We start from the raw sequence: 57,671 nt of genomic DNA, 5'->3' as shown, positions 1-57,671 counted from the left end.
ATCTCCTGGAGCCCGCCGTAGAGGATCACCATGTTGAACGGGATGCCTATCCAGATGTTGACCAGGATCACCGACAGCAGCGCCACACCGGGACTGCTGAGCCAGGGGACACCGTCCGCGGAGACCAGGCCGACCGCGTGCAGCACCGTGTTGAGCATGCCGTGCTCCTGGTCGAGGATGCGGCGCCACACGACGGCCGACACCACCATCGGGACGAGCCACGGCAGCAGCAGCACGGCGCGGACGAGTCCGGAGAGCCGGAAGCGCCGGGAGAAGAAGACGGCGAGGGCGAGACCGATGGTGAACTGGCCGAGCAGCGAGCCCAGGGTGAAGAGCGCCGTGTGCCACAGCGCGTCGGCGAACAACTCGTCGGCGAAGACGGCCCGCCAGTTGGCCAGGCCGTTGAAGGGCGCCTCGCCCGTGAAGTACGTCTTCGGCGTGTAGTGCTGGAAACTGATCACGAAATTGTTGACCAGCGGGTATCCGAAGAACAGCCCCATGTAGGTGAGGGCCGGGGCGACGAAGAGCCAGCGCAGCAGCCGATGCCGCCGGGGCGCCCGGTGCGTGCGCGGGCGCGTCCTGCCCGTGGTGTCGGCGGGCGCGATCGAGGTGATGGTGGTCATGGGCGGTGCCTCACTTCCCCGCCGAAGCCTGCTGCTGCGCCCGGTGCAGGGCCTGTTCCGGGCTGGTGCGCCCGGTCAGCACGGACTGGAAGGCGCCGGCCAGCGCGTCACCGACCACGGGCCACCCGGTGCCGACCTTCGCGGTCCGTGAGCGTGCCGTGGTGACCAGTTCGGCGAAGGCGGCGAGCTTCGGGTTCTGGGTCGCGTACGCCTCGGCGGCCGCGGCGCGTGTGGGCACGTTGTTCACGGACTCGCCCCACTGGAGCTGGTTCTGCTCGGAGTTGAGGCAGTTGAGCAGCTCTCCGGCCCTCTTCTCGCGGGCCGGGTCGTCGTCGTTCTTCGGTACGGCCATGACGGTGCCGCCGATGGGGGGTACGGCGGCCTCCCTCGCCTCGGGGACGGGGATGCTCGCGACGGCCCAGTCCACGTTCTTCTGGGCGCTGAGGACCGGCACCTGCCAGGGACCGTTGATCATCATGGCCGCGCGGCCCGCCACGAACTGGTCGTTGACGTCCTGCTGGTTCCAGTTGACGACCGACCTCGACGCCGAGCCGTCCGAGACGAGGTCCTTCCAGAGCTGGAGCGCGGCCTCGCCCCTGCCGTTGTCGAGCTTCGCCTCGTCGCCGCCGGCGGACCAGAAGAAGGGCAGGAACTGGTACACGCCGTCCGCGTTGGGGCTCGCGCTGAAGGCCATCCCGTACGTGTCGCCCGCGGTCAGCCGTTTCGCGGCGTCGCGCAGTTCGGCCCAGGTCCGGGGCGGGGCGATGCCCGCCTCCTCGAGGAGGTCGGTGTTGTAGATCAGGGCCAGTGAGTTGACGGACCGGGCGATGCCGTACTGGACACCGTCGTACGAGCCGAGGGAGGTGGCGCTCGCGGAGAAGCCGGACGTGTCGACGCCGGCCTCCTTCAGCGGGCGCAGCCCCTCGGTCTGTGCGAACTGCGGCAGCTCCGAGCCGTCGAGCTCCAGGATGTCGGTGAGGGAGTCGGACGACGCCATGCGCAGCGCCTTGGAGGTTATCTGGTCGGCGGGGACGCTGACCTGCTCGACCTTGACGCCGAGCGGCTTGGCACATCGGTCGAAGAACTGCTGGTTGGCGGTGTGTTCGGCGGTGTCGGTCGCCGAGTTGAGCACGGTGACCGTGCCCGGGTCGGGCTTCGCGGCGCAGCCGGTCAGGCTCAGCGCTGCGGCGGCGCACGCGAGCGTCGCGGCGAGCGCGGGGACACGCACGCCTCCGGCTCTCCCGGCTCCCGCTCTGCTGCGTCCTGGCAGGGACGGCATGGTCGTTCTCCCTTACATGTGCGTCTCTGGACATGCGGTGATCTGGGGCATGGCGGATCGCCGGCCCGCCGTGCAAGGGCGGACCGGTCTGCTCAGTCGCGGGCCGGCGGGGCGATGGCGGGCCCGGCCATGTGCGGCTGAATCGGGTGGCACGGCGGTGCGGGGGAGGCGGACTCCGGTGTGCCGCAGCCGAGTTCGACTGCCTCGACGGCGAGCCGCGCGACGGCAGCGGACATCTCCGCGACGGGCAGGTCGATCCGCGGCAGGTGCCGGATGCCCAGCTCGTCCGGAAGGCTGCCGACGAGGACGACGGACAGGTCCTCGCTGACCCGCCGCCCGGCCGCGGTCACCGCGTCGAGCAGGTGGGGGAGGAGGATCAGATGCTGGACGACCAGCGCGGTCGGCGCTGGACGGGCGGTCAGTGCCTCGCGCAGTCGGCGCCCGAGGACGTCCGGGTCCCGGTGGGAGGAGACCACGCGCACCTCCGCGCCGGTCTCGCGGGCCGCGCGCCGGGCGCCGTCGAGGCCTCGCAGCGCGTAACCGCGGCGAGCGGCGATCTCGTGCTCGGCCGACGACAGGAAGACGATCCGCCGGTGGCCGGCCGCCACCGCCTCTCGCAGGGCGAGGGCGACCGCGGCCTCCCAGTCGAGATCGGTCCAGGGCAGTGCGGCATGACCGTCATGGCCGAGGAGGGCTGCCGGGAACCGCAACTCCTGCAGGACCTCCATGCGGGGATCGCGCTCCTCGACGGCCATCAGCACGGCCGCGTCCGCGAGGCCGCTGCGGGCCACCCGGCGCAGACCGCCGACGCCGTCCTCGTCGGTGATGAGGAGTACGTCGTGGTCGTGGCCGCGGGCGGCGTCGGTGACGTCGACGGCGAACCTGCCGTCGATCGCACGGTACTCACCGGGCACACGCGGCACGGCGAGCGCGAGCACGCGGGTGCGGGCACTGCGCAGGGTGCGGGCGCTGGCGCGGGGGTGATAGCCGAGTTCGTCGATGGCGGCCTGGACGGCGCGCCGGGTGTCGTCGGAGATCTTGCGTGAGCCGCTGAGCACGTAGGAGACGGTGCTGGGCGCCACCCCCGCCCGCTCGGCAACGTCCTTGATCGTGGCCATCCTTCGCCCCTGTCCGCCCGTCTGAGGGGCTGTCCGGTCCGCGCGTCGAATCGATTCGACAAGTGAGCACGCGCCCCCGTCGAATCGATTCGAGGATGGCGAGACTGTAAGCAGGGGGAGCAGTCGAGGGCAATACCTTGACCGCTATTGCTGGTGGAGCCGCAGGGCGGGCGGTGGGCCTGACCGGCCCGGTTTCAGGAATCCAGCAGGGGCAGACCCGGCAGCACCTTCTCGATGGTGATCGGGAAGTCACGCACCCGCACCCCGGTGGCGTTGAAGACCGCGTTCGCGACAGCGGCACCGGCCCCGCAGATGCCGACCTCACCGACGCCCTTCGCGCCCAGGGGGTTGGCCTTGTCGTCGTACCCGTCGAGGACCACGGCCTCGACCGCGGGGATGTCGGCGTGGACCGGCACCAGATACCCCGCCAGATCGCGGTTGACGAACGCGCCGGACCGCGTGTCGACGACGGCCTCCTCCTCGAGTGCCGCGCCGACGCCCCAGATCATGCCGCCGATCAGCTGCGAGCGGGTCGTCCTGGGGTTGAAGACACGGCCCACCGAGAACACGCCGAGCATGCGCCGCAGACGGATCTCGGCGGTGTCCGCGTCGACCCCGACCTCGGCGAAATGGGCCCCGTAGGTGTTGATCGAGTAGTCGGCGTAGTTCGGATCGTCGCCCATGTAGCGGACCTGGCCCTCCGCCTCCATGCCCTCGGGACTGCTGCGCGCGACGATCGCGCTCAGCGCCTCCGACGCACCGCCGACACCCACGTCGCCGTCCGAGAACACGGCGTCGGCCGGATCCAGGCCGTGCAGCGGGGAACCCGCGTCGCCGCGTGCCGCGTCCAGCAGCCGCTCGCGCAGGGCCATGCACGCCCGGTGCGCGGCGGTGCACGAGTTGGTGGCGCCCCACGAGCCTCCCGACCCCCAGCTGGTGGGGTTGTCGGAACGGCCGAGATCGACCCGCACCCGTTCGAGCGGAAGTCCGAGTCCGTCGGCCACGACCTGGGTGAGGATGGTGTAGGTGCCCGTACCGATGTCGGTCATGTCCGTCAGGACGACCGCGGTGCCGTCGGCGTCGAGCCGCACACGTACGGCGGTCGGCCCCTGGAAGTGTCCCCGGATGGCGGCCGACATGCCGTAGCCGACCAGCCATCGTCCCTCACGCGCGCTCGCCGGGGTGACCGGGCGGTTCTCCCAGCCGAACCGGTGCGCGCCCTCGCGCAGGCACTCGACCATGTGCCGGTCGCTGTACGGCACGTTCCGCTCGGGATCGAGGGTGGGCTCGTTGCGGATCCGCAGCTCGACCGGGTCCATCCGCAGCGCGTCGGCCAGTTCGTCCATCGCGGACTCGACCGCCAGCATGCCCGGTGCCTCGCCGGGCGCGCGGACGTCCGTGCCCCGTGGCAGGTCGAGTGCCGTGAGCCGGTGGCTGGTGAGCCTGTGCGGGGCGGCGTAGAGGCTGCGGACGGTGGCGGCGGTCTGCTCGGCGTACTCGATGTCGGGGTTGGTGTGCATGGTGACGTCGTGGGCGATCGCGGTCAGCCGTCCGTCGCGCCCCGCGCCCAGCCGGACCCGCTGGCTCGATATGGGGCGCATGCCCACGAGCTGGAAGACCTGCTGGCGGGTCAGCGCGACCTTGACCGGCCGGCGCAGCGTGCGTGCGGCGAGCGCGGCCAGGATGGTCTCGGAATGGATGCCGAGCTTGGAGCCGAAACCGCCGCCGACGAACGGGGCGACGACATGGACCCGCTCCGGGTCCATCCGCAGCGTGCCGGCGACCGAGACCTGCGCCGCGTCGACGATCTGCGAGCTGACGTAGACGACCAGGTCCTCGCCACGCGGCTCCGCCAGACAGGCGTTGGGCTCGATGGGCAGGGAGAACTCGTACGGCGTCGAGTACCGCTGGTCGACCTGGACGTCCGCACCGGCGAACCCGGCGTCGAAATCGCCCACCGCGGTGTCGGTGGGCAGGCCGGCGTTGACCACCTTGGGAACGTACGAGTCGTCCTCGTACTCGCCGAAGTCGAAACGGCCCCGCCCCTCCCGGTATTCGACCTCGACGAGCTCGGCGGCGCCGCGGGCCTGCTCGAAGGTCTCCGCGACGACGAGGGCGACCGGTTCGCCGTAGTAGTGGATCTCGGGGCCGGTCATCTCCGGCTGGGCGCGCCAGTACTCGAACGGGAGGGACTCGTCGCGCGGGCCCTGCTCCGGGACGTTGAGATGGGTCATCACCCAGTGCACGCCCGGTGCGCGGTCGGCGCTGTCCGTGTCGATCCGGGTGATGCGGCCCTTGCCGATCGTCGAGCCGACGATGAAGCCGTAAAGCGGCTGCCCGGCCTCCCAGTGCTCGTAGGCGTAGGCCGCCCTGCCGGTCGCCTTCAGCGGGCCGTCGACCCGGTTCACTGCCTGCCCGATCATGCGGCCTCCTCAGCTCGCCCCGGCCACCTGCGCCAGCGTCCGGCAGAGCGTGCGCTTCGCCAGGTCGATCTTGAAGTCGTTGTGTCCCTGCCCGACCGCGTCGCGCATGGCCTCCTCGGCCGCCGCGCGGTAGGTGGACGTCGTGGCCGGACGGCCGGTCAGCGCGGCCTCCGCCTCGACGGACCGCCATGGCTTGTGCGCCACACCACCGAACGCCACGCGCGCCCCGTGGAGCGTTCCCCGCTCGACCGAGACGACGGTGGCCACGGAGACCAGCGCGAACTCGTAGGAGGCCCGGTCGCGCACCTTGCGGTACCTCTGCCGGCCCGGCGGGGGCGGCGGCAGGACGACGCCCGTGATCATCTCGCCGGGCCGCAGCTCGGTCTCGATGTGCGGTGTGTCGCCCGGCAGCCGGTAGAAGTCGGCGATGGCGACGCGGCGTACCGCCTCGTCGGCGTCGAGCAGTTCGATCTCCGCCTCCAGGACGGTGAGCGCGACGGCCATGTCCGAGGGCTGGGTGGCGATGCAGGAGTCGCCGGCGCCGAGGATCGCGTGCATCCGGTTGAACCCGCCGATGGCGGAGCAACCGGAGCCGGGTTCACGCTTGTTGCAGCCCGCGGCGGTGTCGTAGAAGTACGGGCAGCGCGTGCGCTGCAGCAGGTTCCCCCCGGTGGAGGCCTTGTTGCGCAACTGGCCCGAGGCGCCGGCCACCAGCGCCTCCGACAGCACCGGATAGCGTGCACGTACGCGTTCGTCCGCGGCCACGTCGGAGTTGGCCGCCTGGGAGCCGATACGCAGTCCGCTGTCCGGGAGTTCCTCGATGCTCCGCAGGGGCAGCCGGCTGATGTCGACGAGATGGCTGGGCGTCTCGATGTCGAGCTTCATCAGGTCGAGCAGGTTGGTGCCACCGCTGATGAACTTGGCGCCGTCCCTGGACACCGCGGCGAGGGCGGCCTGTGCGTCCGTCGCCCGCTCGTAGGTGAAGGACCTCATGGTGTGCCGCCTTCCGCCGTGCTCCGTATGGCCGCGACGATGTTCGGATAGGCGGCGCACCGGCAGATGTTGCCGCTCATCCGCTCGCGGATCTCCTCGTCCGTCAACGCGATGTGCGGCGAGGCCACGTCGGCGGTGGCGTGACTGGGCCAGCCCGCCTCCACCTCCGCGAGCATGCCGACCGCCGAACAGATCTGGCCCGGCGTGCAATACCCGCACTGGAAGCCGTCGTTGTCGACGAAGGCGCGTTGCATGGGGTGCATGTCTTCGGGAGCGCCCAGGCCTTCGACCGTGACGATCTCGTCGTCCTCGTGCATGACGGCCAGCGTCAGGCAGGAGTTGACGCGCCGGCCGTTGATCAGCACCGTGCAGGCGCCGCACTGGCCGTGGTCACAGCCCTTCTTGGTCCCGCTCAGGCGCAGATGCTCGCGCAGCGCGTCGAGCAGAGAGGTGCGTGGATCCACGTCGAGCCGTCGCTCCTGATCGTTGACGCTCAGCCTGACCGCGAAGACCGGAGCCGTCCCGTCGTGGCTCCGCCCGGTGGCACCCGTGTCCGATGAGGTCATGGCGGCCCGCCTTCCTCGCTAGGTGCGGGTGTCTGCTGCTTGTGCGTCGCTGCCGCGGGGCGCGCTTCATTGCCGCCCGTCGCCCCTGCCGGGTCCGTCCCCCGATCTCAGCGTCTCGCGAAAACCGCCCCACCGCTCGTCGGCAGGCGGACGACCCGTCGCCGCCGCCTTCGCCTCGCGACCGCAGCGGGGGTCGTGATCAGCGTGGGCCGGGCGACGCCCGGCGACGACCAGCCTGACGCGGAGGCGGTCGGCGACCAGCCCGGGGCGGACGCGGAAGCGGTCGGCGACCAGGCTGAGGCGGGGCGGTCTGCGACCAGGCTGAGGCGGGGCGGTCGGCGACCAGCCCGAGGCGGAGGCGGCCCGCGAGTGGACCGCGCCGAGGGCCGCCGCACCGCCTGCTTCACCGGTCTCCCCGGCCTCCCAGCCCGTCCCACTGGGCAGCCACGCTGTCCAGGATCATCTGCAGGGCGGTCGGGTACGCGCTGGTGGGCATGCGCGAGGCCAGCAGGGGCGCCGCCTCGGCGATCCGGGGGTACGCCTCGGCGGGCAGCGTCGCGTACGTCGAGCGCCACATCTCCTCGTCCGAGCACAGCGACTGCTTCGGCAGGGCGAGCGAGGCGGCGTCGAGGGCGGCGAAGGCCAGGGTCTGGTCGATGAACGCGTGGTAGATGCGCACGGTGTCCGGCAAGGGGAAGCCCGCCGTGCGCAGGATGTCCAGGACCGCTTCGTCGGCGGCCAGTTCGTTGGCGCGTCCCGAGACGCGGCTCGCGGTCAGTACGGCCGCCTGGGGGTGGGCGGTGTACGCGGCGTGGATCCGAAGGCCCACGGTGCGCAGATCGTTCCGCCAGTTCCCGGTGGGCCGCCAGCCGTCGAGGGCCTGCCCGATGAGCCGGTCGCCGATGGCGAGGATCAGGTCGTCCATCCCCCGGAAGTAGCGGTACAGCGTGCTCGGGTCGCAGTCGAGGACCAGCCCCAGGCGGCGGGCGGTGAGCCCCGCGCCCCCATGCTCGCGCAGCAGCCGCAGGGCCGCGTCGACGAACGCGCTGCCGGACAGCACGGTGCCGCTCCTGGTGGGGCGGCGCCGCCGCCGGTGTTCCTCGCGGACGACGGGCTTCGGCACTTCGGCTCCTTGGAACGGGTGTGTCTTATGCCAACGTCATTGACCTTATGCGGGCGGGACGCCTTTGATTCGGGCCGGGGCCCCCTCCGATTCCGATCGACACCCGACCGAGAGGCGATACTGATCATGCGCGTACTACTCGTGGGAGCCGGTGGTGTGGGCACGGCGATCACCCGGATCGCGGCCCGCCGGCAGTTCCTCGACACCATGGTCGTGGCCGACTACGACCGCTCGCGGGCCGAGGCGGCCGTCGCGGCCCTGGGGGATCGCGGCGATCGCTTCCGGGCCGAGCAGGTGGATGCCCAGGACGAACAGGCGGTCACGGCGCTGCTGCGCCGCCACGAGTGCGACGTACTGCTCAACGCCACCGACCCGCGCTTCGTCATGCCCCTGTTCCAGGCGGCACGCGACGCCGGCGTCACCTACCTGGACATGGCGATGTCCTTGTCCCGGCCGCATCCCGAGCGCCCGTACGCGGAGTGCGGGGTGAAGCTCGGCGACACGCAGTTCGCGCAGGCGGCACAGTGGGCGCAGAGCGGCGCTCTGGCGCTGGTCGGCATGGGTGTCGAGCCGGGCCTTTCCGACGTCTTCGCACGCCACGCGGCCGACGAACTCTTCGACGAGATCGAGGAGATCGGCATTCGGGACGGAGCCGACCTCACCGTCGACGGCCTCGCGTTCGCACCGTCCTTCAGCATCTGGACGACCATCGAGGAGTGCCTCAATCCGCCGGTGATCTACGAGGCGGAGCGGGGGTGGTTCACCACGGCGCCGTTCAGCGAACCCGAGGTGTTCGACTTCCCCGAGGGCATCGGCCCCGTCGAGTGTGTGAACGTCGAGCACGAAGAGGTCCTCCTCGTGCCACGGTGGATCGACGCGCGGCGCGTCACGTTCAAGTACGGCCTGGGCAGCGCGTTCATCGACACCTTGAAGACCCTGCGTCTGCTGGGGCTCGACAGCACGGAGCCCGTCACCGTGCCCGGCCCCGACGGCCCGGTCGCCGTCTCGCCCCGGGACGTCGTCGCGGCGTGTCTGCCCGACCCGGCCACGCTGGGCGAGCGCATGCGGGGCAAGACCTGTGCCGGCACCCTGGTGCGGGGCCTGAAGGACGGGAAGCGGCGCGAGGTGTACCTGTACTCCGTCGTGGACAACCAGTGGTCCATGACGGAGTACGGCTGCCAGGCCGTGGTGTGGCAGACGGCGGTCAACCCGGTGGTCGCGCTGGAGCTCCTCGCGTCGGGCCGGTGGACCGGCAAGGGCGTCCTCGGCCCGGAGGCCTTCCCGGCGCGGCCCTTCCTGGACCTTCTCACCGAGTACGGGTCCCCCTGGGGCATGCGGGAGCAGTGAAGGTGAGGAGGGTGGAGTCCCCGCCACTCTCACCCTCCTGCGCCCACCCGGCGGTGTGCCCGGCGCCCGGACGGGGCTGCCGGGCGCTCCGCCGGCCGCGGTGGATCACCGTTCAGCACCTGGCCGCCGCAGCACTCGCCGCTTCCCAGGGGTGGACCTAGAGTGACCTACATCACGCCACTGTGGCTGATTCCCTCACTCCTGCCCGCACGGCCTGGAGGGCGCATGACCCATGTCAAGGTGAACGTGGACGGCACGACGTACGAGGACGACGTGGAACCCCGTCTCCTCCTCGCCCACTATCTGCGCGACCGCCTCGGCCTCACCGGTACCCCGATCGGCTGCGACACCTCGAACTGCGGAGCGTGCACGGTGGACCTGGACGGGGTCACCGTCAAGAGCTGTTCGGTGCTGGCCGTGCAGGCCGACGGCGGCGACGTGACCACCATCCAGGGGCTGGCGAAGGACGGTGAGTGGACGACGCTGCAGCGCGCCTTCCACGAGCACCACGGCCTGCAGTGCGGCTTCTGCACACCCGGGATGATCATGGCGGCACGCGACCTGCTGCGCGAGAATCCGCTACCGACGCCCGGCGACGTCCGGCAGGCGCTGGAAGGGAACCTGTGCCGCTGCACCGGTTACCAGAACATCGTCCGCGCCGTGCTCGCCGCGGCCGGGCAGAGGGCCGTCTCCGAAGGAGAGGTCGTCCTGGAACGGGAGGACTCCTCCGGGCGACAGGTCGGCGAGGAGGCCACGGCATGACCGATCAGGCGTTGGAGAACGAGGTCGGCCGCTCCCGGCGGCGCAAGGAGGACGCCCGGCTGATCACCGGCCAGACCAACTGGACCGACAACATCCAGGTCGCGGGCATGCTGCACATGGCCGTACTGCGCAGCCCGATGGCGCACGCCCGCCTCACCCGCGTGGACGTCCGCCCCGCCCTGGCACGTCGCGGTGTGGTGGCCGCGTTCAGCGGCGCCGACCTCGCCGAAGGGCTCGGCTCGCTGCCGTGCGCCTGGCCGGTGACCGAGGACATCGTGCTGCCCGACCACCCGCCGATCGCCGTGGACGAGGTCCGCCACGCCGGAGATCCGGTGGCGGTCGTCGTCGCCCGCGACCGGTACGCGGCGGCCGACGCGCTGGAGTCGGTCGAGGTCGACTACGAACCGCTGCCCCCGGTCCTCGACCTGGAGGCGGCGCTCGCCGAGGGCGCCCCGCTCGTCCACGCCGACAAGGGCACCAACCGCTGCTACACCTGGCCGCTCGCCACCGGCGAGAGCTTCGAGGCGGTACGGGAACGCGCCGAGGTGACCCTGAAACGCCGCTACCACCAGCAGCGGCTCATCCCCAACGCCATGGAACCGCGTGCGGTGGTCGTCACACCACTCGCCGCCTCCGGCGAGTACACGGTCTACTCGGCCACCCAGATCCCGCACATCCTGCGGATCATGCTCGCCACCGTCACCGGCGTCCCCGAGCACAAACTGCGCGTCGTCGCCCCCGACGTCGGCGGCGGCTTCGGCTCCAAGCTCCAGGTGTACGGCGAGGAGGCCCTCGCCCTGACCGTGGCCCGCGAACTCGGCCGCCCGGTGAAGTGGACCGAGTCCCGCTCCGAGGGCTACCTCGCCACCCACCACGGCCGCGGCATGATCCAGGACATCGAGATCGCCGCGCCACCCGCGAGGGGAAGCTGCTCGGCCTGAAGGTGGACCTGCTCGCCGACATGGGCGCCTACCTGATGCTCGTCACCCCGGGCATCCCGATCCTGGGCGCGTTCATGTACCCGGCGATCTACAAGATGGACGCCTACGAGTTCACCTGCACCGGCGTCTTCACCACCCGCACCCCCACCGACGCCTACCGCGGCGCCGGCCGCCCGGAGGCCACGTACGCCATCGAACGGATCATGGACGAGCTGGCCGTCGAACTGGGCCTGGATCCTCTCGAGGTGCGCCGCCGGAACTGGATCCGGCACGAGGAGTTCCCCTACACCACCATCGCCGGACTCACCTACGACAGCGGCAACTACGAGGCGGCGACGGACAAGGCGCTGTCCCTGTTCGGCTACGACGACCTACGCGCGGAGCAGCGTGAGCGCAACGAACGCGGCGACCCGGTACGCCTGGGCATCGGCGTGTCGACGTTCACGGAGATGTGCGGTCTCGCGCCGAGCCGGGTGCTGCGCGACCTCCGGTACGCGGCAGGCGGCTGGGAGGCGGCGAGCATCCGCATGCTGCCGACCGGCAAGGTCGAGGTCGTCACCGGCACCAGCCCGCACGGGCAGGGCCACGAGACCTGCTGGAGCCAGATCGCGGCGGACGCGCTCGGCGTGCCCTTCGAGGACATCGAGGTGATCCACGGCGACACCAAGACGGCGCCGCAGGGCATGGACACCTACGGCTCCCGGTCGCTGGCGGTCGGCGGCGAGGCGGTGCACCGGGCCGCGGTCAAGGTGGTCGACAAGGCACGCAAGGTCGCCGCGCACCTGCTGGAGGCGAGCGAGCAGGACCTGGAGTTCAACGGCGGCGTCTTCTCCGTCAAGGGCTCACCCGAGGCCCGCAGGAGCATCCAGGAGATCGCCTTCGAGGTGTTCACCTCGCACGACCTGCCGGACGGCATCGAGCCGTCCATCAACGCCGAGACGGTGCTCGACCCGGAGAACTTCTCCTTCCCGCACGGCACCCACCTGTGCGCGGTCGAGGTCGACACGGAGACCGGCAGGACGCGGATCCGCCGCTACGTCTGCGTGGACGACGTGGGCACCGTCGTCAACCCGATGATCGTCGAGGGGCAGGTGCACGGCGGGCTCGCCCAGGGCATCGCGCAGGCACTGTTCGAGGAAGCCGTCTACGACGACGAGGGCAACCTCGTCTCCGGCACCATGGCGGACTACCTCGTACCGTCGGCGGCGGACCTGCCGGACTTCGTCACCGACCGGACCCGGACGCCGGCGGCCGACAACTCCCTGGGCGTCAAGGGAGTCGGCGAGGCCGGGACGATCGCGTCGACGCCCGCCGTGGTGAACGCCGTGGTCGACGCGCTGCGGCCGATCGGCGTGCGGGACGTCCGGATGCCCTGCTCGCCGCACCGGGTGTGGCAGGCCGTCCAGGCGGCGCGAGCCGGTGACTCCGGCGTGTCCGGCGTGTCCGGCGAGGACGCGGGGACGGGCCCCGCGCAGTCCGGCCAGTCCGCGCAGGCGGCCAGGTCGGGCGACGTGGGCCAGTACGGCGCATCGGACAAGGAAGGCCCGGCATGATTCCTCCCCCCTTCGAGTACGCCCGCCCCGAGACCGTCGCCGAGGCGGTGCGCACGCTCGCCGACGCGGGCGAGGACGGCAAGGTCCTGGCCGGCGGACAGAGCCTGCTGCCGCTGCTGCGGATGCGGCTGGCCTTCCCCGAACTCGTCGTGGACGTCGGCCGGATCCCCGAGCTGCGCGGCGTCCGCGAGGACGGCGACATGCTGGCCATCGGTGCCATGACCACGCACCACGAGGTGGTCAACGACCCGCTGGTACGCCGCCACGCCGGACTGCTGGCCGACGCCACGGCCACCGTGGCCGACCCGGCGGTGCGGCACCGCGGCACCCTCGGTGGCTCCCTCGCACACGCCGATCCGGCCGCGGACCTGCCCGCCGTGGCGCTGGCCCTGGACGCCGACCTGGTCGTGGCGGGACCCGCCGGACGGCGCACGATCGCGGTCCGGGACTTCTTCGTCGACTACCTCCAGACGGCGCTGGCCCCCGACGAACTCCTGGTCGAGGTACGCGTCCCGAAGACCGGCGGCTGGAGCTTCCACTACGAGAAGTTCCATCCGGTCGCCCAGTCCTGGCCCATCGTGGGCGTCGCGGCGCTGGTGCGGCGCGACGACGGGCACGTCACCGAGGCGCGCGTCGGACTGGCCAACATGGGCTCGACCCCGCTGCGGGCCACGGCTGCCGAGGAGACGATGGCCGGCGCGGACGGTCCCGAGGCCGTCGCGCGGGCCGCCGAGGCGGCTGCCGAGGGCACTCGGCCCTCGCAGGACCTCGCCGCCGACCCCGAGTACCGGCGTCACCTCGCGCGCGTGCTGACCCGGCGGGCGGTGCTGGCCGCCACCGGCTGGGGGTGAGCGCCCATCACCCGGATGGACGACCCGGAGCAGGTGCGGGCACGCCTGGAGGAGACGGGATACCTCGTCGACGAGGGGCTGGCCGTCACCTGCTTCCTGGCCCTGAGGATGCACCGGCCGCTGTTCTGCGAGGGCGACGCGGGCGTCGGCAAGACGGCCCTCGCGACGGCCCTCGCCGAAGCGCTCGGCGCGCCGCTCATCCGCCTCCAGTGCCACGAGGGCATCGACGCCTCCCAGGCCCTGTACGACTGGGACTTCCCACGCCAGTTGCTGCACCTGCGGGCTGCCGAGGCGTCCGGGGTGACCGACGCCGACCGCCTGGAGAGCGAGCTGTACGACCGCCGCTTCCTCCTCGCGCGGCCTTTGCTGCGGGCCCTGCAGACCCACCCCTCGGTACTGCTGGTCGACGAGATCGACCGGGCCGACGACGAGTTCGAGGCGTTCCTGCTGGAGCTGCTCTCCGAGTACGCGGTCACGATCCCGGAACTCGGCACCCTCCGGGCGGAGCAGCCGCCGGTCGTGGTCCTGACCTCGAACCGGACCCGGGAGGTGCACGACGCGCTGAAGCGGCGGTGTCTGTACCACTGGTTCGACCACCCCTCCTTCGACCGCGAGCTCGCCATCGTGCGGCGGCGGCTCCCCGAGGTGTCCGCGCGGCTGGCCGAGCAGGTCACCGCGCTCGTGCAGGCGCTGCGTGGCGCGGACCTGGTCAAGCCCCCCGGGGTGGCCGAGACGATCGACTGGGCCCAGGCCCTGGACACACTGGGCGCGGATGAGGTCGACGCGGAACTTGCCGTGGCCACGCTGGGGTCCGTGCTGAAGTACCGGGAGGACACGGACCGGGCCCGGGACCTGGATCTCGCGGCGGCCCTGACGGCCCGGGGGTCGTGACGTGACGGGCACGGCGGAAGGCGATGCTGCCGCGGTGGACGCGACGGCCGGGGCACCGGGCACCCGGCCGCTCGGGGCGGACGCCGTGCTGCTGGGATTCGTCCGGGCGCTGCGGGCGGCAGGGCTCGACGCCGGTACGGAACGGCTGTACGCCTTCCTGCGCGCCGTCGACCTGTTGCGGCCCGGGATCCGCGCGGAGGTGTACTGGGCGGGGCGGGCGACGCTGTGCGGCGGCCACGACGACCTCGACCGGTACGAGCGGGTGTTCGCGGCGTACTTCGCCACCCGAGACGCCTCGGCTCGACGCCCGTCGCGCACCACCCTCCCGCCCCGGCTGCGGCCGGCCGCGCGGCAGACCGTCGCGGCGCCGGGCGGCACGGGCGACCGCGAGCCGTCCGGGCCGCCCACGGCCACGCTGGCCAGCTCCGCCGAGGTGCTGCGCCACCGTGACTTCGCCGGCCTCGACGCCGCCGAGCGCGCCCAGCTGCGGCGCCTGCTCGCTGCCTTCGCGCTCCAGGGGCAGACCCGGCGCGCGGCTCGGCGGCGGCCCGCCCGGCGCGGCGGCCTCGACCCCCGCCGGACGGTACGGGAGTGGCTGCGGCGCGGCGGCGAACCGGCCCGGCTGCGGCGGCACGCGCGCGTGGAGCGGCCCCGCCGCGTCGTGCTGCTCGTCGACGTGAGCGGTTCGATGGCGCCGTACGCCGACGCGTTGCTGCGGTTCGCGCACGCCGCGGTGCGGGGCGGCCGCACCGAGGTGTTCACCATCGGTACCCGGCTGACCAGGGCGACCCGAGAACTGTCGCACCGCGATCCGGACGTGGCGATGGCCGCCCTCGCCGCCGCCGTGCCGGACTGGCGCGGCGGCACCCGGCTCGGCGAACTGCTCCGCGAGTTCCTCAACCGCTGGGGACAGCGCGGCATGGCGCGCGGCGCCGTCGTCGTACTCCTGTCGGACGGCTGGGAACGCGGTGATCCAAAACTGCTCGGCGCGCAGATGCGCCGGCTGCACGCCCTGGCCCACCAGGTGGTCTGGGCCAACCCGCGCAAGGCGCGCCCCGGCTACGTGCCCCTGGCCGCCGGCATGGCCGCGGCCCTGCCCAGCGTCGACGCCTTCGTCGAGGGGCACAGCCTCGCCGCACTGGAACGGCTGGCGGCGGTGGTGCGGGGAGCGGCTGGCGGCGCGGACGCCGGCCGGGCAGCGCGGCATACCTGACGGACCACACCCGTGAGCCGAGGAGGAAGTCATGGAGTTGCAGCACGAGTTCACCGTTCCCGTCCCGGTCGACGAGGCCTGGCACGCGCTCCTCGACATCGAACGCGTCGCGCCGTGCCTGCCGGGCGCGACGGTGGAGAATTTCGACGGCGAGACCGTGACCGGTTCCGTCAAGGTCAAGGTCGGCCCGATCACGGTGGCCTACCGGGGCACCGCGGTCTTCGCGGAGAGGGACGAGTCGGCGCACCGCATGGTGCTCGTGGCGAGCGGCCGGGAGACCCGCGGACAGGGCACGGCCAGGGCGACGCTCACCGGCTCGCTGAGCGGCAGGGACGACGGTACGGCGGTGTCGGTGCGGACCGATCTCTCGGTGACCGGCCGGCCGGCCCAGTTCGGGCGTGGGGTGCTGGCGGAGGTGGGCGACCGGCTGGTGGGCCAGTTCGCGGCGTGCCTGGCGGACCGGCTGGCCGCGCCGGCCCCGGCCGCGGAGCAGGGACCGGCCCGGCCGGCGGAGGGCGAGGCGGCACCCGTCGGCAGGCCCGAGCCGGAACCGCTCGATCTGGTGCGTACGGCCGGGCTGCCGGTGGCCGAACGGGCGGCGGCCGTCGCGGCGGGCCTCGCGGTCCTCGCCGTGGCGTTCGCTCGGCTCCGGCGCCGCAGCCGAGCGGGGCGCGGCCGCCGCCGGTGACGGAAGGGTCAGAGGCGGATCACGATGAGGGCGATGTCGTCGGCGGCGCCTCGCGTGACATCGAGGCGGGCCAGCAGGGCGTCGGCCAGCTCACCGGGGGAGAGGGCCCCTTCCTGGGCCAGGGCCGTGGTCAGCCCGGCTCGTCGAGCGCCGGGATGTCGTACCGCTGCAGCACCAGGGTGTCGGGCTTCGCGGTGTCGAGGACCCGGCACGGTGACGCCTTCACGTTCTGCTGTGCGTCGTCGAAGGTGGCCGGACTCGCCGGGAGGGCGTCGAAGAAGTAGTGGCCGATGAGCTGGTCCCTCGTCCGGCCGGTGGCCTGCAGGTACGCGGGGTTGACGTGATGAATGACCAGGTCCGCGTCCAGGACGAGGTACGGGCTCGGTGTGGCGTCGAAGAACGCCGTGAAATCGATGTCCGTTGTCATACGCGCTCTCCGTGGTCCGTGAACGCGATGCCGTGTACCCCAATCTACGAGCCATCCTGCGGCCGGGCTCGCGACGCAGGCGGCGCGGTCAACAGTGACAACGCCGCACAGTCACAAATCGGTCCTCTCTCCGGTCAATAGGGCAAAGGGCTGAAATCTTTCACACTCCACTTCGCCAGTGCTTCCGCCGTTGGAGGGCAGCAACTCAATGACCACAGTCGACGCGGGTCCAGTCACAGCATGCAAGCAGCAGTTGGACGTGAATGCCCTTTCCGACGCCGCTGTCGCCCTGCTCGACGAACGGGGGACCGTGGTCGGGTGGACACAGGTCGCCGAGCGGCTTGTCGGCCACTCCGCAGGGGAGGCGGTGGGCCGCTCGGCCGGTCTTGTGCTGCCGTCCTTCGTGGGACAGCCGACGGTTTCCGCCTTCGTGGAGCGGTGCCGGGCCCGGAACGGCTGGCCGGGAACCACGCAGGCGCGCCACCGCGACGGCCGGGTGCTCGACGTCAGCCTGCGGATCACGGAGCTGGACGGAATCGGGGGGGCGACGCGATGGCTCGTCACTCTGGCCGACACCGGCTCTCTGGCCGGGGACGTGATCGACGAGACGGTGCGGGGGCCGCTCCTCGCACGAGCGCCGATCGGTGTCGTCATCCGGGACGCGCAGCTGCGGTGTGTCTGGCTGAACGACACGATCGAACACCACGACGGCGTCCCCCCTGGCCGACGGCTCGGACGCCGCTTCATCGACGCGCAGCCCTGTGCCGAGGCCGAAGTCATCGAGGCGATGATGCGACAGGTTCTCCAAAGGGGTGCGACCAAGGGTTACGAGTACCGGACGTGGCTGCCGACCGACCTGGGAGAAGAGCGTCCGTGCGCGGTCTCGTTCCACTGCCTTCTGGGCGCCGACGGCCAGGCACTCGCCGTGTGTGTGATCACTGCCGACGTCACCGAGAGCCGGCTGGCTCGCGAGCGCCTGGCGACCGTCAGCGAGGCGAGCGGGCGTCTGGGCAGCACCCTGGACGTGATGCAGGCCGGCCAGGAGCTGGCCGACCTGGCCGTACCCCTGCTCGCCGACTACGTCGCCGTGGACCTGGAACTCTCGGCCGCGTTCGGTGAGGGCCCCCCGATGTTCATCGGTACGACGGGCACGCGCCTTCCGAGCCTCCGGCGCGCAGGCCTTGCCTCCGTCCGCCGCGGGGCTCCGGAATCTCCATGGCGGCGCGGCGAGCCGATCGTCGTTCCGTCGGCCTCGCCCCTGCTCGCCGCCCTGCGTACCGGCAGGTCCCAGCTGGAGCCGGTGCTGGAAAGCGGTGCCGGGACGTGGCTGGACCGCAGCCCGGCACTGGCACGGAGACTTCGCACCTACGGTATGCACTCGCTGATGATCGTGCCGATCCGTACGCGGCGCGCCGTGCTGGGCTCGGTGCTGTTCCTGCGCAGTCACGAGCCCTCGTCGTTCCAGGAGGCCGATCTGCGCCTGGCCGAGGAACTCGTGAACCGCGCCGCACTGTCGCTGGACAACGCGCGCCGGTACGCCCGCGAGCAGACCGCGGCGCTCACACTCCAGCGCAATCTGCTGCCCCGCCGCCTGACGGGCGGCACGGCCGTCGACGTGGCCTCGCGCTATCTGCCGGCCGACATGGACCACGGTGTCGGAGGTGACTGGTTCGACGTGATCCCGTTGTCCGGCGCCCGGGTCGGACTCGTCGTCGGTGATGTGGTCGGCCACGGCCTCCACGCCGCGGCGACCATGGGCAGGCTCCGCACCGCGGTCCACACGCTCGCCGACATGGAACTGCCCCCCGACGAACTGCTGACCCACCTCGACGACACCGTTCACCGGCTGGGCGAGGAAGAGTGTGACGCCCCGGAGCAGGTCCCCGTGACCACCGGTGCCACCTGTCTGTACGCGGTCTACGACCCCGCGACCCGCAGGTGCACCATGGCGTCCGCCGGGCACCCGCCGCCCGCGATCGTCGACCCGTACGGCGGGGTCACCTACCCCGAGCTGCCCACCGGAACACCGCTGGGTGTCGGTCTCGGAGAGCCGGTGGAGTCCGTGGAGCTGGAACTGGCCGAAGGCAGCATCCTCGCGCTGTACACCGACGGCCTGGTCGAAAGGCGGGACCACGACATCGAAGCGGGCATGCACCGCCTGGCCACCGCCCTCGCAGAACCGGGCCGGTCGCTGGACGACCTCTGCGACATCGCCACCAAGACCCTTCCCGACGAGCCGCCGTTCGACGACGTCACGCTCCTGCTGGTCCGCACCCGCTCCCTCGACCGGAGCCAACTGGCCTCCTGGGCCCTGCCCAGCGACCACTCCGCCGTCCGCGACGCACGCAGGCTGGCCGCGGGACAACTGAAGGAATGGGGCCTGGAGGATCTCGTGGACCCCACGAAACTGATCGTCGGCGAACTCGTCACCAACGCCATCACCCACGGCACGGTACCGATCGGACTGCGGCTCATCCGGCACAACGTGCTGACCTGCGAAGTGTTCGACGCCAACAGCTGCGCCCCCCAGCCGCGTCGCGCGCGCACCACGGACGAGAACGGCCGGGGTCTCCTTCTTGTGGGCAAGCTGTCCCGCCGATGGGGCTCCCGCTCGACCTGGGGCGGCAAGGTCGTCTGGGCCGAACAGGACCTCAAGCCCCACCACCACAGTCCTTAGGCGGGACGTGGCCTCTCAGCCGAACAGCTCGTAGGACTCCCGGTAGAGGCCGTCGGTGTGGCGGCGCGCCTCGGCGTGGATCTTCCGGAGCTTCGTGTAGAGGGCATGGTTGGCCGGGACGGGCGTGAAGGCCTCGCCCGTGCGGACCATGGCGTCCACGGCGCCGTCGAAGTCCGGGTAGGTGCCGGTGGCGACGGCGGCGGTGAGGGCCGCGCCGAGGCCGGCGCCACCGGCGGCGGCGCGGCGGGCGGGTACGTCGAAGACGTCCGCGAAGATCTGCATGATGACGTCGGAGGCGGAGCCGCCGCCGGAGACGACGACTTCCTCGAACCGGGTGCCGAGTTCGGCCGCCATCTTGCCGGCCGTCTCCCTGATCGTCAGCGCGAGCGCTTCGAGGATCGAGCGGTAGACGTGGAAGCGGCCCTGGCGGCCGTCGAAGCCGAGGATGGAGCCCTTGCGGTAGGGGGCCTCGGTGGGAGCGAGCCAGTCGAGGACGGTGATCAGTCCCTCGGAGCCGGGCGGGACGAGGGCCGCCTGGCGGTTGATGTACTCCTCCGCGCTGATGCCCGCCTCCCTGGCCGGGGCGGCCACCTCCTCGCCGAGCAGGTCGCGGTACCAGCTGACCGTCCACATGCCGCGCCGTACACCGCTGCTTTCGTAGAGGTAGGCGTGCGGGGTGGCGGCGTAGTTGGTCCAGAAGTCGGTGCCGTCCTTGACGTTGCGGCTGCCGGTGGTCATGCCGGCGACGTAGGTACCGAGGGAGACGAGGAGAGTGTCCGCGCAGCGCAGTCCGGAGCCGAGGGCTTCGACTGCCTTGTCGTTGGCGGTGGCGACGACGGGCAGCCCGGCGGGGATGCCGGTGTGGGCGGCGGCTGCCTCGGTGACGGCGCCGAGGATGTCGCCGGGCTGGACGAGCTCGAAGAGCATCGAGCGGTCGAGGCCGGCCTCGGCGATCCGGGAGTCGTCGCTCGTCCAGCCGAAGGTGTCGGAATCCAGGGGCCACATGCCGGCGTAGTTGGCGGCGGTGTCCCGGAACTGCCCGGTCATGCGGTGCGTGATGTAGCCGGAGGACGTGGTGACGTAGGCGGCGTCGGGGGTCGCCCGCTCGTAGGGCCGGGAGACGCGGGCGTCCATCCAGCTCATGACCGGCTGGGCGAGGGTCCCGTCGGCCTTCAGGACCGCGCGGCAGAACCGGATGGTGCACAGGCCGGCGCCCGCGATGTCGGCCGGGTCCCCGGGGAAGGCCGCCATCGCCTCGCGGGCCGCGGCGCCGATCGAGGTCCACAGGTCGTCGTCCGGATGCTCGACGACACCGGGGCGCGGGGTGTCGTAGGGGCGCAGGGCGCTGCGACCCTCACTGACGACGCGGCCGTGCTCGTCGAAGACGCTGACCTTGGACGACTGGGAGCCGTTGTCGATGCCGATGAAGTACCGGGACATGCCCACTCCGGGGGTGCGGGGCCCGGACGTCGTCGTCCGGGCGGGAGGTGAGAGGGATCGAAGGATGGGGAGTCGGTGTGCCGGACCGCCCCGTGAGCGGTCCGGCACCGGGATGCGGCTCAGTCCTCGATCGGGAAGATCGTGCCCTTGTTCATGATGCCGTTCGGGTCGAAGGCCGCCTTGAGCTTGGCGAGCATGTGGTAGGCGGAGCCGTGCTCCTGCTTGGTCCACGGGGTGCGGTACTTGCCGACGCCGTGGTGGTGGACCATGGAGCCACCGACCTTGAGGGCTTCTTCGACGATGATCGCGTTGAGCGGGATATGGTACTTCGCGATCTCCTCCCGCGGCTCACAGTTGATCTTGTAGTCGTACACGAAGTAGAGGTTCGTGCCGGTCTGGTAGGAGTGCGAGGAGTGCGCGCCGAGCATGATCAGGTCGTCGGCGTGCGGGTACTCGTCGCGGATCCGGCCGACGACCTTGTCGTAGAGCTCGACGGTGTGGGACCAGTCGACGGAGACCTCGGTGGTGTAGCCCAGCTCGTTCTCGCGGAGCATGGTCTCCTTCTCCGCGTCGATCTTGTCCTGGCCCCAGTTGAGGTTGGCGAACCAGGTGGAGATGAGCTCGGGGTCGACCGCGGTGTGCCCGTGCCGGCCGGCGACCCGCCGGATCTCCTCGCTCGTCGCCTTGACCAGCCCCTTCGGACCCTCGGCGACGAAGACGACGACGCACCTGCCGTCGTAGAAGTGCGAGAAGTGCTGGCGGGCGTCCTCGGGCGAGTAGACGCGCACCACGGACGGGCGGTAGCCGCCCGTGACCACCTCACGGATGATGGCCACACCGGTGGCCATGTCGTCGACGAGGAAGCCGTGGTACTCGTTGTTCTCCGGCCGGTACGGGAAGACCTTGACGGTGACCTCGGTGATGTAGCACAGGGCGCCCTCGTTGCCGATGACGATGTGCCGGATGTCCGGGCCGGCCGCACGGCGAGGGACGTTCTTGATCCTCGAGACGGTGCCGTCGGGGAAGACCGCCTCCAGCCCGACGACCATGTCCTCGATGGCGCCGTAGAGAGTGGACAGCTGGCCGATGGAGCGGGTGGAGACCAGGCCGCCGTACTGGGCCAGCGGCTTGGACTGCGGGGAGTGGCCGGTCGTCAGGCCCTGTTCGCGCAGGACGTCCTCGAGCTTCTGCAGCGGTACGCCGCAGCCGACGGTCACCTGCATGTTCTCGGCGTCGATCTTGACGATCTCGTCGATGCCGGAGCCGTCGAGGACGATCGTGTCCTGGACGGCCGTCTCCAGACCGCCCTCCGTGCCGGTACGGCCGGTGCGGGCGACCACGTTGATCAGGTTCTCGTTCGCGAACCGCAGGACGTCGGCGACGTCGGCGGTGCTCTTCGCCTTCACGATGGCGCAGGGGAAGGGGCCGTCGTAGATGCCGTGGACGGAGGTGAACTTCTTGAAGCGGTCCACGCTCGCCTCGCGCAGCTGCTCCTCGTCGGTGACGACCTTCTCGGGGCCTACCAGGCGGGTGAGCCCGGCGACGATGTTCTCTCGGTCCAGCTTGGAGACGGACGGTGCCATGGTGAATCTTTCCTCTTGCTTCTTTGGGGGGAGGCGCTTCTCGGGGGGAGGCGGAGGGCTGACGGGTGAAGGTGGGGGGCCCGGTCAGCGGACCAGGTAGCCGCCGTCGACGGGCAGGACGTGCCCGTTGACGTAGTCGGAAGCGCGGGAGGCGAGGAACACGGTCGCACCCATGAGGTCGGCGACGTCGCCCCAGCGCCCGGCCGGGATGTGGTCGAGCACACGCTGGTTGGTCTCGGGGTCGGCGCGCGTCTCCGCGGTGATCTTCGTGGCGAAATAGCCAGGGGCGATCGCGTTGACCTGGATGTTGTACTGCGCGAGCTCGTCGCAGTAGGCCTTGGTGAAACCGGCGATGCCGTGCTTGGTGGCGGCGTAGGCCGGGGACCACTGGCCGCCCAGGAAGGAGAACATCGAGGCGATGTTGATGATCTTGCCGGAGCGCTGCGGGATCATGAACTTGATGGCCTCGTGGCTCAGTTCGAACGGCGCGGTCAGGTTGATGTCGATCATCGGGTCCCACTCTGCGCGGCCGAACTCCTGGACGGACGCGAGATTGCTGATGCCGGCGGAGTTCACGACGATGTCCAGCGAGCCGAAGGCATCCACGCAGCCCTGGACGATCTCGGCCGGGACACCCGGCTGGGTGAGATCGGCCTGGAGGAACTCCATCCGGCGGCCCTCGGCCTCGATCAGCTTCGCGGTCGTGCCGTCGTCCGGCATCACGCTGGGCACGAACACGTTGGCGCCCGCCTTGGCCAGAGCCAGCGAGAACGCCTTGCCGAGGCCGGTGTTGCCACCGGTGACGACGGCGTTCTTGCCGTCCAGGGAGAAGAAGTCGCGATTGAATTCGGTGATGTCCATCAGTACGTCTCCGGGAAGGTGTCAGGTCGGGGCGGTCAGTCGGCAGCGAGCTGCGGTTGGGGGGCGGTGATGCGGGCCGCCACTTCGCGGGCGCGGACCCGCTGGGTGAGGGTCGTGACGAGCAGGCCGAGGACGGCGGTGGCGAGCAGGACGGCGAACAGGGTGGTGTAGCCGCCGCCGCGTTCCGGGACGGCTGGCTCGGCGGTCGGGTCGCCGATCCACCAGGCAGCCAGCGCCGGGAGGAAGGCGTCGGGAAGGTAGGCGAGCCCGGAGGCGAGGCCGATCACACCGCCGCGCTCGTTCTCCGGGATCTCCACCTCGCCCACCGTCGCCCAGTAGACCCCGCGGGCGGCGAAGACGAAGAGGCACAGCACGAACATCAGCGTCAGGGCCACCCACATCAGCGTGCTGGTGCGCGGCATCACGAGGAAGGCCGCGGCGATCACCGCACAGCCGGCGAACATCCAGCGCAGGAACCTCGGGGAGGACTTGGTGACCCTGTCGACCAGGACTCCGCCGGCCGGGCCGGCGACGAACTGGAACACATAGGTGCGCACGACGCCGATGACACCGATCACCCCGGCGGCCAACCCGTACTGGTACTCCAGCAGCGGGGAGAAGTAGCCGAGCGTGGTGTAGAAGCAGTACATCAGCATGACCGTGAGGCCGATCAGCCAGGTGTACCGGTTCTTCGCGGCGAGCAGCAGCTGGCGCAGGGTGACGGCGGAGGAACCGAGCGCGGCCAGCCTCCCCTTGTCCTCCCGCACGCAGAACCAGACGGCCGCCGCGAGTACGAAGCAGAGCATGCCGTAGATCCTTATCAGCCACAGGACTCCGTGGGCGGGGACGACGGCCATGGCGACGATCGCGGTGCCAACCAGGCCCACGAGCGTCGAGGTGATGCCCCGCACGCCCTCCAGGAAGCCGAAGAGCCGGCCCTGCTCCGATGCGTCGCCCAGCATTCCGATCGCCTTCACCAGAGCGGGCCAGTACAGGCCCATTCCGAGGACCGCGAAGGCGATGTGGACGAGAAGAGCGCCGAAATATCCTGGCGCGGTGGCCAGATAGATGTCGGCGATTCCGGTGCCCACCAACGCGATCGTGATAAGCAGCCGCGGGGAGAACTTGTCGGCGAACCAGCCGCCGAAGAAGTACATCACCATCGCCACGACACCGAACACGGAGACGATGTTTCCGTAATCCTGGGCCGACAGTTCGAGCGCCTTGGCCGTCGGGCCCAGGAAGACGAACCGGATGTACGCCACCTGGTAGACGATGCCGCCGGTCATCGACAGGATCAGAAAGGCGATCCACCGCCGTGATCGGCCGGTCTTCTCCGCCATGGACCACTCCCTTGTGGTGATTTCGGACAGAACGGCGAACGCAAACAAAAAAGAGAACAGCAAACACCCTGTTGGAAAGGGAGTTACTGTTCTCTCGTCTCTAGTAACTGCCGCGACGCGAGGTCGCGGCCGATATGAAGTTTTTGCCGAGCGCCGCCAAAGTTACGTTCCGGGAGTCGTGGCGTCAATCCCTGGAACGGTGGCCGCCGTCACATCTTCCAGACTTCCTGGTTCGACGAGGCGATGGCTGCCGCGCCCGCGCCCAGGGCGGCGATCACGTCGTCGCGGTCGCAGACCAGGCCGCCGGCGATCAGCGGTACGTCGATGTCCGCGACCACCCAGCCGATCACCCGGGGCATGCAGCCCGGCAGGATCTCCACGCTGTCGGCCTTCGACATCGCGACGTGCTTCGCCAGGTTCCGGTACGACATCGAGTCGATCAGGAAGAACCGGTGCACGGCGTAGAGCCCCAGCTCCCGGGCGGCCCGCACCATGTGGGCCTTGGAGCTGAGCACACCGTCGGCCTCGGTGCGCTCCTTGACGTAGCGCACCACGATCTCCTTGCCCCCGAAGCCCTCCAGAAGGTCCACGTTGACGAACACGATCTTCCCCGCGGCCTTGAGGGTGGCAACGGTCTCCGTCAGGTCGAGAACCGACCCGTACAGCAGGAAGACCACCTTGCACTCGGCTTCCAGCACCGCCTTCAGCCCGGCCTCGTCCTTCACGCTCGCGACGATGGGGTGGTCTTCGAGCAGAGTGGCGAGGGAGGTGGGCACGGTGGGCTCCAGACACGCAACGGGAACGGTTGAGCGACAGGCCAGGGTACCCCGTGGCGGAATGCCGTCCGGTGGTGCTGACCGCCGGAACCGCCGTTCTCGCCATGTTGTGACAGGCTTGCGCGGACCGGCATGACCGCCACGCCCGCGTGACGCACCGCACGGTGTGACAGCGACCGGCTGCATCGCAGATGCCCCAAACCTGTGATGGCCTGTCAGCCGCACCTCGTTGTGCGGCTGACAGGCCCAGGTTCATCCCCCTTCGGTCGAAGGGGACAGGCGTCAGGCGGCGGCGAGTCCGGCCTTCAGGCCCGCGGCGACCCTGACGACGCGCTCGGCCTGGACTCGGGCCGCGGCACGGGTGGTGTCACCCACCGGGTTGTTGCCCTGCGCGTCGACGTGCGACGTGCCGTACGGGTTGCCGTCGGCGAACTTCACGGCGTCGGTGTAACCGGGGGAGACCAGGATGCCGCCGAAGTGGTGGATGGAGTTGTACAGCGCGAGCAGCGTGGACTCCTGGCCGCCGTGGGTGGTGGCCGTGGCCGTGAAGCCGCTGTACACCTTGTCGGCCAGCTTGCCCTGGGCCCACAGGCCGCCGAGCGTGTCGATGAACTGCTTCAGCTGCGAGGCGACGTTGCCGAAGCGGGTGGGGCTGCCGAAGATCACGGCGTCGGCCCAGACCATGTCGTCCGGGGTGGCGACGGCGGTGTCCGCGGTGGCGGCCGCGTTGGCGGCCCAGGCGGGGTTGGAGTCGATCGCGGCCTGGGGGGCCAGTTCGGCGGCCTTCAGGAGGCGGACCTCGGCGCCGGCCTTCTCCGCGGCCTGCGCGATCTCCTGGGCGATCGCGGTGACGGTGCCGGTGGAGGAGTAGTAGACGACGGCAAGCTTGACGGGGCTGTTCACTGCGTGGACTCCGTGTGGTCGGTGGCGGATGCGTGGGGACGGCCGATGCACCATGACGGCTGCGAGCCTGATCCGGGGCACCCGCCGACAATGGGTGGTAGCCGAATAGGTTGAACACTAAACCATCTCGACGGAGTTTGCAGCGTCAGGGGCGGGGTGTGGCAGCGGTCACACGCGTCATGCGCAACCGTCTTGGTTCCCTTCACCCACAACAGGCAACGGGACCCGCACCGGCGCGGGTCCCGTTGCGGCACGGGGGTGCCTGGTGGGGCACCAGGTGGCGCGGGTCCACTGCGGCGCCGGGTGGCGGACCGGGCGCCAGGTGGCGTCCGCGTCCGGCGCCGGTGCCCGCAGGCCTGACAGTCCTCGGACGGGCGAGCCGCGCCGATATCGCAGCCGGAATGCGCCGGCTCGCTCCATGCCCAGCGCGGTGGCTCTCCAGGACCGTGGCAGGTCGCCGGAGGACCCCCAGGTCTCACCTACCCTTCGCCGCGGAGCGCCTGGACGGGGTGGGCGACGCCGATTTCCGGCTCGCGGCGGACTTGGTGGCGGACCTTGCGTGGGCCCGCTCCGTCTCGGCGTCCGGTGTAGCGCCGGCCGTGGGCGCGGCAGCGTCACGGGGCCGGCCCGTCGACCATTTCAGCTCGATCTCCAGCTCGATCTCGCCACCGCCGACCTCGAATTCGACCTCACTGCGAAGTCCGTCGGGGATCCGCAGGCTCAGCACTCCCGACCCCAGTTCGAGCTCGGCTTCGCCGCCCTCCCTCAGCGCCTGGGCGAGCGCCGCGAGCTGGTCGGCGGCCTCGATACGGGACAACGCGTTCTTCTGCTCGAACTTCAGATCCTTCATGGCTTCCTCCACACCACGGACAACGGGCACAGTGCGGCGCCACGATCGTCCGCTGCGCCCCAGGAGACCAGGCCACCGGCCTCGCGGCGCTGAAGAACGCCGGATTCGAGATCACCGGGACCGCCCGCTGGGGTGAGGCCTTCATCTGCCGGATCGAAGGCAAGCCCACCGCGGCCACCGAGCCGTGCGTGAACACACCTCCGGCCTCCGCCTACTGGTCCTACTGGCACGCCCCCAACGGCGGCAACTGGACCTACAGCCAGTCCGGCTCCTCGAGCCGCAAGCCGCCCCTGGGCAGCTACGAAGGCTGGTCGTTCTCCCTGAACAAGACCGCGAGCACCAACCCGCCGCCGCGAGTCGCTCCCGTCCGCCCGTAGCCGGCATCTGCCCGCCGACCGACCCCGAGGGGTGCTGAGCCCCAGCGTCAGCACCCCTCGCCCGTTCCCGCGTGCTTCATCGTTACTGCCGTGGGACGGGCGGGCAGCGCGGGGAGTTCGACCTGGCGGTACCAAGACCGCGGGCAGCACCGCGACGGGCTCCGGCGACCCGGCCCTCGCGAACACCGTCTCCGGTCCGGCACCTTCGTCCCCCTCCACGCGATGCCGGGCTGGCTCCAGCCCGTCGCCGAGTACCATCCCTTCACCCCGCCAGCGAGACCCTGCGCGGTCTTCTCCTGGGCACCGCCATCGGCCACGACGGCTGGCTCGCCCCGGCCTGATGCCTGGACCGCGGTCCTGGGCTACCCCTGGTCCACCTCGAAGTTCAACGCCGACCCCAAGTAGGGGCCGGGAACCCTGCGCACGACGATCGGTTAATGGATTGCCGCCGCCCGGCCCGGTCGGATAGGAAGTTCGCATGCTGAAAGGCAGCAAGGTCGGGCTCCGCGCTCGGTACGAGGACGACATCCCGGTCCTGCGGGCCGAGCTCTACGACGACGTGGTCAACGCCTCGCGAGCCGAGAGCGGGCCGTGGCGGCCGGTCACGCCGGGCTCGAAGGATCCGCGGCTCGTGGTGGACGACAAGGAGCAGAGGCACGTCCCGTTCTCCGTCGTCGAGCTGGGCGGCGGCACGCTGGTCGGTACCGCCACGCTGTGGGGCATCGACAACCACAACCGGTCCGCGCACATCGGGCTGGGGCTGCTGCCGTCCTCCCGGGGCAAGGGCTACGGCACCGACGTGGTCGCGGTGCTGTGCCACTACGGCTTCGTCGTGCGCGGCCTGCAGCGGCTGCAGATCGAGACGCTGGCGGACAACGCCGCGATGCTGCGCGCAGCCGAGCGCAACGGCTTCGTCCGCGAGGGCGTGCTGCGCTCCTCGGCCTGGGTGATGGGGGAGTTCCTCGACGAGGTGCTGCTCGGGCTCCTCGCTCAGGACTGGAAGCCGGACGCGAAGGCCTGGGCTGCCGCCATCTGAGCACATGCGCGTGCGCCGGGTGAGTAGGTGTACTCAGGTCCCGACGGGCTGTCGGCGGCGAGAGCAGGGGCACACCGAACATCCGGAGACGATCATGTTCATGTCCCGCAGTGGCAGCCGCCTCACCACCGCCGTCGCCATCCCCCTCGCCGGCGCCGCAGCCGTCGTGGCGCTCACGGGCTGCTCCCTGGAGTACCGGGAGGACATCTGCATGAGCGACGAGTACCCCGTCCTGACCGTGAACGGCACCGGTTCGGCGTGCGTCTCGAAGGGGGAGGAGCCCCCGGCGGGATACGTGCGGTACCCGGAGGGCAAGGTGCCCCGGCAGGTCGACGACGAGTGGGATGTGTACCGGCGTACCCACACCCTCGACAAGGACGGCGACGTCGTCGACGCGCCGGAAGCCGGCTGACTGGACCTGTCCGTAGCCGCCGGGGACCTCGCCGCCCGTTCCCGTTACCCCCTGACTCCTGCAACCGGCCCTGCGAGCTGAGCGATCCGACGCAGGTGCCGGGTGACCAGGCCGGGCGCCGGACGACCACCCCTCGGCGGCGCGCTGCGCGGGCGCGTTGTGGGCCGTACGGGTCGGCAACGACGCTAAGTTACATCCGTCACAGCGCCGTGCCGAGTACGGCGACCTGGTCGCCCCGGGCCGGTCGGCGCACCGGCCACGTGTCGGCATCCGGCGACGTGCGGGAGCGCGCCCTGACCACGGGAGGCGTACGGATCCGCGAGTGGCCCGGCTCACATGGCGTGACACCGGCGTCGCCGACACCATGGGTGATCCGTCACCGGCAGGCTGAAGGGATCGAGAATGTTCCGCAAGGTGCTGGTAGCCAACCGCGGTGAGATCGCCATTCGTGCGTTCCGCGCGGGCTACGAGCTGGGCGCACGTACCGTCGCCGTGTTCCCGCACGAGGACCGCAACTCCCTGCACCGGCTCAAGGCCGACGAGGCCTACGAGATCGGGCAGCCCGGCCACCCGGTGCGGGCGTATCTGTCCGTGGAGGAGATCGTCCGCGCCGCGCGCCGTGCGGGAGCGGACGCCGTCTACCCGGGTTACGGATTCCTCTCCGAGAACCCGGACCTGGCCAGGGCGTGCGAGGAAGCGGGCATCACCTTCGTCGGACCGAGCGCGGAGATCCTGGAGCTCACCGGGAACAAGGCGCGCGCGGTGGCCGCCGCGCGGGAGGCGGGGGTGCCGGTGCTCGGCTCCTCGGAGCCGTCGAACGACGTGGACACGCTCGTCCGCGCCGCCGAGGACGTCGGGTTCCCCGTGTTCGTCAAGGCGGTCGCGGGCGGCGGCGGGCGCGGAATGCGCCGCGTCGAGGACCCCGCCCAGCTGCGCGAGGCCATCGAGGCGGCGTCCCGCGAGGCGGCGTCCGCGTTCGGCGACGCCACGGTCTTCCTGGAGAAGGCCGTCGTGCAGCCCCGGCACATCGAGGTGCAGATCCTCGCCGACGGCCAGGGCAACGTCATCCACCTGTTCGAGCGGGACTGTTCGGTGCAGCGCCGCCACCAGAAGGTGATCGAGCTGGCGCCCGCACCCAACCTCGACCCGGAGCTGCGCGACCGCATCTGCGCCGACGCCGTGCGTTTCGCCCGCCAGATCGGCTACCGCAACGCCGGCACCGTGGAGTTCCTCCTCGACCGCGACGGCAACCACGTCTTCATCGAGATGAACCCGCGCATCCAGGTCGAGCACACGGTGACGGAAGAGGTGACCGACGTCGACCTGGTGCAGGCGCAGCTGCGCATCGCCGCCGGCGAGACGCTCACCGACCTCGGCCTCGCGCAGGAGACCGTCACGCTGCGCGGTGCCGCGTTGCAGTGCCGGATCACCACCGAGGACCCGGCCAACGGATTCCGCCCGGACACCGGCCAGATCAGCGCCTACCGCTCGCCGGGCGGCTCGGGCATCCGCCTGGACGGCGGCACCACGCACGCGGGTACGGAGATCAGTGCGCACTTCGACTCCATGCTGGTCAAACTCACCTGCCGGGGACGGGACTTCAGCACCGCCGTGGGGCGGGCCCGGCGTGCCGTGGCCGAGTTCCGCATCCGCGGCGTGGCCACCAACATCCCCTTCCTCCAGGCCGTGCTGGACGACCCGGACTTCCGGGCCGGCCGGGTCACCACCTCGTTCATCGAGCAGCGCCCGCACCTGCTGACCGCCCGCCACTCCGCCGACCGTGGCACGAAGCTGCTCACCTACCTCGCCGACGTCACGGTCAACAAGCCGCACGGTGAACGGCCCGACCTCGTCGATCCGTTGACCAAGGTGCCCGCGCTCCCTGCCGGTGAGCCGCCGGCCGGGTCCCGGCAGCGGCTCGCCGAACTCGGCCCGGAGGGCTTCGCCCGCTGGCTGCGCGCGTCACCGACCCTCGGCGTCACCGACACCACGTTCCGCGACGCCCACCAGTCGCTGCTCGCCACCCGGGTGCGCACCAAGGACATGCTCGCCGTCGCCCCGGTGGTCGCGCGCACCCTGCCCCAGTTGCTGTCCCTGGAGTGCTGGGGCGGCGCCACCTACGACGTCGCCCTGCGCTTCCTCGCCGAGGACCCCTGGGAGCGCCTGGCGGCGCTGCGGGAGGCCGCGCCGAACATCTGCCTCCAGATGCTGCTGCGCGGCCGCAACACCGTGGGCTACACGCCGTATCCCACGGAGGTGACCGACGCGTTCGTGCAGGAGGCGGCGGACACCGGCATCGACATCTTCCGCATCTTCGACGCCCTCAACGACGTCGCCCAGATGCGGCCCGCCATCGACGCCGTACGCGAGACCGGCACGGCCGTCGCGGAGGTGGCCCTGTGCTACACCTCCGACCTGTCCGACCCGTCCGAGCGCCTGTACACCCTGGACTACTACCTGCGCCTGGCCGAGCAGATCGTCGAGGCGGGCGCCCACGTGCTGGCCGTCAAGGACATGGCCGGACTGCTGCGGGCACCGGCCGCGGCGACGCTGGTGTCCGCCCTGCGCAGGGAGTTCGACCTGCCCGTCCACATCCACACCCACGACACCGCAGGCGGCCAGCTCGCCACCTACCTCGCCGCCGTCCAGGCCGGCGCGGACGCGGTGGACGGGGCGGTGGCGTCCATGGCCGGTACGACCTCCCAGCCGTCGCTGTCCGCGATCGTGGCGGCGACCGACCACTCCGAGCGGCCCACGGGCCTGGACCTCCAGGCCGTCGGCGACCTCGAGCCGTACTGGGAGAGCGTCCGCAAGGTGTACGCCCCCTTCGAGGCGGGGCTCGCCTCACCGACCGGTCGCGTCTACGACCACGAGATTCCCGGCGGGCAGCTGTCGAACCTGCGTACCCAGGCGGTCGCGCTGGGGCTCGGCGACCGTTTCGAGGAGATCGAGGCGATGTACGCCGCCGCCGACCGGATGCTCGGCCGCCTGGTGAAGGTGACCCCGTCGTCCAAGGTGGTCGGCGACCTGGCGCTGCACCTGGTGGGTGCCGGCGTGGCCCCGAGGGACTTCGAGGCTGAGCCGGACAGGTTCGACATCCCCGACTCCGTCATCGGCTTCCTTCGCGGCGAGCTGGGCACTCCGCCCGGCGGCTGGCCCGAGCCGTTCCGCAGCAAGGCGCTGCGGGGCCGGGCCGAGGCCAAGCCCGTGCAGGAACTGAACGCCGACGACCGTGAGGGGCTCGCGAAGGACCGGCGGGCGACGCTCAACCGCCTGCTGTTCCCGGGACCCACGCGCGAGTTCGAGACGCACCGCGACTCGTTCGGCGACACCAGCGTGCTGGACAGCAAGGCCTTCTTCTACGGGCTGCGCCCGGGCAAGGAGTACGCGGTCGATCTCGAGCGCGGTGTGCGGCTGCTGATCGAGTTGCAGGCCGTCGGCGACGCGGACGAGCGCGGCATGCGCACCGTCATGTCCTCCCTGAACGGCCAGTTGCGGCCGATCCAGGTACGCGACAGGGCGGCCGCCTCGGACGTTCCGGCCACGGAGAAGGCCGACCGGACCAACCCCGGTCATGTCGCGGCGCCGTTCGCCGGCGTGGTCACCCTGACGGTCGCCGAGGGGGACGAGGTCGCGGCCGGTGCCACGGTGGCCACCATCGAGGCGATGAAGATGGAGGCGTCGATCACGGCCGCCAGGTCCGGCAGGGTGTCGCGACTGGCCATCAACCCCATCCAGCAGGTCGAGGGCGGCGATCTGCTCGTCGAGCTCGCCTGACCCGGCTGCCCGGCACGCCGTCGCATGCCGACGCGCCCCGCGCACGAGGGTTCGTGCGCGGGGCGTCGCGGTTCCGGTTCGCCGATGCCGCTCCGCACGTCGTGGAGGGTGTGGCAGGGGAGGGCGCCCGGCGGCGGTCGCGCATGGCGTCGTCGAACGCTGGGCCGAGTAACGGGCATCGCCTGCGTGCTGCCCGAGGCGGTGCCGGCCGGGCGCCGCCACGGCCATCGCGTGCACGTCAAGGGCATGCTGCTGTCCGAGCAGGCCGAGGAGATCCTGCCCGAGTGGGCGTTCTTCGTCCGCTGTGTCACCGACGCCGAGAGCCTGCGCCCGACGGCGTCCCGCGAGTCCTGTACGAGGACGACACCCTCGCCGCCGTCCGCGACGCCCTCGCCGAGCGGCTGCGCGCATGGATCGCGCGGGCCGCCGCCAGCGACCCGGACCTGCTGGCCCGCTTCCTCCAGGCACACCACCTGGCCGTGAAGTCGCTCGCGGTGCACGACGACGAGATCCTGCGCATGCTGCTGCCCTGGCTGCCGTTCGAGACCACCGACGGGCACACCACTCTCGACGAGTTCGCGCGCACCCACCGCACCGTGCTGGTGACGTCGAGCGTGGAGGAGTTCCGGCAGGTCGCGGCGATCGCCTCGGCCGCCGGACTCGGCGTCGTCAACGGCGGCTACACCTACGACCGCGAACTGGTCCACCGGCTGCCCGAGATCAGGCCCGAGGCCACCGTGGCCGACCTCGACCCGGCGACCCTCACCGCCCATCTCGACGCGGTGGACCGGGAGACGGAACTGGCCGCCGCGGCCTACCTGGCCCTGGCCCGCGACGCCCTCGCCGTCTTCGACTGCGACGTGGCGCTGCGCACCTTCCAGCCCGCCTCCGCCCCCGCCCTCCTCGTCGACAGCCGCGAGGCCCGGCACGAGCGCACCCGCTCCCAGCTCGCCCGTGAGCAGGAGGGGGCCTGTGGGGCGACATCCTCGGCGCCCTGCGCCAGGAGGCACCGAGGGCCCAGCTGATCCTCAACCAGCTGAACCCGCTGGTCCGCACCGCGGTCGCCATCGACGAGCCGGAACTGGCCCGCACCAGCGTCGAAGCCCTCTACGGGCAGGCCGCGATGCTGTCCCGGCGCCCGCTCAGGCCCGCCGAGTCGAGCCTCATCAACCGCTCCTTCCTCGACCTTCTCGCCCACGCCCTGCGCAAGGACAGCTGACGATGCCTACCGCACCCCAGACCACCGACGAGCTGTACCAGGCGCTCAAGGAGAACGACCGGCGCCCCTACGGCCGCACCCGCACCGTCACCGCGGAGGAACTGGTCGAGGCCGCCGAGCAGTTCGGCGAGCCCGTCGCGCTCGTCCACGCGCTCCTCGAACTCCAGGAGGCGTACACGTACGGCTCCGAGCCCCGTAAGTCGCCCGTCGTCTTCGCCCGCGTGCTCGCCCTCTTCGACGAGCAGCCCGACGTCTTCGACGAGCGGATGCGCCACACGCTGTTCTGGCGGTTCAAGTGGGTGGCCAACGCCCTGCGCGCGCTGCCCGAGATGCCGCTGGCCAGCCTGCGCCAGTGGCTGACGGAGATGCGCGACCGGTACGAGAAGGCAGGCCTCGGCCTCCAGCCGTACTACGGACAGGCGTACCAGCTCGCCGCCCACGTCGGTGAGGACACCACGCTCGCCTACGAGTTGTGGGCGGCCCGTACCCGCACCCGGCTCAGCGACTGCGAGGCCTGCGAGATCTGCGAGCGCGCCCTGTACCACCTCGCTGCGGGCGACGACGAGCGGGCGCTCGGCGTCTGGGAGGGCCTGCGCCTGGCCGCCGACTGGCCGGCGGACGCGGTCGACACCGCCCGCCTCCACGGCGACCTGGCCGAGGCGTGCATGCACCTGGGTCGCCACGACGAGGCGCTGCGGCACCTGACCCGCTCCGCGGAGCAGGACCTTCGCCGCGGCGGCCGGCTGGACGCGTTCTGCGCCTACAGCAACGCGGCCCAGCTCACTCTCGACCTCGGTCGCGTCGAGGACTGCATCGCGCTGCTCGACTCCCTGCTGGCCGAACCCGACGTCGCCGCCGGGGAGCTGGACGACCGGCTCGTCGCCCAACTGCGCCTGACGCGCGCCCGAGCGCTGCACGCGGGGGAGGACCTCAAGGCCGCCACGGCGGAGTTCGTCGCGCTCGCGGCCGAGTCGGCCGCCTGGGACGACGACCCGGGGAGCCACTCGATGATCGCCGCGGAGACCGCCGTACTCCTCGGCGAGTCCGGTGAGTTCGGCCGGGCCCGCCAGGCGGCGGACCAGGCACTCGCCGCCCACGCGAAGGCTCCGCGCTACGAGCAGCTGAGCAACTGCCTGCGCGAACTCGCGCGCCTCCAGGCCCAGCGACAGGGGCAGGCCGGCCTGGCCGACGCCCGCACCTACCTCGCCGACGCCGGCCGGATCGCCGACGAGGCCCGGGGCTATGGCACTGCCGGCAGGTCCGCATGTGGTGCTCGTGGTCGGCGCGCGCCTGCTGCAGGGCATCACCTGAAGTTGACATCGATGTCCTCGGAGTCGACGAAGGAAGGGTGGCGGCTGAACGAGCGCCTGTACGACCGGGCGTCGCGCCGGGGGGAAGAGTTGATCATGTTACTCGGGGTAGTGGGAAGCTGGGTTCCCGCTCCTGCCGAACGTTCCTCACGCGCCGCCCGCTGCCGGAAAACACTTGGACACGGCGGTCGCACGCGCGGCACACTGCGTACTCGAATCATTGCTCCACGTAATCATCGCGGTCGTCCCCCTGCCCCTCGGTGGCGCGCGGCGGGCTGCCGCAGGACCTCACAGGGGTGGAATGGATACGCCTGAACCACGCAGGGTTCTGCCGGGCAAACGCTCGGTGCTTCTCGCGCTGCGCTACTACGGAAGGGAGTTGGCCCGTCTACGGTGGCTGACCGTGCCGGCGATGCTGCTGTCGGCCTTGGGCAACATCGGGATCAACTACGTCGCGCCGCTGATCGTCGCCAAGCTCGTCGGCGACATCGCGGGGGACCCGGACGTCACCGTCGCCTCGGCGCTGCCGTACGTCCTGGGCTTCACCGGGGTGCTCCTGCTCGCGGAGACGCTGTGGCGCGTCGCTCTGCACTGCATGAACCGCCTCGACGCCCTGGGCATCGAGCACCTGTACGTGATCGGGATGGACGAGTTGTTCGCCAAGGACGCCGCGTTCTTCCACGACAACTTCGCGGGGTCGCTGACCAAACGGGTCGTGAGCTTCGCCGCCCGCTTCGAGCAGTTCGTCGACACGCTCACATTCCAGGTCGTGGGCAGTTTCGTGCCGCTGGCATTCGGGGCGGTGGTGCTGTGGCGCTACGAACCGCTACTCGTCGTAGGGCTCCTGGCGATGATCGCGCTGACGGCGTTCTGCGTGGTGCCGCTCATCCGGCGCCGCCAGGCGCTCGTCGACCAGCGCGAGGAGGCGATCGCCCGGGTGTCGGGGCATGTCTCCGACAGCCTGATGAACATGGACACGGTGCGGGCGTTCGCCGCCGAGGAGCGCGAGGCCGCCGAGCACCGCTCACGGGTGGCCGCGTCGCGGCGCCTCACGCTGCGGTCGTGGGACTACGGCAATCTGCGCATCGACACCCTGGTCGCGCCGATGTCGGTGCTGACCGGCGCGCTCGGCCTGCTGCTCGCGGTCACGCTCGGTGGTGGCGCGCACGGCGTGGAGGCGATCGTGGTCGCGTTCACCTACTACACCAACGCGACGCGGATCATGTTCGAGTTCAACCAGATCTACCGGCGGCTGGAGAGCTCGATGACAGAGGCCGCGCAGTTCACCGAACTGCTGCTGACGCCGCCGACCGTGCTCGATCCGCCGATGCCGCAACCCCTGCTGCGTGGCGCCGCCGGCATCCGCTTCGAGCAGGTCACCTTCGCCCACGCCGGGGGCCGGCCGCTGTTCGAGGGGCTCGATCTGGACGTACCCGCCGGGACGAGGGTCGGACTGGTGGGCCGGTCCGGTGGCGGCAAGACCACGCTGACCCGGCTGCTGCTGCGGATGACCGACATCGACGCCGGACGGATCCTGATCGGCGGGCAGGACATCAGCAGGGTGCGCCAGGCCGACCTGCGCGGACTGATCGCCTATGTGCCGCAGGACCCTGCCATGTTCCACCGCACGCTGCGGGAGAACATCGCCTTCGCCCGGCCCGGCGCGAGTGACGCCGAGGTCCGCCGCGCGGCCGAGGCGGCGCACGTCACGGCGTTCGCCGACGCCCTGCCCGACGGCTTCGACACCATGGTGGGCGAGCGCGGGATCAAGCTGTCCGGCGGTCAGCGTCAGCGGGTGGCCCTCGCCCGGGCGATCCTGCGTGACGCGCCGATCCTGTTGCTGGACGAGGCGACAAGCGCTCTGGACTCGGAGAGTGAGATGCTGGTCCAGGAGGCGCTGTGGCGGCTCATGGAGGGCCGCACCGCGCTTGTCGTGGCGCACCGGCTGAGCACGGTCGCCGGGATGGACCGGCTCGTCGTCATCGACCAGGGACGGGTCGTCGAACAGGGCGCGCACGACGAACTGCTCACCTTGGACGGCACCTATGCGAAGCTCTGGCGGCGCCAGTCGGGAGGCTTCCTCGACGACAGTCCCGCGCGTGCCGAGGTGCCCTGACGGCGAACAGTGCGCGACGTCGCTCGCAAACGTGTCATTTGCTGAGACAAGCTCCCAAAGTCCAAGAAATTCGGCGACGGTCTCATACCTCCCCATCCCGGCGACGAATACCTGGCAGCACAGCAGGACGTCCGATCCGCAGCACCCAGGGGAGTCCACATGACGGGAGAGCAGATCGAGGTGATGGACACCGGCCACGCGCCCGCCACCCAGCGACGCGAAGGGCTGGTTCCCGGCACGGAGGAGACGCTGGCCCGGTTGCTCGCGGATGTCGCCCACGTGGACGAGGTGCCCCTCGACTGTCACTTCTTCAACGACCTGGGCGCCGACTCCCTGATCATGGCGCACTTCTGTGCCCAGGTCCGGAAGCGGCCGGACCTGCCGTCGGTGTCGATGCGCGACATCTACCGGCATCCGACCATCAGAGGCCTGGCGGCGTCGCTCGCGGAGGCCGCGGCGGCGGCGCCCCAGGCGCGCGAGGTGTCCGCCCGGCCCGAAGTGCCGGCGCAGCCACCGGCGGCTCCGAAGGGCCGGCCCCGCTACGTCCTGTGCGGCGTGCTGCAACTGCTCAGTTTCCTCGGCTACGCAGTCCTCCTCGCCTTCGCCACCGCGCGCGGCTACGACTGGATCTCCGCAGCCCCCGGCCTGCTCGGTGCCTATCTGCGGTCCGTCGTGTTCGGCGGCGCGCTCCTGCTGATCACATGCTCCCTGCCCGTGATCGCCAAGTGGCTGCTCGTCGGCCGGTGGAAACCCCAGAGGTTTCGCGTGTGGAGCCTCGCCTACGTCCGCTTCTGGCTGGTCAAGGCGCTCATCCGGTCGAGCCCCATGGTCATGTTCGTCGGCTCACCCATCATCCCGCTCTATCTCAGGGCGCTCGGCGCGCGCATCGGACGGGGAGTGACCATCCTTTCGCGCAGTGTGCCCGTCTGCACCGACCTGCTGGCGATCGGCGACGGCGCGGTCGTCCGCAAGGACGTACTGCTCAGTTGCTACCGCGCCCACGACGGGGTGATCGAGACCGGCCCGGTCACCCTGGGCCGGAACGCGGTCGTCAGCGAGGCGACCGTGCTGGACATCGGCACCTCACTCGGCGACGCCTCCCAGCTCGGGCACGCGTCCAGCCTGCACACCGGCCAGGCGGTCCCCGACGGCGAGCACTGGCACGGCTCTCCGGGGCAGCGCACGGACGCCGACTTCCAGCCGGTGCCGCCCGCCCGGTGCGGCACCGCACGCCGAGCGGCAAGCGGATTCCTCGTGCTGCTCACGGCGCTGCTGGTGATCGTGCCGCTGGCGGTGGGCTGTCTGGACGTGCTGCTCTCCCGGCTCCTGGCGGGATCCTCGTTGCTGGGGCAGGAGTCGGCTCCGTCAGGCTGGGTGTTCTACGGAGACGCGCTGCTGATCACGGCCGTCCTCTTCTTCGGCTCCGCGCTGCTCTCTGTCGCCTTCGTGGGCACCGTTCCCCGGCTGCTCAGCAGGTTCGTCACCGTGGGCCGCACGTACCCCCTCTACGGATTCCACCACGGCCTGCACCGGGCGATCACCCTGATCACCAACCGGCTGTTCCTCACCCGTCTGTTCGGTGACAGCGCAGCCGTCGTGCACTACCTGCGCTGGCTCGGATACGACCTCTCCCAGGTGCAGCAGACCGGATCGAACTTCGGCACCCGGGTCAAGCACGAGAGCCCCTTCGTCAGCACGGTGGGCAGCGGCACCATGGTCGCGGACGGTCTCTCCCTGATGAACGCCGAGTACTCCAGCACCTCCTTCCGCTTGTCGCACACCGCGATCGGAGCACACAACTTCCTCGGCAACCGCATCGTCTACCCGCCCGGCGGCAGGACCGGCGACAACTGCCTCCTGGCGACCAAGGTGATGATCCCCGTCGACGGGCCGGTCCGGCACGACGTGGGCCTTCTCGGTTCACCGTGCTTCGAGATCCCGCGGACGGTGCTGCGGGACACCGCCTTCGCCGAACTCAGGCAGGGGCACGGCCTGCGCGACCGCCTCGCCGCCAAGAACCGGCACAACGCCGTGACCATGCTGTGCTACCTGTTCGCCGGGTGGCTGTACTTCTTCTGCGTCACGGTGCTCTACGCCGGCGCGGCAGGCTTCTACACCCAGTGGGGCACGGCGGCGATCGCCGCGGCCAACGCGGTGGCGCTGCCGTTCACCCTGCTGTACTTCGTTCTGGTCGAGCGAACCGTCACGATGCTGCATCCCCCGGAGCCCCTGTTCTGTTCGATCTACGACTCCCGCTTCTGGCGCCGTGAGCGGTACTGGAAGGTCCCGTCCGAGACATATGTGCAGGTCCTCAACGGCACCCCGTTCAAGAGCGTCGTCTGGCGGCTGCTGGGCGTCCGCATCGGTGCCCGGGTCTTCGACGACGGCTGCAACCTGACCGAGCGCCCCATGGTCACGATCGGGGACGGCTGCACCCTCAACGCGGGAAGCCTGGTGCAGTGCCACTCGCAGGAGGACGGCACGTTCAAGTCGGACCGCAGCGTCATCGGCGCCGGCTGCACCCTCGGCGTCGGAGCGTTCATGCACTACGGCGTGACCATCGGCGACGGGGCCACGCTGGCCGCGGACGCCTTCCTGATGAAGGGCGAGACGGTCCCCGACGGCGCCCGCTGGGCGGGGAATCCGGCCCGCCCGGCACCCCATGAGGGCGGAGGTGACGTGTGATGGCAACGGCAACGGCCGAGACCCACGCACCGGTCGAGGGCGGCTTCACCACCGTGCCGCGATGGGTGCGCTCCCCGGTTCCCGGCACGGCGGAGCACACCACGCCGCTGCCCGGCACAGTGGCGGCTGACCTGCACCGGCGGGCCGGCGAGCTCGGCGTGCCGCTCACCACGCTCATCCTCGCCGCACATGCCAAGGTGCTCGCACTGCTCTCCGGCGACCCGCACGTCCGCACCGGATACCTGCCACCGGACGGCAGCGGGCCGTCGACCCTGGACCTGACGGTCGGCCCGGGACCCTGGAGTCGGCTGGTGTCGGAGGTGAGGCGGTCGGAGACCAGGGCATCCTCACCCGGCGACACCCTGCCTCGCGCGCCCGGGGCCGAGGTCGTGTTCGACGCGACAGGCGACGACACCGCCGTCCCCGCGGCGGGCGTCGTGCTCGCCGTCAGCGCGGGGACGACGGAGAAGGACGGCGGACACCTGCTGCGACTGCGTTACCGCACCGACGTGATGGACGCGGACTGCGCCGCCCGGACCGGCGGATACCACCTCGCCGCTCTCGAACAGATCGCCGCCGATCCGCAAGCCCCGCACGACCGGCGCTGCCTGCTGTCCGAGGACGAGATCCGCCTCCAGCTCGACGGACTCGCCGGGCCGCACCGCGAGCTGCCGGACCGCCGCTTCCACGAACTGTTCGCGGAACGCGTCCACAGGCATCCGGACGCCGTGGCGGTCGTCCACCGCGACCAGGCGTGGACCTACCGGGAACTCGACGTCCGGGCCAACCGGGTCGCACGTGCCCTCCTCGCGGACGGCCTGCGCCCCGAGGACGTCGTCGCCGTCGTGACCGAACGCGACCTGAACTGGGCGGCCGCCGTACTCGCCGTGTTCAAGGCGGGCGGCGCGTATCTGCCCGTCGACCCGCACTACCCGCCGGCCCGCATGACCACCATGCTCACCCGCGCCGACTGCGCCCAGGTGCTCACCGAACCGGACAGCACCGCGAACCTGGACCGGGCCCTCGCCTCTCTCCCGCGTACCCGGAAGCTGCTCGTGCCGGACCTCACCGACCAGGCCGGCGACGCCACCGCTCCCGCTGTCGCGGTGCCGGCCGGCCGGCTCGCGTATGTGTTCTTCACCTCCGGGTCCACCGGCGAGCCCAAGGGCGCCATGTGCGAGCACGCGGGCATGCTCAACCACCTCTACGCCAAGATCGACGACCTGGGCATCGACGAGAACGCCGTCGTGGCGCAGACCGCGTCCCAGTGCTTCGACATCTCCCTGTGGCAACTGCTGGCCGCCCTGCTCGCCGGCGGGCGGACCCTGCTGGTCGAACAGGAGGCGATCCTCGACGCCGACCGGTTCCTGGACACGATCGTCGAAGGCCGGGTCAGCGTCCTGCAGGTCGTGCCCTCGTACCTCGACGTCCTGCAGACCACGCTCGAACGCAGCCGCCGCGACCTGCCGGACCTGCGCTGTGTCTCGGTCACCGGCGAGGCGCTCAGGAGCGAACTCGTCCAGCGGTGGTTCACCACCGGCCCCGGCGTCCGCCTGGTCAACGCCTACGGCCTGACCGAGACGTCCGACGACACCAACCACGAGGTGATGGACCGGGCACCCACCGACCGGGTGCCGCTCGGCCGCCCCGTGAACAACGTGCGCGTCTACGTCGTGGACGACGACCTCGTGCCGGTTCCGCTCGGTGCCCCCGGCGCCATCGTCTTCTCCGGGATCTGCGTCGGCCGCGGCTACGTCAACGACCCCGAGCGCACCCGGCACTCCTACCTGCCCGACCCCTACCACCCGGGCCAGCGCCTCTACCGCGGCGGCGACTTCGGCCGCTGGCTGCCCGACGGCAAGCTGGAGTTCCTCGGCCGCCGGGACGCACAGGTGAAGGTGCGCGGCTTCCGTATCGAGATCGGCGAGATCGAGAACACGCTGCTGCGCGTGCCCGGCGTCCGCGACGGCGCGGTCGTGGTGACCGGCCCGGAACAGAGCCGGCAACTGACCGCCTTCTGCTCCGGCGGGAGCTCGCTGAGCGCGCAGTACCTGCGCGAGCGGCTCGGTGAGGCACTGCCCGAGTACATGGTCCCGGCGTCCTTCCACCAACTGGAGACACTGCCGCTCACCGCGAACGGCAAGACCGACAAGAAGGCGCTGGCCTCGCTCGCCGAGGAACTCACCACCACCGAGGACGTCCGCCGGCCTCCTGGGACACCGACCGAACGGCGGCTCGCGGCGGCGTGGGCGGCGGTACTCGGCACGGCCCCCGACACGATCGGCCAGGGCGACAACTTCTTCGACCTCGGCGGCACCTCGCTGGCAGCCGTACGGCTCGCCGTCCTGCTGGACCGCGTGGTTTCCCCGCGCGACCTCAAAGGCCACCCGGTACTGGCCGACCTGGCCGCTGTGATCGACACCCGGACCGGCGCGGGAGAAGAGACCCTGCGGCCCCTGCTGGTCCCGGACGGCCCCCCGCACACGGCTCTGATCTGCTTCCCCGAAAACCCCGGCACCGCAGAGCCGGAGACGGATCTCAGGCTCCTGGCCGAAGCCCTGAGGCAGCACGGCGACGGCCTCGCGGTCCACGTGGCCGCGCGGCAGGACCCGGCACGCGTCGCCTCCGAGATCGGCCGACTGACCGTGACACGCCTGCTGTTGTGGGGAAACGGAGCCGGCGCCACTGCGGCCGGCGAGACCGCGCGCACCCTGCGGCAGCAGGGGGCGGCCGCAGGCGGCGTACCGCTGTGCCTGCTGCGCGCCGAGTCCTGGGACGAGGTGGCCGAAGCCGTGCTCCGTGCCACCGCGCCACCGCCCGAACCCTGAGGCAACGCATCGCGAGGAGAGGCCCCATGCTCTCTGGACTGTTCCGCAAGCACACGGCACCCGCCGCGCCGGCGACGCACACCGTGGCCGACCCGCCACCAACTCCGCGAACCCCGCCGCTCATCGAGGCACCGGGCGTCTCGGACGCCCCTGCCTGGGCGGCCGAACAGCGCGAGGCGCTGCGCGACGTCGTCACCGACCACGGCGCCGTCACGATCCGCGGCCTCGGACTGCGCACACCGGCCGACGTCGAGTCGGTCCTGCGCGCACTGACGGATCGTCCCGCGACCGAGCGGGAGGCGTTCGCCGCGCGCGAACTCCACGCGGAGGGCGTCTACTCGTCCTCGGCCTGGCCGCCCAACCAGCCCATGTGCATGCACCACGAGCTGAGCTACGCGACGCAGTGCCCCGCCGTGATGCTGTTCGCCTGCCTCCAGCCGCCCGACGAGGGCGGCGCCACCGCCGTGGCCGACGCGACCGCCGTGCTGCGGGCACTGCCCGCCGAACTGGCCGACCGCTTCGCGCGGGAGGGCTGGCTGCTCACCCGCAGCTACAACGACGAGATCGGCGCCACGCTGACCCAGTCGTTCGGCACGGAGGACCGCGACGCAGTCGAGGCGTACTGCCGCGCGCACGCGATCGACTGGTCCTGGCAACCCGACGGGTCGCTGCGCACCCGCCAGCACCGCAACGCCGTGGTACGCCACCCCGTCTCCGGCCTGCCGTGCTGGTTCAACCAGATCGCGTTCCTCAACGAGTGGACCATGGCACCGGAAGTGCGGGAGTTCCTCGTCGAGGAGTACGGACCGGACGGCCTGCCGTTCAACACCCGCTACGGCAACGGCGATCCCCTCTCCCAGGACGTGGTCGAACAGATCAACCAGGCGTACCAGGCACACACCGTACGCCGGCCCTGGCAGGCCGGGGACCTGATGATCGTCGACAACATCCGCACCGCCCACAGCCGGGAGGCGTACGAGGGACCGCGGGAGGTGGTGGTGGCGATGGCCGATCCCGTGCGTGCCGACCACCTCGCACCGGTGAACAGGAGGGCAGCCGCGTGACCGACACCAGCCGTTTCCCCGACGAGGGCCCGCGCACCGGCCCTCCGCCCGTTCCCCCCTTCGCCGTCATCTCCGGCAAACAGGTCAAGGACGTGCTCCGGGGCCGCGAGAAGGCTGTGGTGGAGGTGGTCGAGGAGACCTACCGTCAGCACGGCGCCGGACGCTCGGTCAACCCGCCGTCCTCCTTCCTGCGCTTCCCCGACCGGCCGGCTTCGCGGATCATCGCGCTTCCCGCCTCCCTCGGCGGCGAGACGCGGGTGGACGGCCTGAAGTGGATCTCCAGCTTCCCCACCAACGTGGCATGGGGCATTCCCCGGGCTTCGGCCGTGCTCATCCTCAACGACCACGCCACCGGCTACCCCTTCGCCTGCGTGGAGAGCTCGATCATCAGCGCCGCGAGGACCGCCGCGTCCGCCGCGTCCGCCGCGGACTGGCTGAGCAGAGGGCGAGCGCGCCCCACCCGCGTGGGGTTCGTCGGTGCCGGTCTCATCGCCCGCTACATCCACACCTACCTGGAGGGCACCGGCTGGGCGTTCGACGCCGTCGCAGTGCACGACGTGTCCGCCGAGAGCGCGGCCGGCTTCCGGACCTACCTGGAGCAGTCCCAGGACATCGACCGCGTCACCGTGCACGGCAGCGCGGAGGACCTGATCCGCGGCAGCGACCTGGTCGTCTTCGCCACCGTCGCCGACAAGCCACACATCGGCGACCCGTCGTGGTTCCGCCACAACCCGGTGGTCCTGCACGTCTCGCTGCGCGACCTCGCACCGGAGGTGCTGCTCGGCGCCACCAACGTCGTCGACGACGTCGACCACTGCCTCAGGGCCTCCACCTCACCCCACCTCACCGAGAGCCTGACCGGGAACCGCGACTTCGTGCACGGCACGCTCGCCGACGTGATGGCCGGGCAGGTGACGATTCCGGCCGGACGGCCCGTGGTGTTCTCGCCGTTCGGCCTCGGCGTGCTGGACCTGGCGGTCGGCAAGTACGTCTACGACGAGGTGGCCCGCTCCGGCGAACTGCAGATCATCGACGACTTCTTCCACGAACTGAGCCGGCACGGCTGAGGCCGGACGCGCCCGGTCGGACACGAGGAGACCATCGTGCCAGTCATCACCGTTCCCCAGGAGTTCAACGAGGAGGACCTGTACGTCGACCTGGAGCCGATGTTCGGGCACCGGCTCTTCCTCAAGTGTGAGGGTTTCAACTTCGCCGGTTCCATCAAGCTGAAGGCCGCGACCGAGATGGTGGAGTCCGCCGAGCGGAGCGGGACCCTGACACAGGACTCCATCCTGGTGGAATCCTCCTCGGGCAACCTCGGAGTGGCGCTGAGCATGATCGCGGCGAGCAAGGGCTACCCCTTCATCTGTGTGACCGACTCCCGCTGCAACCTCCCCACCAGGCTGATGATGGAGGCCCTGGGCAGCCAGGTTCACGTCGTCTCCGAGGAGAAGGGCGCCGGCGGCCTCCTGGGCGCCAGGCTGGACTACCTGCGCGGCCTGTGCGCCAGCGACGACCGCTACGTGTGGCTGAGCCAGTACACCAACGCCGACAACTGGCGGGCCCACTACTTCAGGACGGCCCCCGCCATCGCCCACTCCTTCCCGCAGCTGGACGTCCTGTTCATCGGCGTCGGCACCACCGGGACCCTGATGGGCTGCGCCCGCTGGTTCCGCGGCTGGCACCGGCCGGTACGGATCGTCGCCGTGGACAGCGTCGGCTCCGCCATCTTCGGCGACCCGCCGGGCCGCCGGATGATCCCGGGCCTGGGCATGAGCATGCGGCCACCCCTGCTCGACGAGACCTACGTCGACGAGGCCGTTCGTGTAGTCGAGGCCGACACCGTGCGCACCTGCCGCAACCTGGCCAAGCGCGGCTTCCTGTTCGGCGGGTCCACCGGGACCGTCGTCAGCGGAGCGATGAGCTGGCTCGCCCGGCACGACACGGACGGCCTCACGCCGGTCGCGATCGCACCGGACCTCGGCGAGCGCTACCTCGACACCATCTACCAGACCAACTGGGTGCAGGCGCTCTACGGCGACGACGCCCTCGCCGCACCCGCCACCAGCGAGGCGAGCGCCGCGCGAGGCAGGGCGCCCTGACCCTTGCCGTCACGCGGGAGTTGCCGCCCATGGGGGCCGCTGTCAGGCGCGCTGTCAGGCGGGGACGCGGATGACGCCCAGAGGGTCGGAGGTGGGCCGCGGAGAGCCGCCGGTGGGTTCCACGGTGATGCCGACGCTGGTCGCCCCGGCGAGCGCGCCCTCCATGACGCATGTCTGGCTGCCGCCGGCGGCGGACATCTCTCCGGCGGACCAGATCCGCTCGCCCTCGGCGTACCAGAGTTCGTAGACCTGGTCGCCCGTGAGCGGCGGCAGGCCCGAGACGACGAACACGGCCTGGTCCCGAGAGCGGGACGCGATCACACTCGCCGTGCCGCCTCGCGCGAGGTCCCCGGTGGTGATCGTGACGTCCGGGGCGGCCAGGATCTCGGCGAGTTCCGTGGTTCCGGCACGGGCGTCGGCCACCTGACCACGAGCGGTGTCCGCCTCGGAGTGCTGCCACCAGGCGACGCCGCCGAGTGCCAACGCCGCCGCCACGGATACCGCGAGAGCCAGTACGAGAATCCGCTGCCGACGCCGATGACGCCGCGAGACGGCCTCGGCGGGACCGTCCTGCCGTACGGTGCCGATCTGCTCCAGGACCCGCCGGCGCACATCCGCGGACGGGGCGCGGCTCTCCGCCCCGGCCAGTTCGCCTACCGTCCAGGACAACTGATCGGCTTCACGCCGGCAGGAGTCGCAGCTCGCCAAGTGGTTCTCGAACGCTGCCTCCTCATCGGCCGGCAGGGCGTGCAGCACGAACGCGCCGATGTCGACATGCGGGTCATCGAGGCGGTTCACGAGCGGCCTCCAGACACTCATGCAGGCGCTGCAGACCCTGGCGCATCCGCGACTTGATGGTGCCTCTCGGGGTGGAGAGGGAATCGGCCACCTCTGCATACGTCAGCCCTTCGTAGTAGGCCAGTACCAGAGGCAACCGCAGCTGCTCGGCCAGCTGGGCTAGGCAGCGGAAGACCACTCGCTGTTCCTCGCGCTCCTCGACCTCTTCCACCACCGCGTCGAAGGGCCGCTCCTGCCTCAGGGCTCCGGCGCGCAACTCGCGAGCCCGGCCCGCGGCGACGGATCGCACCCTGTCCACCGCCCGGCGGTGCGCGAGAGTGAGCACCCAGTTCCGGGCGGCTCCGCGCTCCGGACGATAGCGGTCAGCCATACGCCACACCTCCACCATCACTTCCTGGGTCACCTCCTCCGCCTGGGCCTCGTCTCTCAGCACCCGGTACGCCAATCCCATCACCGGCTTCGCCAGGGCGTCGTAGACTCCGGTGAACGCCTCCTTGTCGCCGCCGGCTGTGCGCATGAGCAGTTCGTCGACCCGAGAGTCGTCCGAGGACCGCTTCGAGCGCGCCTGCGCGTCGCCCTGCGCTTCCTCTCCGGTTCCTCGATTCATCGGGCCTCTCCTCAGCTCTGCTCCAGACTGGCCCGTACGAGCGGAGAGCGCACTTGATCCAGAGCCGTCCGCCTGACAGGCGCCCTCCCAGAGGCTGACGGACGGGCCGTCGGCGGAGCAGGGGAGGTTCCCTTGACCAATGTTCGTAGCCGGCACCCCGAACGGACGAAGATCATTTGCAGGGTCTTCGGCGGGGCGGGCCCCGCGGCCGTCCTGCCGGCAGCGGCTCGGCGCAGCCGCCACAGACGGTCGGCGGTGCCGTTGTCCTCGAACCGCACCACCCGGGCGCTCTTGGCGGCGGCCATCCGGTCCACCCCGAGGACCCATCGCTTCCACGCCAATGTCCCCGTAGGGTGCGCGGGTTGTCCGGCGGAGAGGCGCTTCAGGGCGTGGCGTCCACAACGGTGAAGCCGCGGCAGCCGGAGGGTGCGGCACGGGCCGCGCCGGGCGGTTCGTCCCGTCGACCGCGAGGGCGCCGCCCGGCCCGTCTCGAGATCGCCGAGGACCTCCGGGGCATGGCGGCGGCCAGGCGAGGCTCCGGACGCGGTGCGGCACCATCGGGCGGTTGCGTACGGGCCGTTGGGCGCGGATGGCCTGGACGGGGAGCGGCCGACCTGAAGTAGACGCCGGAACTCGTCCGCCTGTGAACAGTGCCGTCCGCCTCGACCTCGACGCCACGCACGCGGCATGCCTGCCGGGCACGCCCAGGGGGCGAACAGCGCTGGGCGGGTCGCTCCTGGCGGCGCTGACCGCGCATTGATCCCCGTACTGGAACAAAATGGACGGAACATACGGCAAATCTGCGGAGGCGTGGCGATGCAGGGCAACGCCGAGAACGACGAGGGATCCGTCGAGGAGCATGACCGGTACGACGGCGAATCCGAGGACGAGGAGACCGACGAGTACGCCGGGTCCGAGCGGTACGACGAGGAGCCGGAGGCCTACGAAGAGGAGGAGGACGCGGCATCCGCCCAGCGGGTTGGCGTCGCCCCCGGGGCTGCAAGGGCGGTTGCGGACCCCGACGTCTTCCTCGATGTTCCCGTGCTGAAGGTCGACGAGGTCGACCTGGACGTCGACGACCTGCGAGCGCGGGTCTCGTTGCAGGCCGAGGTACTGGATCTGCTGAAGCTGAACGTGGGCGCCGACGTCACGCTCGGCCGGGTACACCTGGGCATCTCCGGCGTCGATGCCCAGGCCCAGCTCAGGGTGCGTCTCGACAACGTCGCAACGATCATCAACCGGGTGCTCACCACACTCGATCGCAACCCGGAGATCCTGCATGAGCTCGCGCGGGGGGCCAGGTCCGCGGTGCAGGACGTCGGCGGCGGGGCCCGCCAAGCCGTCGGTGAGCTCGGTTCGGGTGCCGGAAGAGCTGTCCGGGACGTCGGTTACGAGGCCGGAAGAGTTGTGCACGATGTCGGTCGAGGTGCCGGACGGGCTGTGCGGGACGTCGGTCAGGGCGCCGGGGGCGCCGTACGGGATGTGGGCCGTGGCGCCGGGCACGTGGTGGAGGACATCGGGGGCGAAGCCGGCCAGGTTGCCGGCGAGGTGGTGCAGGAGGCCGGCGACACCGCCGAGGCCGTTACCGAAAGGGTGGACGTCACCGAAGCGGCGGGGCGGACCGTGGTCGAGGGCGGCGAGGAACTCCCGGGCTCACCGGACACGCCATCGCGCACCACACGCAGCACCGCGTCGGCCGAACGGAGCGGGGCGCGCAGGCCCGCGGCCGGGAGCCGGGGCCGGACCGCCCGGAGCGAGGCCGGAACTCGCACGCGCCGAGTACGGGACGAGGAGGGGAAGCTGCCCCCACGGCCCAGCCGCCGCCGCACCGCCGAGGAGCGCCAGGAGCCGCCCTGAACGGCCGGTGCAGGAGAGGACGGCCCGCGGTGGGACATCTCCTTCGGGTCGACGGTCCGCGCCGGGCAGCTACGCTTCACGGAGGAGCCCCGGGCAGTCGTCCGCTTCTCCGGCACGGGCGAGCGGGAGTCGACGAGCCGCAGTGACCGTGCTCACCTCCCCGACAGGATCGTCCCTGGTCAGGAGTATCGCGACGTCACCGTTGCCTACTGCCTCGCGACCCGGCTCGGCGGAAGGCCGAAGAGGGGTCGGCCCGGCTCCGATGCCACGGACTCCTGACGAGGCCCAGCAGGGGAGCTGACTCGCCGCGCGCGACGCGCCGGGGCAAGACGTGGTGGCGGCACCAGGCCTGGCGGGGCGAAACCGCGCGACGCCGTGCGCTCCCCGTTGCCCGAGGTGAGGGCCTGGGCCGGCCGCAACGGCCTCGGCCCCCCCGCTCGGGGGAGAACCATCCCCGGCGCACGGGATCCGGCCCGCCCCATTCCGCGTGTGTACTGCGGGCGGTCAACGACACAGGAGGGATCCACGATGCGCATGCGCCCCTTGACGTGACGGCACCTGCTCCACGCGGCCGCGGCGCTCACCGCGGTCGCGGCGGGACCGAACGGTAAGAGCCAAGACGGGGACGCGAGGCGCGCACGACGAGGACATCGCGGAGCGACTGCGCACCCTGTCGGGGCTCAGGCTCCTGGAGGAGCGGCCAGGTGCCGAACCGGGTCCCGCCCTTGCATGCCGTTACGCCGCGTCGGCATGCCCACCCGCTGGGCCGCCGAGCCGGTGACAGCGCGCACGAGGTGGCTGGGGGAACGCCCTGTGCGGCACGTGGTCGGCTCCGGCGGCAGACGTGAGCACTCGACCGGCCACCTTCCTGCTGGGCTGCCGGCAAGCGCCTGACCGGCCGCCGCCCGGCACTCCGCAGGTCCGAACGCCCCACCGAGCGCCCCCAGGCCCCCACGCCCCCGCGTGTTTCGTGCAGTGGCACGCCCCGATCGTGCAGGAGTTGACCCGCGCGTAACCCGCACACTCGGTGGCCAGGCACATCGGCGACGAGGCCGACACATGGAGGCGATGGACCATGCGGACGTTCGTGCACACTTCTCATCCGGCGCGGGTGCTGTTCGGCTCCGGCACCGTCGGCGACCTCGCCGAGGAGGTGCGACGGCTCGGCGGTTCCCGGGTGCTGCTGCTGTCCAGCCCGCCGCTCGCGGAGGCCTCCGCGCGGGTCCGGGACGCCCTGGGCGGTCTGCTGGCGGCGGAGTTCGACGGTGCCGCCATGCACACCCCGACCGAGGTGACGCAAGCGGCGCTCGCCGTACTGAGGGAGGCGGACGCCGACTGCCTGGTGTCCGTGGGCGGGGGGTCCACCACGGGGCTGTCCAAGGCGCTCGCCGTGCGCACGGACCTGCCCCAGGTGGTCGTACCGACCACGTACGCGGGATCCGAGGTGACGCCCGTGCTCGGAGAGACGCGGGACGGACAGAAAATCACCCGGTCCTCGGCCGCGATCCTGCCCGAGACAGTTGTCTACGACGTTGACTTCACCCTCTCCCTGCCCCTGCCCATGTCGATCACCAGCGGTGTGAACGCCATGGCGCACGCCGTGGAGGCGCTGTACTCCGCCGACGCCGACCCGGTCACCGACCGCCGGGCCCTCGACGCGATCTCCCTCATCGGGCGGGCGCTGCCCCGGCTGGCCGCCGACCCCGCCGGCCGGGGGGCCCGGGCCGACCTGCTGCAGGCCGCGTGGCTCGCCGGTACCTGCCTGGCCACGGTGGGCATGGGCCTGCACCACAAGCTCTGCCACACCCTCGGCGGCAGCTTCGGCCTGCCGCACGCCGAGACACACACCGTGATCCTGCCGCACGCGATGGCGTACAACGCGCCCGCCGCCCCCGACGCCATGCGCCGTATCGCCGAGGCGCTGGACGTGCCCGACGCGCCGAGCGGCGTGTACGACCTGATCGCCACGCTCGGCGGGCCGACCTCGCTGAGCGGTCTGGGCATGCCCGAGACCGAGCTGGGCCGCGCGGCGGGGCTGGCCGTGGCGACGCCGTACCCGAACCCCCGGGAGCTGACCTCCCAGGGCATCGAGGCCCTGCTGGCCGACGCCTGGCACGGCCGCCGCCCCCGGACGGCCGCCGTCGCGGACTCCTCGCCGGCCCGGCTCACCGAGCAGGTGGTGGCGAGCTTCGCCGACGCGCCCGACGCCCGCGTCCGTACCCTTCTGACCGCCCTCGTACGGCACCTGCACTCCTACGTGGTGGAGCAGGACGTCACCGAAGCGGAATGGCAGTACGCGATCGACTTCCTCACCCGGACGGGGCAGGTGTGCAGCCCGACCCGGCAGGAGTTCGTGCTGCTCTCGGACGTGCTGGGCGTCTCCAGCGTCGTGGACCTGCTGACCAACTCCCGTACCCCGGACACGACCCCCTCCGCCGTCCTCGGCCCCTTCTACGTCGAGGGACCGCCCGAGACCGCGCAGGGCGACGACATCTCCGGCGGCCTGCCCGGCACTCCGCTGTGGGTGGACGTACGCGTCACCGACACGGCGGGCGCGCCGGTGAAGGACGCGGTCGTGGACGTATGGCAGTCCAACGAGGACGGCTTCTACGACGTCCAGCTGCCGGAGCTGGAGGGTCCCGTCCTGCGGGCCCGGCTGCGCAGCGACGCCGAGGGGCGGGTCACGTTCTGGTCGATCCTGCCCTCGGAGTACCCCATCCCGGAGGACGGCCCCGTTGGCCAGATGCTCGACGCGGTCGGCCGCCATCCCTACCGGGCGCCGCACCTGCACTTCATGATCGACGCGCCCGCCCACCGCCGGCTCGTCACGCAGCTGTTCGTGGCCGGCGGCTCCTACCTCGACAGCGACACCGTCTTCGGCGTGAAGGACCAGCTCATCGTCGACTTCGCCCCGCAGACCGGTCCCACCCCCGACGGCCGCGGCGTCGACGGGCCGTGGCGCCGTCTGGACCACTCCTTCCGCATCGCCCCCCTGACCGACTGAACCGAGGAGAAGGCCCCTCATGACCCGCACGGACAGCTACGACACCGACGTCCTCGTCGTCGGCAGCGGCCCCGCCGGGGGCTCCGCCGCCCTGCTGCTGGCCACCTACGGCATCCGCACCCTCCTCGTCACCAAGTACGGCTGGCTCGCCAACACCCCCCGGGCGCACATCACCAATCAGCGCACGATGGAGGTCTTGCGCGACCTCGGAGTCGAAGCCGAGGCGATGGCGCAGGGCAGCCCGTCCCACCTCATGGGAGACACGGTGCTGTGCACCGCGCTCATGGGCGAGGAGATCGGCCGGATCCGCAGCTGGGGCACCGGGCCCGGCTCCCTGACCGAGTACACGTCGACCAGCCCCTGCCAGATGATCGACCTGCCGCAGACGTACCTGGAGCCGATCCTCACCACCAACGCGGCGGCCCGCGGCGCCAAGGTCCGCTTCGACACCGAGTTCCTCAGCCTCACACAGGACGAGGACGGCGTCACGGCCGTGCTGCGCGACCGCGTCCGCGGCGACGAGTTCACCGTGCGGGCCCGCTACCTGGTCGGCGCCGACGGCGGACGCAGCACCGTCGCCGAGCAGATCGGCCTGCCCATGGACGGGCGCATGGGCAAGGCCGGCAGCATGAACATCGTCTTCAAGGCCGACCTCGCCCAGCACTGCGCCCACCGTCCCAGCGTCCTGTACTGGGTGCTGCGGCCCGGCGCGGCGACCGGGGGCATCGGCATGGGCCTTGTCCGCATGGTGCGGCCGTGGAACGAGTGGCTGCTGGTGTGGGGCTACGACATCGAGCAGCCGCCGCCCTCGGTCGACGAGGAGGAGGCGCGCCGGATCGTACGGGATCTCATCGGCGACCCGGACCTGCCGGTGGAGATCACGTCCACCTCCCTGTGGACCGTCAACCACACCTACGCGTCGGCCTATTCGTCCGGGCGCGTGTTCTGCATGGGCGACGCCGTGCACCGCCACCCGCCGTCCAACGGGCTCGGCTCCAACACCTCGGTCCAGGACGCGTACAACCTCGCCTGGAAACTCGCCATGGTGATCCGCGGTGAGGCCGGACCGGCGCTGCTCGACAGCTACTCGGCCGAACGCGCCCCCGTGGGACGGCAGATCGTCGAACGCGCGAACCTCAGCCGGGACCAGTTCGGACCGATCTTCGAGACGCTCGGCGTCGGTGCCGACAGCGACGAGCGGACCATCGCCGAGGGGATCGCGGCGCTGCGCGCCGGTACCGCCGAGGGCGCCAAGCGACGCCGGCAGCTGGAGGACGCGATCCAGCTCAAGAACTACGAGTTCAACGCCCACGGCGTCGAGATGAACCAGCGCTACGTCTCCGGCGCGGTGCTCGTCGACGACGCTCCCGCCGAGCACTGGGAGGACGATCCGGAGCTGGTGGCCCGCCCGACGACCCGGCCGGGTGCCAAGCTGCCCCACGCGTGGCTCGTGGACCGCGAGGGTGAGCGGGTCTCCACGCTCGACGTGGTCGGCAAGGGCGTGTTCACCGTGCTGACCGGGCTCTCGGGCGGGGTGTGGGACGCGGCGGCGGCCGCCTGCCGCGACGAACTCGGCATATCGCTGCGCTGTGTGCGCATCGGCGACGACGACTCCCGTGACGCCTACGGCGAGTGGAGCAGGGTGAGCGGGACCGCCGAGGACGGCGTGCTGCTGGTGCGCCCGGACGGCTACGTGGCCTGGCGCCGCGCCTCCGCCCCCGAGACCGCGCTCGACGCACGCGACGAGCTGCTCGGCGCACTGCGCCGGGTCCTGGGGCGGTGACCATGGACAAGCGGGTGGCCACGGCCGCGGAGGCCCTGGCGGACGTCACGGACGGTCGGTCCTTCGCCGTCGGCGGGTTCGGACTGAGCGGGGTGCCGGAAGTCCTCATCGGCGCGCTGTACGAGTCCGGCGCGCACGACCTCACCGTCGTGTCGAACAACTGCGGCGTCGACGGACGAGGGCTCGGCGTGCTGCTGGCGGCGGGCCGCATCAGCCGTGTCACCGGCTCCTACATCGGGGACAACAAGGAGTTCGCCCGCCAGTACCTCGCAGGTGAGCTGGAGGTCGAGCTGATTCCCCAGGGCACGCTCGCCGAGCGGCTGCGGGCCGGCGGCAGCGGCATCCCCGCGTTCTTCACCCCGGCCGGTGTCGGCACCCCCGTGGCGGACGGAGGCCTGCCGTGGCGGTACGCCGCCGACGGCTCCGTCGCCGTGGCCTCGCCGCCCAAGGAGATCCGCGTGTTCCACGGCGTGGAGTACGCCCTGGAGCACGCGGTCACCACGGACTACGCCCTCGTCCGGGCCGCCCGCGGCGACCGGCACGGCAACCTCGTCTTCCACCGCGCGGCGCGCAACTTCAACCCGCTCGCCGCCATGGCCGGCCGCATCACCGTGGCCGAGGTGGAGGAACTGGTCGAGCCGGGCGACCTCGACCCCGACGAGGTGCACCTGCCGGGCGTGTTCGTCCAGCGGGTCGTGGCACTGACCCCGGAGCAGGCGGCCGACAAGGGCATCGAGAAGAGGACGGTACGCGAGCGATGAGCTGGAGCAGACAGCAGATGGCGGCACGCGCCGCCCGCGAACTGCGCGACGGCGACTACGTCAACCTCGGCATCGGGCTGCCCACGCTGGTGGCGGACTTCCTGCCGGCGGGCGTGGACGTCGTGCTGCACTCCGAGAACGGCCTGCTCGGCGTCGGCCCGTACCCGGCGCCGGACGAGGTCGACGCCGACCTCATCAACGCGGGCAAGGAGACGGTGACGGTACGGCCGGGGGCGTCGTTCTTCGACTCCGCGCTGTCCTTCGGCATGATCCGCGGCGGCCACATCGACACCGCCGTCCTCGGTGCGCTGCAGGTCTCGGCACGCGGCGACCTGGCCAACTGGGCCGTCCCCGGAAAGATGATCAAGGGTATGGGCGGCGCCATGGATCTCGTGCACGGCGTGGGACGGGTCGTCGTCCTGATGGAGCACACCGCCAAGGACGGCAGCTCCAAGATCGTCGAGGAGTGCACCCTTCCGCTGACGGGCCGGTCCTGCGTCGACCGGATCATCACCGACCTCTGCGTGCTGGACATCACTCCCGAGGGCCTCGCCCTCGTCGAGACGGCACCGGGCGTGACGACGGAGCAGGTGCTCGCCCACACGCCCGTATCTCTCATCGCCAGGAGCCCCCGATGATCGAACAACCGCGTGACGTGTACATCGTGGACGCCGTGCGCACACCCTTCGGCCGTTACGGCGGCGCGCTGTCCGGCGTACGTCCGGACGACCTGGCCGCCGGCGTGCTGCGCGCCCTCGTGCAGCGCAGTCCCGGCCTGGACCCTGCCCGCATCGACGACGTGCTGTTCGGCAACGCCAACGGAGCCGGGGAGGACAACCGGAACGTGGCACGCATGGCCGTCCTGCTCGCCGGACTGCCCGTGAACGTGCCCGGCGCCACCGTCAACCGGCTCTGCGGTTCGGGCATGGAGGCCGTCGTCCAGGCGGCCCGCGCCATCGCCCTCGGCGACGCCTCCGTCGCCGTCGCCGGCGGCGTGGAGTCCATGAGCCGAGCCCCCTGGGTGCTGCCGAAGCCGGACCGGGCCTTCCCCGCCAAGGACCAGCAGCTCCACTCCACCACCCTGGGCTGGCGCATGGTCAACCCGAGGATGCCCCAGGAGTGGACGATCCCCCTCGGCGAGAGCGCGGAACTGGTGGGCGCCAAGTACGGCGTGACGCGGCAGGAGCAGGACGCCTTCGCCCTGTCCAGCCACCGCAACGCCGCCGCGGCCTGGCGGGACGGCCTGTACAGCGGTGAGGTCGTAGCCGTCGACGGCGTGGACCTGCCGCGCGACGAGAACATCCGCGACGCCACTTCCCTCGAAGCCCTGGCGAAGCTGAAGCCGGCGTTCCTGCCCGACGGCACCATCACGGCCGGCAACGCCTCACCGCTGAACGACGGGGCTTCCGCCCTGCTCCTCGCCGACGAGGCGGGGCTCGCCGCGATCGGCCGCGAACCGCTGGCACGGGTGCGGGCGGCGGCGGTCACGGGCATCGAGCCGCAGTACTTCGGACTCGGCCCGGTGGACGCCATCCGCAAGGTCCTGACCAAGGCCCGGGTCGACGCGGCCGACCTGCACACGATCGAGCTCAACGAGGCCTACGCCGCCCAGGTGCTGGCCTGTCTGGCGGCGCTCCCGGAGCTCGACCGGTCCCGTGTCAATCCGCGCGGCGGCGCCATCGCCATCGGGCACCCGCTGGGCGCCTCCGGCGCGCGCGTCACGGGCGCCGTCGCCCACCAGCTGGCCGCGGCGGGCACGGGCACGGGTCTGGCCGCGCTCTGCATCGGAGTGGGCCAGGCGCTGGCTCTGGTGCTGGAACGCTGAGCGGGCAGGAGCGGGCAGGAGCGGGCAGGAGCGGGTGGGGGAGGGCGGGAACGCCGAGCGGAGAGAAGCCGGGAAGGCGGACGACGACGGTGTCGGAACGCCGGCCCGGCAGGGCAGCCTCCGCTCCCTCACCCCTCGCGGCGCACGACGGCCGGGGTGGTGCCCAGACGGGCGCGCATCACCCTGGTCAGGTGCTCCTGATGGGAGAACCCGCACTCCACGGCCACCTGCCCGATCGGTGCGGCCCCGGTCCGCAGCAGCCGGCAGGCGTGTTCCAGACGCAGGCCCAGCAGGTACTGGTGCGGTGACCGGCCCGTGCTGGCGCGGAACTGGCGCGTGAACTGACTGACACTGAGCGAGGCGGCAGCGGCCAGGTCCGCGACCGGCAGGGGCTCTGCCAGACGATCCCCCATGAGGTCCCGCACGGCGGCGAGCTGCCGGTCGGACAGCCCGCAGCGGACAGGCGCGGGCCCGCCGGGGCGCGCCGCGTGCCGCCGGGCGAGCTGCGCGGCGAGCATGCCGGTCAGGTGGTCCACGTACGTGCGGGCAGACGGCTCCCAGCGGCGCACCGCGACGTCCAGCGCGATCATGAGCTGTTCGGCGAGCGGATCGGTGGTACCCAGTTCCTCGGACAGTTCGACGGGCCGCCCCTCGTTGGCCTCGCGCAGCGCCTGGTCCGAGAGACAGGCGTGCACGGTGTCCAGAGGGCCGCCCAGCTCCACGCTGAGTTCGCGGCCCACCGGCTGCAGGAACAGGCCGCCGGCCGGGACGTTCCTCGACCGCGCCGCGGCACCCACACCACGGCGCACGGTGACCGGTCCGCTGAGATGCAGGATGAGCAGGTGGGTGGGGGCGGGATCGAACGTCGCCCGGTAGGAC

Annotated in this window: 42 protein-coding genes and 3 pseudogenes (2 of these 45 cut by a window edge); 27 read left to right on the top strand and 18 right to left on the bottom strand. The window is 71.4% G+C overall.

Annotated elements, in window-relative coordinates:
- The 7 genes from ACGF8A_RS13365 to ACGF8A_RS13335 all read right to left on the bottom strand — a co-directional run.
- On the bottom strand, positions 1-623 hold the 5' portion of the coding sequence (locus tag ACGF8A_RS13365) for a carbohydrate ABC transporter permease (RefSeq protein ID WP_393107418.1). The gene continues 337 nt to the left of window position 1, outside the view; the window shows 623 of its 960 coding nt (coding positions 1-623); its start codon is at positions 621-623; the stop codon falls past the left edge of the window.
- A 10-nt stretch (positions 624-633) separates the two neighbouring features.
- Entirely contained in the window at positions 634-1,902 is a 1,269-nt protein-coding gene (locus tag ACGF8A_RS13360; protein WP_393107416.1) for an ABC transporter substrate-binding protein, read from the bottom strand.
- Between the two features lie 92 nt (positions 1,903-1,994).
- The gene (locus tag ACGF8A_RS13355) at positions 1,995-3,020 is read right to left on the bottom strand and encodes a LacI family DNA-binding transcriptional regulator (protein WP_393107414.1); all 1,026 of its coding nucleotides are present in this window, start codon (positions 3,018-3,020) and stop codon (positions 1,995-1,997) included.
- A 194-nt stretch (positions 3,021-3,214) separates the two neighbouring features.
- Positions 3,215-5,443, bottom strand: coding sequence for a molybdopterin cofactor-binding domain-containing protein (locus tag ACGF8A_RS13350; protein WP_393107412.1), 2,229 nt, complete (start codon positions 5,441-5,443; stop codon positions 3,215-3,217).
- A 9-nt stretch (positions 5,444-5,452) separates the two neighbouring features.
- Positions 5,453-6,436 (bottom strand): FAD binding domain-containing protein, encoded by a 984-nt coding sequence (locus ACGF8A_RS13345; protein ID WP_393107410.1) that lies wholly within the window; start codon positions 6,434-6,436, stop codon positions 5,453-5,455.
- Entirely contained in the window at positions 6,433-7,002 is a 570-nt protein-coding gene (locus ACGF8A_RS13340; RefSeq protein WP_393107408.1) for a 2Fe-2S iron-sulfur cluster-binding protein, read from the bottom strand. Before ACGF8A_RS13340 ends, ACGF8A_RS13345 begins: the two co-directional genes overlap by 4 nt.
- A 403-nt stretch (positions 7,003-7,405) precedes the next feature.
- The gene (locus tag ACGF8A_RS13335; protein ID WP_393107406.1) at positions 7,406-8,125 is read right to left on the bottom strand and encodes a TetR/AcrR family transcriptional regulator; all 720 of its coding nucleotides are present in this window, start codon (positions 8,123-8,125) and stop codon (positions 7,406-7,408) included.
- Positions 8,126-8,251: 126 nt separating this feature from the next.
- Between ACGF8A_RS13335 and ACGF8A_RS13330 the strand changes: the two genes are divergently transcribed.
- The 7 genes and pseudogenes from ACGF8A_RS13330 to ACGF8A_RS13300 all read left to right on the top strand — a co-directional run bounded on the left by ACGF8A_RS13330 (position 8,252) and on the right by ACGF8A_RS13300 (position 16,371).
- The gene (locus ACGF8A_RS13330; protein ID WP_393107404.1) at positions 8,252-9,472 is read left to right on the top strand and encodes a saccharopine dehydrogenase family protein; all 1,221 of its coding nucleotides are present in this window, start codon (positions 8,252-8,254) and stop codon (positions 9,470-9,472) included.
- A gap of 225 nt (positions 9,473-9,697) precedes the next feature.
- A complete protein-coding gene (locus ACGF8A_RS13325) occupies positions 9,698-10,234 on the top strand; it encodes a (2Fe-2S)-binding protein (protein WP_393107402.1) in 537 nt (178 codons plus the stop codon).
- Positions 10,231-12,728: pseudogene (locus tag ACGF8A_RS13320) on the top strand (xanthine dehydrogenase family protein molybdopterin-binding subunit). Before ACGF8A_RS13325 ends, ACGF8A_RS13320 begins: the two are co-directional and overlap by 4 nt.
- A complete protein-coding gene (locus tag ACGF8A_RS13315; protein ID WP_393107400.1) occupies positions 12,725-13,579 on the top strand; it encodes an FAD binding domain-containing protein in 855 nt (284 codons plus the stop codon). The pseudogene ACGF8A_RS13320 and the gene ACGF8A_RS13315 overlap by 4 nt, the downstream one beginning before the upstream one ends.
- 15 nt (positions 13,580-13,594) lie before the next feature.
- On the top strand, positions 13,595-14,470 hold the full coding sequence (locus ACGF8A_RS13310; protein ID WP_393107398.1) for an AAA family ATPase: 876 nt from the start codon (positions 13,595-13,597) through the stop codon (positions 14,468-14,470).
- 34 nt (positions 14,471-14,504) lie between these two features.
- The gene (locus ACGF8A_RS13305) at positions 14,505-15,683 is read left to right on the top strand and encodes a VWA domain-containing protein (RefSeq protein WP_393107396.1); all 1,179 of its coding nucleotides are present in this window, start codon (positions 14,505-14,507) and stop codon (positions 15,681-15,683) included.
- Positions 15,684-15,714: 31 nt separating this feature from the next.
- The gene (locus ACGF8A_RS13300) at positions 15,715-16,371 is read left to right on the top strand and encodes an SRPBCC family protein (RefSeq protein ID WP_393107394.1); all 657 of its coding nucleotides are present in this window, start codon (positions 15,715-15,717) and stop codon (positions 16,369-16,371) included.
- A 130-nt stretch (positions 16,372-16,501) separates the two neighbouring features.
- On the opposite strand, the gene ACGF8A_RS13295 is transcribed toward ACGF8A_RS13300, so the two are convergent.
- On the bottom strand, positions 16,502-16,798 hold the full coding sequence (locus tag ACGF8A_RS13295) for a PAS domain-containing protein (RefSeq protein ID WP_393107392.1): 297 nt from the start codon (positions 16,796-16,798) through the stop codon (positions 16,502-16,504).
- A 259-nt stretch (positions 16,799-17,057) separates the two neighbouring features.
- On the opposite strand from ACGF8A_RS13295, the gene ACGF8A_RS13290 reads away from it, so the two are divergent.
- Positions 17,058-19,475 (top strand): SpoIIE family protein phosphatase, encoded by a 2,418-nt coding sequence (locus tag ACGF8A_RS13290; RefSeq protein ID WP_393107390.1) that lies wholly within the window; start codon positions 17,058-17,060, stop codon positions 19,473-19,475.
- A gap of 15 nt (positions 19,476-19,490) precedes the next feature.
- On the opposite strand, the gene ACGF8A_RS13285 is transcribed toward ACGF8A_RS13290, so the two are convergent.
- The 7 genes from ACGF8A_RS13285 to ACGF8A_RS13255 form a co-directional block, all read right to left on the bottom strand.
- Positions 19,491-20,915, bottom strand: a complete 1,425-nt coding sequence (locus ACGF8A_RS13285; protein ID WP_393107388.1) for an FGGY-family carbohydrate kinase — start codon at positions 20,913-20,915, stop codon at positions 19,491-19,493.
- Between the two features lie 119 nt (positions 20,916-21,034).
- Positions 21,035-22,498 carry an FAD-binding oxidoreductase gene (locus tag ACGF8A_RS13280; protein ID WP_393107386.1) on the bottom strand — a complete coding sequence of 488 codons (1,464 nt, stop codon included), beginning with the start codon at positions 22,496-22,498 and terminating at the stop codon, positions 21,035-21,037.
- An 84-nt stretch (positions 22,499-22,582) separates the two neighbouring features.
- A complete protein-coding gene (locus ACGF8A_RS13275) occupies positions 22,583-23,359 on the bottom strand; it encodes an SDR family NAD(P)-dependent oxidoreductase (protein WP_393107384.1) in 777 nt (258 codons plus the stop codon).
- Positions 23,360-23,394: 35 nt separating this feature from the next.
- Positions 23,395-24,702, bottom strand: a complete 1,308-nt coding sequence (locus ACGF8A_RS13270; RefSeq protein WP_393107382.1) for a nitrate/nitrite transporter — start codon at positions 24,700-24,702, stop codon at positions 23,395-23,397.
- A gap of 209 nt (positions 24,703-24,911) precedes the next feature.
- Positions 24,912-25,478, bottom strand: coding sequence for a glycerol-3-phosphate responsive antiterminator (locus tag ACGF8A_RS13265; protein ID WP_393107380.1), 567 nt, complete (start codon positions 25,476-25,478; stop codon positions 24,912-24,914).
- Positions 25,479-25,760: 282 nt separating this feature from the next.
- A complete protein-coding gene (wrbA, locus tag ACGF8A_RS13260) occupies positions 25,761-26,381 on the bottom strand; it encodes an NAD(P)H:quinone oxidoreductase (RefSeq protein ID WP_393107378.1) in 621 nt (206 codons plus the stop codon).
- Between the two features lie 475 nt (positions 26,382-26,856).
- On the bottom strand, positions 26,857-27,231 hold the full coding sequence (locus ACGF8A_RS13255; RefSeq protein ID WP_393107376.1) for an amphi-Trp domain-containing protein: 375 nt from the start codon (positions 27,229-27,231) through the stop codon (positions 26,857-26,859).
- A gap of 188 nt (positions 27,232-27,419) precedes the next feature.
- On the opposite strand from ACGF8A_RS13255, the gene ACGF8A_RS13250 reads away from it, so the two are divergent.
- From ACGF8A_RS13250 to sbnA, 13 genes and pseudogenes are all read left to right on the top strand, one after another.
- Positions 27,420-27,608 (top strand): hypothetical protein, encoded by a 189-nt coding sequence (locus ACGF8A_RS13250; RefSeq protein ID WP_393107374.1) that lies wholly within the window; start codon positions 27,420-27,422, stop codon positions 27,606-27,608.
- A gap of 189 nt (positions 27,609-27,797) precedes the next feature.
- A pseudogene (locus ACGF8A_RS13245) lies at positions 27,798-28,013 on the top strand (ABC transporter permease); the annotation flags it as partial.
- A gap of 73 nt (positions 28,014-28,086) precedes the next feature.
- Positions 28,087-28,644: a GNAT family N-acetyltransferase gene (locus ACGF8A_RS13240; protein WP_393107372.1), complete on the top strand. Its 558-nt coding sequence runs from the start codon at positions 28,087-28,089 to the stop codon at positions 28,642-28,644.
- Positions 28,645-28,744: 100 nt separating this feature from the next.
- Positions 28,745-29,056, top strand: a complete 312-nt coding sequence (locus ACGF8A_RS13235; RefSeq protein WP_393107370.1) for an SCO0607 family lipoprotein — start codon at positions 28,745-28,747, stop codon at positions 29,054-29,056.
- Positions 29,057-29,458: 402 nt separating this feature from the next.
- Positions 29,459-32,833: a pyruvate carboxylase gene (locus ACGF8A_RS13230; RefSeq protein WP_393107368.1), complete on the top strand. Its 3,375-nt coding sequence runs from the start codon at positions 29,459-29,461 to the stop codon at positions 32,831-32,833.
- Between the two features lie 174 nt (positions 32,834-33,007).
- Positions 33,008-34,052 (top strand): annotated as a pseudogene (locus tag ACGF8A_RS13225) (HSP90 family protein); the annotation flags it as partial.
- A gap of 2 nt (positions 34,053-34,054) precedes the next feature.
- Complete coding sequence (locus tag ACGF8A_RS13220) at positions 34,055-35,677, top strand: hypothetical protein (RefSeq protein WP_393107366.1); 1,623 nt, start codon at positions 34,055-34,057, stop codon at positions 35,675-35,677.
- Positions 35,664-37,478, top strand: coding sequence for an ABC transporter ATP-binding protein (locus tag ACGF8A_RS13215; RefSeq protein ID WP_393107364.1), 1,815 nt, complete (start codon positions 35,664-35,666; stop codon positions 37,476-37,478). Before ACGF8A_RS13220 ends, ACGF8A_RS13215 begins: the two co-directional genes overlap by 14 nt.
- Before the next feature lie 159 nt (positions 37,479-37,637).
- Positions 37,638-40,163 (top strand): Pls/PosA family non-ribosomal peptide synthetase, encoded by a 2,526-nt coding sequence (locus ACGF8A_RS13210; protein ID WP_393107362.1) that lies wholly within the window; start codon positions 37,638-37,640, stop codon positions 40,161-40,163.
- A complete protein-coding gene (locus ACGF8A_RS13205) occupies positions 40,163-42,991 on the top strand; it encodes an amino acid adenylation domain-containing protein (protein ID WP_393107360.1) in 2,829 nt (942 codons plus the stop codon). Before ACGF8A_RS13210 ends, ACGF8A_RS13205 begins: the two co-directional genes overlap by 1 nt.
- A 26-nt stretch (positions 42,992-43,017) precedes the next feature.
- A complete protein-coding gene (locus ACGF8A_RS13200) occupies positions 43,018-44,055 on the top strand; it encodes a TauD/TfdA family dioxygenase (protein WP_393107358.1) in 1,038 nt (345 codons plus the stop codon).
- Positions 44,052-45,122: a 2,3-diaminopropionate biosynthesis protein SbnB gene (gene sbnB / locus ACGF8A_RS13195; protein ID WP_393107356.1), complete on the top strand. Its 1,071-nt coding sequence runs from the start codon at positions 44,052-44,054 to the stop codon at positions 45,120-45,122. Before ACGF8A_RS13200 ends, sbnB begins: the two co-directional genes overlap by 4 nt.
- A gap of 36 nt (positions 45,123-45,158) precedes the next feature.
- Positions 45,159-46,157 (top strand): 2,3-diaminopropionate biosynthesis protein SbnA, encoded by a 999-nt coding sequence (gene sbnA, locus ACGF8A_RS13190; RefSeq protein ID WP_393107354.1) that lies wholly within the window; start codon positions 45,159-45,161, stop codon positions 46,155-46,157.
- Between the two features lie 54 nt (positions 46,158-46,211).
- Here the strand turns inward: sbnA and ACGF8A_RS13185 are convergent, their stop codons facing one another.
- Positions 46,212-46,955 carry an anti-sigma factor domain-containing protein gene (locus ACGF8A_RS13185; RefSeq protein ID WP_393107352.1) on the bottom strand — a complete coding sequence of 248 codons (744 nt, stop codon included), beginning with the start codon at positions 46,953-46,955 and terminating at the stop codon, positions 46,212-46,214.
- The gene (gene sigK, locus ACGF8A_RS13180) at positions 46,939-47,562 is read right to left on the bottom strand and encodes an ECF RNA polymerase sigma factor SigK (protein WP_393107350.1); all 624 of its coding nucleotides are present in this window, start codon (positions 47,560-47,562) and stop codon (positions 46,939-46,941) included. Before sigK ends, ACGF8A_RS13185 begins: the two co-directional genes overlap by 17 nt.
- 816 nt (positions 47,563-48,378) lie before the next feature.
- Here sigK and ACGF8A_RS13175 point away from each other — a divergent pair.
- The 6 genes from ACGF8A_RS13175 to ACGF8A_RS13150 all read left to right on the top strand — a co-directional run bounded on the left by ACGF8A_RS13175 (position 48,379) and on the right by ACGF8A_RS13150 (position 56,792).
- Positions 48,379-49,419: a hypothetical protein gene (locus ACGF8A_RS13175; protein WP_393107348.1), complete on the top strand. Its 1,041-nt coding sequence runs from the start codon at positions 48,379-48,381 to the stop codon at positions 49,417-49,419.
- A gap of 1,075 nt (positions 49,420-50,494) precedes the next feature.
- Positions 50,495-52,423, top strand: a complete 1,929-nt coding sequence (locus ACGF8A_RS13170) for a maleylacetate reductase and hydroxyquinol 1,2-dioxygenase domain-containing protein (RefSeq protein ID WP_393107346.1) — start codon at positions 50,495-50,497, stop codon at positions 52,421-52,423.
- A 19-nt stretch (positions 52,424-52,442) separates the two neighbouring features.
- Complete coding sequence (locus ACGF8A_RS13165) at positions 52,443-54,206, top strand: FAD-dependent oxidoreductase (protein ID WP_393107344.1); 1,764 nt, start codon at positions 52,443-52,445, stop codon at positions 54,204-54,206.
- 2 nt (positions 54,207-54,208) lie between these two features.
- Positions 54,209-54,967 (top strand): CoA transferase subunit A, encoded by a 759-nt coding sequence (locus ACGF8A_RS13160; protein ID WP_393107660.1) that lies wholly within the window; start codon positions 54,209-54,211, stop codon positions 54,965-54,967.
- Positions 54,964-55,605 (top strand): CoA transferase subunit B, encoded by a 642-nt coding sequence (locus ACGF8A_RS13155; protein WP_393107342.1) that lies wholly within the window; start codon positions 54,964-54,966, stop codon positions 55,603-55,605. Before ACGF8A_RS13160 ends, ACGF8A_RS13155 begins: the two co-directional genes overlap by 4 nt.
- Positions 55,602-56,792: a thiolase family protein gene (locus ACGF8A_RS13150; protein ID WP_393107340.1), complete on the top strand. Its 1,191-nt coding sequence runs from the start codon at positions 55,602-55,604 to the stop codon at positions 56,790-56,792. The genes ACGF8A_RS13155 and ACGF8A_RS13150 overlap by 4 nt, the downstream gene beginning before the upstream one ends.
- Positions 56,793-56,920: 128 nt before the next feature.
- Here the strand turns inward: ACGF8A_RS13150 and ACGF8A_RS13145 are convergent, their stop codons facing one another.
- Positions 56,921-57,671 carry the 3' portion of a helix-turn-helix domain-containing protein gene (locus ACGF8A_RS13145; RefSeq protein WP_393107338.1) on the bottom strand. 119 nt of this gene lie beyond the right edge of the window, so the window shows 751 of its 870 coding nt (coding positions 120-870); the start codon falls outside the window, past its right edge — the gene reads right to left on this strand; the stop codon is at positions 56,921-56,923.

The organism is Streptomyces sp. NPDC047706 (genome assembly GCF_043204795.1).
Taxonomy (GTDB): Bacteria; Actinomycetota; Actinomycetes; order Streptomycetales; family Streptomycetaceae; genus Streptomyces.
The sequence above is the reverse complement of the archived record's forward strand: the minus strand, read 5'-3'. Positions and strand labels throughout refer to the sequence as shown.

Excerpts from the sequence above, each read along its gene's own strand:
- ACGF8A_RS13360 (WP_393107416.1), bottom strand. The coding sequence starts at position 1,902 with ATGCCGTCCCTGCCAGGACGCAGCAGAGCGGGAGCCGGGAGAGCCGGA.
- ACGF8A_RS13355 (WP_393107414.1), bottom strand. The coding sequence starts at position 3,020 with ATGGCCACGATCAAGGACGTTGCCGAGCGGGCGGGGGTGGCGCCCAGC.
- ACGF8A_RS13350 (WP_393107412.1), bottom strand. The coding sequence starts at position 5,443 with ATGATCGGGCAGGCAGTGAACCGGGTCGACGGCCCGCTGAAGGCGACC.
- ACGF8A_RS13345 (WP_393107410.1), bottom strand. The coding sequence starts at position 6,436 with ATGAGGTCCTTCACCTACGAGCGGGCGACGGACGCACAGGCCGCCCTC.
- ACGF8A_RS13340 (WP_393107408.1), bottom strand. The coding sequence starts at position 7,002 with ATGACCTCATCGGACACGGGTGCCACCGGGCGGAGCCACGACGGGACG.
- ACGF8A_RS13330 (WP_393107404.1), top strand. The coding sequence starts at position 8,252 with ATGCGCGTACTACTCGTGGGAGCCGGTGGTGTGGGCACGGCGATCACC.
- ACGF8A_RS13325 (WP_393107402.1), top strand. The coding sequence starts at position 9,698 with ATGACCCATGTCAAGGTGAACGTGGACGGCACGACGTACGAGGACGAC.
- ACGF8A_RS13315 (WP_393107400.1), top strand. The coding sequence starts at position 12,725 with ATGATTCCTCCCCCCTTCGAGTACGCCCGCCCCGAGACCGTCGCCGAG.
- ACGF8A_RS13310 (WP_393107398.1), top strand. The coding sequence starts at position 13,595 with ATGGACGACCCGGAGCAGGTGCGGGCACGCCTGGAGGAGACGGGATAC.
- ACGF8A_RS13300 (WP_393107394.1), top strand. The coding sequence starts at position 15,715 with ATGGAGTTGCAGCACGAGTTCACCGTTCCCGTCCCGGTCGACGAGGCC.
- ACGF8A_RS13295 (WP_393107392.1), bottom strand. The coding sequence starts at position 16,798 with ATGACAACGGACATCGATTTCACGGCGTTCTTCGACGCCACACCGAGC.
- ACGF8A_RS13285 (WP_393107388.1), bottom strand. The coding sequence starts at position 20,915 with ATGTCCCGGTACTTCATCGGCATCGACAACGGCTCCCAGTCGTCCAAG.
- ACGF8A_RS13280 (WP_393107386.1), bottom strand. The coding sequence starts at position 22,498 with ATGGCACCGTCCGTCTCCAAGCTGGACCGAGAGAACATCGTCGCCGGG.
- ACGF8A_RS13275 (WP_393107384.1), bottom strand. The coding sequence starts at position 23,359 with ATGGACATCACCGAATTCAATCGCGACTTCTTCTCCCTGGACGGCAAG.
- ACGF8A_RS13270 (WP_393107382.1), bottom strand. The coding sequence starts at position 24,702 with ATGGCGGAGAAGACCGGCCGATCACGGCGGTGGATCGCCTTTCTGATC.
- ACGF8A_RS13255 (WP_393107376.1), bottom strand. The coding sequence starts at position 27,231 with ATGAAGGATCTGAAGTTCGAGCAGAAGAACGCGTTGTCCCGTATCGAG.
- ACGF8A_RS13240 (WP_393107372.1), top strand. The coding sequence starts at position 28,087 with ATGCTGAAAGGCAGCAAGGTCGGGCTCCGCGCTCGGTACGAGGACGAC.
- ACGF8A_RS13235 (WP_393107370.1), top strand. The coding sequence starts at position 28,745 with ATGTCCCGCAGTGGCAGCCGCCTCACCACCGCCGTCGCCATCCCCCTC.
- ACGF8A_RS13230 (WP_393107368.1), top strand. The coding sequence starts at position 29,459 with ATGTTCCGCAAGGTGCTGGTAGCCAACCGCGGTGAGATCGCCATTCGT.
- ACGF8A_RS13220 (WP_393107366.1), top strand. The coding sequence starts at position 34,055 with ATGCCTACCGCACCCCAGACCACCGACGAGCTGTACCAGGCGCTCAAG.
- ACGF8A_RS13215 (WP_393107364.1), top strand. The coding sequence starts at position 35,664 with ATGGATACGCCTGAACCACGCAGGGTTCTGCCGGGCAAACGCTCGGTG.
- ACGF8A_RS13210 (WP_393107362.1), top strand. The coding sequence starts at position 37,638 with ATGACGGGAGAGCAGATCGAGGTGATGGACACCGGCCACGCGCCCGCC.
- ACGF8A_RS13205 (WP_393107360.1), top strand. The coding sequence starts at position 40,163 with ATGGCAACGGCAACGGCCGAGACCCACGCACCGGTCGAGGGCGGCTTC.
- ACGF8A_RS13200 (WP_393107358.1), top strand. The coding sequence starts at position 43,018 with ATGCTCTCTGGACTGTTCCGCAAGCACACGGCACCCGCCGCGCCGGCG.
- sigK (WP_393107350.1), bottom strand. The coding sequence starts at position 47,562 with ATGAATCGAGGAACCGGAGAGGAAGCGCAGGGCGACGCGCAGGCGCGC.
- ACGF8A_RS13175 (WP_393107348.1), top strand. The coding sequence starts at position 48,379 with ATGCAGGGCAACGCCGAGAACGACGAGGGATCCGTCGAGGAGCATGAC.
- ACGF8A_RS13170 (WP_393107346.1), top strand. The coding sequence starts at position 50,495 with ATGCGGACGTTCGTGCACACTTCTCATCCGGCGCGGGTGCTGTTCGGC.
- ACGF8A_RS13165 (WP_393107344.1), top strand. The coding sequence starts at position 52,443 with ATGACCCGCACGGACAGCTACGACACCGACGTCCTCGTCGTCGGCAGC.
- ACGF8A_RS13160 (WP_393107660.1), top strand. The coding sequence starts at position 54,209 with ATGGACAAGCGGGTGGCCACGGCCGCGGAGGCCCTGGCGGACGTCACG.
- ACGF8A_RS13155 (WP_393107342.1), top strand. The coding sequence starts at position 54,964 with ATGAGCTGGAGCAGACAGCAGATGGCGGCACGCGCCGCCCGCGAACTG.
- ACGF8A_RS13150 (WP_393107340.1), top strand. The coding sequence starts at position 55,602 with ATGATCGAACAACCGCGTGACGTGTACATCGTGGACGCCGTGCGCACA.